Raw genomic sequence first — 54,617 nt, forward strand, 5'->3', positions numbered from 1 at the left:
TGCCCGAGGCCAGGGCCACCGACATGCTGAACGGCTTGATCACCGAGCCGGGCTCGAAGGCGTCGGTCAGGGTGCGGTTGCGCATGTTGGGGATCTGCAGGGTGGCGCGGTTGTTGGGGTTGTAGGAGGGGAAGTTGGTCATCGCCAGGATCTGGCCGGTCTTGGGATTGACCAGCACGGCCGACCCGGACTGGGCGCCGAACTTCTCCACCGCCGTCTGCAGGGCGCGATAGGCGATGAACTGCAGGCGCAGGTCGATGGACAGGGCCACGTCCTTGCTCGGTTGCGGCTGGCGCACCACGCGGATGTTCTTGACCACCGAGCCGCGCGGATTGATCAGTACCTCGCGCACCCCGCCGCGACCGGCCAGCCAGTCTTCGAAGCCCAGTTCCAGGCCCTCCTGGCCATGGCCGTCGATGTTGACCATGCCGATCACCTGGGCCACCAGGTCGGAGCTGGGGTAGTAGCGCTTGTACTCCTTGATCTGGCGCACCCCGGGCACGCCGAGGGCCATGATGTTCTCGCCGTCGATGGGCGACAGGGCCCGCGCCAGGTAGAGGAAGTGCTTTTCCGGATGGCCGAGGATCAGGTTGCGCAGTTCGGCTTCCGGTTTGTGGATGGCCTGGGCCAGGCGCCCCAGCTGGTCGGCGCTGTCCTGCATCTCGGACGGATTGCACCAGATGGTCACCACCTCGGTGGAAACCGCCAGGGGCGCGCCGTTGCGGTCGGTGATCATGCCGCGGGTCACCGGAATGGCGATGTGGCGCACCGAGCGGCGATCGCCCTGGTCACCCAGGAAGGCGGCATCGAACAGCTTGAGGTAGGTGATGCGGCCGGCGACCACGCAGGTCAGCAGGACCAGCACGACGACCACGACATAGAAGCGATAGCGGGGTGCGGCCGTCATGGCGGCTCCTGCGCGAGAAGAGGGCTTGGGCATGGTCACAACTGGTTACAACCGTCAGGGACGCGCATGGTAACTGCTCCAGCCATCGGCCGGAAACCGCTGGGCGGTCGGGGGCGGTACACTGCGCACATGAGCGACATCCCCCTGCACGATCTTTCCACCCCAACCGTGACCTGCGAGAGCTGTCAGGCCTGGTGCTGCCGCCAGGAAGTCCTGCTGTTCGACGATGCCGGCGTGCCCGCCCGCTACATCGAGGAAGACTGGACCGGTACCCGCATGAAGCGCCTCGACGACGGCTGGTGCGCCGCCCTGGATCGCGAGCAGATGAATTGCAGCATCTACGAGGTGCGGCCCTGGGTCTGCCGGATCTTCGACATGGCCGGCCCGGAATGTCTGGAGGAGCGGGAGGATATGAAAAGGGCGATGGAGAGCGGTGATTTCTGAGCGACTCGCCTGAAAGGCTCGGCCGCCGGGAAGTCTTATCGCGGCCATGGGCCGCTCCTACAGGAGATGAGGCTTCTGTAGGAGCGGCCCACGGCCGCGATAGTCCAAGCCAGAGCGGTCGCTACGGCGCACCGGCATGGCCGCGATCAGGGATTCAACGCAGCTTCTGCGGCTTGTAGGCGCAATACCCCGGGCGCGGGCCGACCCTTGGGTGGTTGCGGCAGGTTTCCGGGCGCTGGTCGTAGATGGTGCACAGCCGCGTCTTGGGATGCAGGTAGACGCAATCGTTGTTGGACAGCCGCACCAGGGTGAAGAGCCCGGTCTTGGCGTTGAGGCGCTCGACCACGCCGTCCTTCTTGAGTCGCTTGGCGATGTCCTTGAGCGGCTCGCCCTTCTCGAATTCGTCCACCACGCCCATGCGGATCAGATCGGACAGGCGGGCTTCCACCGGCAGGGTGCAGCAGCTGGACACGCAGTCCAGGCACATGGCCCTGTCGTAACGGATCCAGGTTTCGGTACGATCGAGATCGGCCCCGAGAATGCGCAGTATCTGAGCCATGGCTTACTCGGCGAAGGTGACCTGACCATCGGCCAGGGAGGCGACGCGGGCCAGGGATTCGACGCGATAGCCCTGGGCGTCGAGTTCGGCGCGACCGACCTGGAAGGACTTCTCGATGACGATGCCCAGCCCTGCGACCTGGGCCCCGGCCTGACCGATGATGGAGATCAGCGCCTTGGCCGCCTTACCGTTGGCGAGGAAGTCGTCGATGATCAGCACCCGGTCGTCGGATGACAGATGCATGGTCGAGACGGCTATGGTGCTCTCCGTCTGCTTGGTAAAGGAATAGACGCTGGCCACCAGCAGGTTGTCGGTCAGGGTCAGCGACTGGTGCTTGCGGGCGAAGATCACCGGCACGCCCAGCTCCAGTCCGGTCAGCACCGCCGGGGCGATCCCCGAGGCTTCGATGGTCACGATCTTGGTGATGCCGGCGTCGGCGAAGCGGCGGGCGAACTCCTGACCGATGTCGCGCATCAGCGCCGGATCGATCTGGTGGTTGAGGAAGGCATCGACCTTGAGCACCTGCTCGGAGAGTACTTGGCCTTCGCTGCGAATCTTGGCTTTGAGGCGTTCCACGCGGACGGTCCTTTAACGGCAACGCCCGGGCCTGAGTGCAGGACCGGGTCTGGGAATACGGGAGGGCGGCGATTGTGCCCTATCTTTCAAGAAAGTCGTTAGTTTGCCGACAAATCGTCCTATAGCTATCCGCAACGGATAGCCGACGCTTGCCGGTGGCTGGCACAGGAGTGGTCGAACATGGGTGTTTTGTTGTCACCGGGTATGCGCGTGCTGAGCCAGTTCGGCTTCGCCCGCAAGTTCGCCCTGCTGCTGGTGCTGTTCATCCTGCCGCTGGCGGTCAGTCTCTGGCTGCTGGGCGCCGATTTCCAGGCCAAGCTGGCCACTGTCAGTGGCGAGCGCAGTGGCGTGCGACTGCTGCAACGGCTGGATGCCGTGGAAGAAGAACTCACCCTCCGGCGCAACCTGACCGCGCGCTGGAAGGCGATCGACACCAGTCGCCAGGAGACGCCGGCCGTGCAGGCCGCCATAGCCGCTCTGGAAAGTCGCAACGACAGTCGGCGCGAGCGGCTCGCCCAGCTCGGACAGCAACTGGAGAGCGAAGGGGCCGGCGCCGATGTGCAGGCGCGCTTCAAGACCCTGCAGCAGGCGCTCGCCGGGCTGGAGGTCAGCGATCTGCGCAGCCTGGGCTGGTGGCCGGACGGCTACGACAGATTCACCGCCGCCCTGGGCGCCGTGCAGGCGCTGCGCGAGGAGATCGCCCTGGACAGCGGCCTCATCCTCGATCCCTGGATGGAAACCTACCTGCTGATGCAGATCGGCACCACCCAGTCGGTCGAGTTGTACGAGCGCCTCGGCCGCCTGGCCAGCGTTGGTCAGGCCAGTGTGGTCTCCGGCCAGTTCAGCCTGCAGAGCCGCCTGCAGTTGCGCGACCTGCGCGCCCGCGTCGGTGATTCCAGCGAGAGCCTGGCCAAGGTCGCGGTGCTGCTCGGCAGCAAGCTGCCCGCCGACATGGCCAGCTGGAAGGACGACTACCAGAAGCTCAGCAGCCAGCTGGACGCCAGTCTCAAGACCCTCGATCAGGGAGTGTTCGGCGGCGAGATCACGCTCAAGCCGGAGCAGTTCGAAACCACGCTGGACGGGGTTCTGCAGGGGCTGCAGACCTTCCGCCAGCAGACCCTGAAGAACCTGGACCAACGGCTGCAATACTATGGCGCCGATGCCGTGCGCAGCTTTGCCGCCATCGCCGCCGGCTTCGGCCTGCTGCTGGTGGTGACCTGCTACCTGCTGCTGTGCATGCAGGCCGCCATTCGCGGCAGCGCCCGGCGCATCACCAACTTGGCCGAAGGCCTGCGTGACGGCGACCTGACCCGTTCGGCCCAGGTGACTGGCCAGGACGAACTGGCCGAGATCGGCCGCGCACTGGACCTGGCCGTGGTGCAGCTGCGCGGCAGTCTGCAGGCGGTCGAGCAGGAGAGTCGCCAGGTGGGCACGGCGTCCGGGGAGCTGGGTCAGCAGGCCGAGGCGGCGCTGGGCGCCGTCGAAGCCCAGCGCCAGCAGATCACCCAGATCGCCACCGCCGCCACCGAACTGGCCGCCACCGCCCAGGGCGTGGCCCAGAGTTGCGAAGAGGCCGCCGGGCGCGCCGAGCAGATGCGCGGCATCGCCGAGGCCAGCCAGAGTGACAGTCGCCAGACCACCGCCAGCATCCAGCGCCTCAACCAGCGCCTGGACGAGACAGCTGCGGCCATGGCCCAGGTCAATGCCCAGGCCGGGCAGATCCAGCAGGTGGTGGACGTCATCCGCGGCATCGCCGAACAGACCAACCTGCTGGCGCTCAACGCCGCCATCGAGGCGGCCCGGGCCGGTGACCAGGGAAGGGGCTTCGCGGTGGTCGCCGACGAGGTACGTTCGCTGTCGCAGCGCACCCAGGCTTCCACGGCGCAGATCGCCGGGACCGTTGGCAGCCTGAGCGGCACCGTGGCCCAGGCCGTGTCCCTGATGCAGGAGGCCTGCGGCCAGGCCGCCAGCGATGCCCAGTCGATCATCGGGCTGGGGCGGCGGCTGGAAGAGATCGCCGAGTCGGTGCAGGGCGTCTCCGACACCCTGGTGCAGATCGCCACCGCCGCCGAACAGCAGGCGGTCACCGCCGACCAGGTCAGTGGCAATATCCAGCAGATCGATGGGGCCGCGGCCGATCTGCTCGGCAATGCGCGCACGGTGCAGAGCACGGCGGTGGGTCTGGAGGCGGGCAGCCGCACCCTGACGGCCAACACCACCCGCTTCCGCCTGGGCTAGCACGCAAAAGGGGCGCCTTTCAGGGCGCCCCTTTTGCTCAAAGCTTTATGATCAGGCCCGGGTATCGAGCAGCCGGCCCAGGGTTTCCTGCGAGGCCTGCATGACCTTGGTACCGGCCAGCGCCTGGTACTTGCCGACATCCAGATTGACCAGCTCGCTGGCCAGATCGGCCTGGCTGTTGGTGGTCGCGCCCAGGGCTTCCTGTTCGTTGCGCGCCGTCTGGGAGGCGAGGGCGGCACCGGCCTTTTCGACCGTACGGCTACCGTTCTGGTAGGCCTGCACCCCGGCATAGAGCGAATTGCTTGAAGTCACGTTCATGGACAGGGTCCTCGACGGTGATGTCAAAGGGCTATTGAAGCAGCTTTGACGCCAAAGAACCAGCAGTCCCTGTCACCGCCTGTGTCCGGCTATTGCTGGATCGTCGCCCGATTGCCCTGCCCGCTCTGGCGCAGGTCGAGGCTGTTGCCCGCACCGACCTGACTGATGGAGGCGTACTGGCTGGCGCCCTGCTGGCTGACGCTGACCTGGGCGTCGCTGGCCAGTCCCGCCTGCAGCAGATGGCCATCGCCCAGTTGCTCGACACTCAGCTCGAGGTTGTCGCCCACCCCGACCGCACTGATCTCGTTGTCGTTGCCCTGGGTAGTCAGGGTCAGGCGCGAATCCTCACCGCCGATCAGGACGCCGGCGCTGTTGCGATTGCCCTGCTGTTGCAGCTCGAGGCGGTTGCCATTGCCGGTCAGATTCACCTGGACGGCATTGTCGTCGCCGAGTTGCCGCGCGCTGACGCGCTGGGGGCTGGCGTCGAGGCCGTTCTGCTGCACCGCCGCCTGGTTGCGGTTGCCGATCTGGATCAGCTGGACGTCCTGCTGCCGCGCGCCCTGGCGAGCGCCAGCGCGGTTGTCGTCGCCGCGCTGCTCGACCACCGCCCGGTTGGCGGTGCCGCCCTGCAGCAGCTCGACCTCGTTGCGCGCGCCCAGGCTCAGCACCTCTTGGAGGTGATCCTCGCCCACCTGCCTGAGTCGCGCCGCGCTGTCGCGACCGTCCTGGAACAGATTCAGCCCGTTGCGCGCGCCCTCCTGCTCGATGCGCAGCCGCTGGTCGTCACCGCCCTGGCGCACCAGGGCTTCGTCGAGCAGGCCGCGCTGGACGATCTCCACCGTATTGCGCTGGCCATGGCCCTGGTAGACATAGGCGTGGCTCTGGCTGGCTTCGCCCTGGTCGATGCTGACCTCGCGCGCGCCACCGGCCGCCTGGGTGACATTGGTGAAGTTGCCCACGCCGCCCTGCTCGACGCGGGTACGGTCGCCCTGGGAGGCGCTCTGGGTGAGATAGGCCTGGCTGGCACGACCGCTCTGGCTGACCTCCAGGGTGCCCTGGCGGGTATCCGGCGCCTGGCTCAGGAAGGCGCCGAGGCGCTCGCCGCGCTGCTCCACGCGGGTCTGGTTGTCCAGCGCCCAGGTGGTGCTGGTCAGGCCGAGCAGGCCCAGGCAGGTCAGGAACTTGAAGGTAGGCACTCGGGCGATCCGGCAGCGGCAGACAGGGCAGTCTGCCGCCGGCCTGGCCCACCGGCCATCGCCCGAAAGACTGATATCAGCCGGGCAGGCGCAGGTGCGCGGCGACCGCCGCCGGCGTGGCCGCGGCCAGGTACGGCACCGTGCCCAGGCAGGGCGCCGGCAGGCGTTCGTGCAGGGTGGCCAGGTTGTCGTCCAGGCGCAGGGTGGCCGGTGCCACCAGGTTGGCCACCCAGCCGGCCAGGGTCAGGCCGTCGGCGAGGATGGCCTCGGCGCTGAGCAGAGCGTGGTTGATGCAACCCAGGCGCACGCCCACCACCAGAACGACCGGCAGACCCAGCTCGCGGGCCAGATCGGACAGGGACTCGCGGCCGGCCAGGGGCACGCGCCAGCCGCCGGCGCCTTCCACCAGGGTGAAGTCGGCCTCTAGCGCCAGGATCCGCCGCACCGGGGCGGCCAGGGCGGCGACGCTGAGGTCGATGCCGGCTTCGCGGGCTGCCAGATGCGGGGCGATGGCGGGTTCCAGGGCGATGGGATTGATGTCGGCGTAGTCGAGCGGCAGCGAGGTCTCGCCGAGCAGGGCCAGGGCGTCGCCGTTGCGCAGGCCCGCGGCGGTCCGTTCGCAGCCGGAGGCCACCGGCTTGACCCCGGCGGTGGCGAGACCCTGCAGCCGGGCCCGGTGCAGCAGGCCGGCGGCGATGGTGGTCTTGCCGATCTCGGTGTCGGTGCCGGTGACGAAGTAGGCGGACATGGGGGTCATTCCTTGCGCAGCAGGACGTGGATCACCTGGTAGGTGGCGGGCAGGCCGGTGGGCTCGCGCAGGCTCTCGTAGGCCTGGGTGAAGGCGGCCAGGCGCTGGCGACCGGTGAGGCCCTGGGGACGTCCCTGGTTGAGGTTGTGGGCGCCGATGGCCTTGAGGTGCTGGGTCAGGGCGCGCAGATCGGGGAAGTGCAGCCGCTCGGGCGCGACCTCCAGCGTCAGCCGCTGCAGGCCGCTGGCCTGGGCGGCGGCGACATAGGCCGTCTGGGGGCGGAAGCGATTGACGTGCACCTGGTCGTCCACCCGGGCCCAGCTCTGGCGCAGTTCGTCGAGGGTGCCGGCGACCAGGCTGCTGAAGGCCAGCACGCCACCCGGGCGCAGGATGCGCCGCGCCTCGGCGAGCACCCTGGGCAGATCCGGGCACCACTGCAGGGCCAGGCTGGAGACGATGAGATCGCAGCTCTCCGCCCGCAGCGGCAGGCGTTCGGCGTCGGCGGTGAGGTAGTGCCGGGCACCGGCGCCCTGGGCGCGGGCGTGGCGGAGCATGCCGGGCGCCAGATCCAGGGCCAGGCCTTCGGCCTGCGGATAACGGCGGGCCAGGGCGCGACTGCAATAGCCGGTGCCACTGCCCAGGTCCAGCCAGCGTTGCGGGTCAAGCCAGACTTGCTTGTCTAGAGCGTGTAGCCGGGCGAAGAGGCCGTCGGCGACCCGGCGTTGCAGCAGGGCGGCGCCGTCGTACTGCGCGGCGGCGCGGGAAAAGGACAGCGCCACCTGGCGCTTGTCGGGCAATACGTCAGCCATCGCGTCCTGCATAGATGAATTCACGGATACGGGTGGCCACCTCGTCCGGGCGTTCCAGGGGCAGGCCATGGCTGGCGTGCTCCAGGACCTCGACCTGGGCGTTGGGCAGCTCGTCGCGCAGGGCCTGGGCCGCCGCGGCCGGCACCAGGGCGTCGTGGGCGCCGAACAGGTGCAGCTGGGGACCGCTGAAGGCCTGCAGGGCGGAGCGGGTGTCCAGGCGTGCCAGCAACTCCAGGCCGGCGATGACCACCTCGGGCTCGATCTCCGGCAGGGTCACCTGCAACTGGCGGGCGAGGGTGCGGCTGTCGCGGGCGCCCTGGGCCACCAGCAGGGTGAAGCGCCTGAGGGTCTGCTCGGCATCCAGCGAGCAGGCCTCGAAGAAGTCGGTGAAGACGCTGCGCGCCATGGCGGTCTGCCAGCCGGCGCGGGCGACGAAGCAGGGATTGCTGGCCAGGGTGATGAGACCGTGCACGCCCTGGGGGCGGCGCAGGGTGAATTCGCTGGCGAGCATGCCGCCCAGCGACCAGCCGGCCAGCCAGCCGCCTTCGGCGATGCGGGCTTCCAGGTCGGTGAACCAGTCCTGGGTGTCGGCCAGGGCCGGCAGCGGCTCGATCAGCACGTCGAGAAAGGGTGCCTGCTCGACGAGTTCGTCACGCAGGGGCTCCAGCGGAGCACTGCCCAGGCCCCAGCCGGGCAGCAAGATCAGGGTATCGCGCATTGGTCGGTCACTTATCCGCGTCAGGCGGTAATTCGGCCATGGCCTGGGCCAGAGCGTCGAGCAAGAGGTCCACGTGCGCTTCGCGATGGGCCGCCGTCAGGGTCACCCGCAGGCGGGCACTGCCGGCCGGTACGGTGGGCGGTCGGATGGCGGTGACCAGGATCCCGCGTCGGCGCAGGGCGGCGGAGAGTGCGAGGGCGCGCGCGCTGTCGCCGACCAGGATCGGCTGGATCGGCGTGGCGCTGAGCATAAGGTCCAGGCCGAGGGCCGTCGCGCCCCTGCGGAATCTCTGGATCAAAGTGTGCAGAAGCTCACGGCGCCAGCCCTCCTCACGGACGAGCTGCAGGGCGGCGAGGGTGGCGCAGGCCACCGCCGGCGGCTGGCTGGTGGTGTAGATATAGGGGCGGGCGAACTGGATCAGCGTCTCGATCAGTTCCTCGCTGCCGGCGACAAAGGCCCCGGCGGTGCCGCAGGCCTTGCCCAGGGTGCCGACCAGCACCGGGACCTGGCCCTGGTCCAGGCCGAAGTGCTCGACGATGCCGCCGCCGCTGGCGCCCAGGGTGCCGATGCCGTGGGCATCGTCCACCAGGGTCCAGGCGCCGTGGCGCTGGGCGACCTCGCAGAGCTCGGGCAGGGCGGCCAGATCGCCGTCCATGCTGAAGACGCCGTCGGTGACCACCAGGGTGTCGCCCTCGGCCTTGGCCAGGCGCGTGGCCAGGCTGGCCGGGTCGTTGTGCAGATAGCGGCCGAAGCGCGCGCCGCTGAGCAGACCGGCGTCGAGCAGGGAGGCATGGTTGAGGCGGTCTTCCAGTACGGTATCGCCACGCCCGACCAGGGCGGTGACGGCTGCCAGGTTGGCCATGTAGCCGGTGGAGAACAGCAGGGCGCGTGGCCGCCCGGTGAGGTCGGCCAGGGCTTCTTCGACCTGGTGATGCGGACCGCTGTGGCCGATCACCAGGTGCGAGGCGCCGCCGCCCACGCCCCAGCGCTCGGCGCCCGCGCGCAGGGCGGCGATCACCTGGGGATGATTGGCCAGGCCCAGGTAGTCGTTGCTGCAGAAGGCCAGCAGGGACTCGCCATCCACCACCACCTCGGGGCCCTGGGGCGCTTCCAGCAAAGGGCGGCGCCGATAGAGGTGCTCGGCGTGACGCTGGGCCAGGCGGGCGGCGAGGTCGAAGGCCATGGGGAGTCTCGGTAGCGTTGGAAGGCCCCTCACCCCAGCCCTCTCGCGAGGGGAGAGGGGTTGGTCTGGAGCGCGGCTTGGGCGGTGGTTTACCCTCACCCCGGCCCTCTCCCGGGGGGAGAGGGGGACGACAGGGGTCAGGCGGTGGCGGCGTCGTAGAAGAGTTCGCTGTTGCGCTGTTCCACCAGGGCCTGCTCGATGGCGGCTTGGTGCACCTCGTCGGCGTGCTCTTCGCGGGCTTCGGGCTGGATGCCGAGACGGGCGAACAGCTGCATGTCCTTGTCGGCCTGGGGGTTGCCGGTGGTCAGCAGCTTCTCGCCGTAGAAGATGGAGTTGGCACCGGCCAGGAAGGCCAGGGACTGCATCTGCTCGTTCATCTGCTCGCGACCGGCGGACAGGCGCACATGGGACTTGGGCATGAGGATCCGTGCCACCGCCAGGGTGCGGATGAAGTCGAAGGGATCGACGTCCTTCTCTTCGGCCAGCGGGGTGCCCTGGACCTTGACCAGCATGTTGATCGGCACCGACTCGGGGTGCTCGGGCAGGTTGGCCAGCTGGATCAGCAGGCCGGCGCGGTCGTCCACCGACTCGCCCATGCCGAGGATGCCGCCGGAGCAGATCTTCATCCCGGCTTCACGGACGTAGGCCAGGGTCTGCAGGCGCTCGCCGTAGGTGCGGGTGGTGATGATGTTGCCGTAGAACTCCGGCGAGGTGTCCAGGTTGTGGTTGTAGTAGTCCAGGCCGGCGTCGGCCAGGGCGCGGGTCTGCTCCTGGTCCAGGCGGCCGAGGGTCATGCAGGTCTCCAGGCCCAGGGCCTTCACGCCCTGCACCATCTGCAGCACGTAGGGCATGTCCTTGGCGGAGGGATGCTTCCAGGCGGCGCCCATGCAGAAACGGGTGGAGCCGATGGCCTTGGCCTCGGCGGCCGCCTCCAGCACCTTCTGCACCTCCATCAGCTTTTCCTTTTCCAGACCGGTGTTGTAGTGGCCGGACTGGGGGCAGTACTTGCAGTCTTCCGGGCAGGCGCCGGTCTTGATCGACAGCAGGGTGGAGACCTGCACGCGATTGGGATCGAAGTGCTGGCGGTGCACGCCCTGGGCCTGGAACAGCAGGTCGTTGAAGGGCTGCTGGAACAGGGCGCGGACTTCGGCGAGAGTCCAGTCGTGACGCAGGGCGGTAGCGCTCATGGGAGATCCTCGATGCATAGGACGGCCGGGTGCCGGAGCGGGGCCGATGAATGCGGTCGACCTTAGCCGAAGTCCTGGTCGACTACTGCTCATAAAATGAGCAATTGCCGGATTTTTCGCAGGGAGATTGATGGGGTGTGGTTTGGGACACGGTGGCGCGTGGATCGGGTCCGTTGAGCTTCACCGGGTTCGGTACGGGGTAAGTCGTAGGACTAAGGCCAATCGCGGCCACGGGCCGCTCCTACAAAGGCATCACTCCCTGTAGGAGCGGTCGCTACGGCGCACCGGCATGGCCGCGATAAAGACGGTTGCTCCTACAGCAGCCGGATATTCCGTAGGAGCGGCCGCAGCGGCGGACCGTCATGGCCGCGATAGCCCCAACATGAGCGACCTGGTTGGCTTCGCTATGTTCAGCCCAACCTACGTCAGAGCATCCGCTCCAACCCCACCGCCTTGACCACCCAGGCGTTGAAGCGGCGCCAGGCGCTGCCGGGTTCGTGGTGCAGCACCCGCGGCTGGCCGTCGCGTTCGCTGACCCACTCCAGCCGCACCCGCCCGCGATCCTCGACGCGCTTGACCGCATAGGAGACGCTCGGGTCCATGCCCTGCCGCATCAGCTGGCGCAGGCGACCGGTGAGGACCGGGCTGTCCACCAGGATGCCGACCTCGGTATTCCACAGCACCGAGCGCGGATCGAAGTTGAAGGAGCCGATAAAGGACCAGCGTCCGTCGATGGCCATGGCCTTGCTGTGCAGGCTGGATTCGGATTCGCCAAAGCTGTAGGGCAGCGCGGATCGCTTCTGGTCCGGGCGGGCGCGCAACTCATAGAGCCTGACCCCCTGGGCCAGCAGCGCCGCGCGATAAGGCGCGTAGCCGGCGTGCACGGCGGGCACGTCGGTGGCTTCCAGGGCGTTGGTCAGCACCCGCACATCGACGCCGCGGGCGGCCAGGCCGCCCAGGTAGGCGACCCCCTGATTCATCGGCACGAAGTAGGAAGAGACCAGCAGCAGTTCGTGCTGGGCGCCGTCCAGGGTCGGTTGCAACTGATGGGTGAGCAGCAGCTGCCAGTCCGGCTCGTCCTCGGCCAACACCTTGCGCGGCGCATCCCAGAACGCCTGGGCGTGGGCCCAGGTCAGCTCCTGCAGCCAGCCGTCGAGCTGGGGCGCGGTGGCGTAGCGACGCAGGCGGTTGTACAGCGCCAGGTCGCGGGTGCGTTCGCTGTCGAGGTAGTGATGCAGCCGCGCGCGCAGCCGCACCAGGGCGGTGGGCGAGGGCGCGAACCAGCGCAGCCGCCGGGCCGGCTGGCTCAGCGGACTGTTCCAGTACTGGTCGAAGCTGGTGCCCAGCTGGCGCGCCACCGGACCGGCGGCAAGCAGGTCGAGATCGGTGAAATTCATCTCCGGGCGGGCATCGAAGTATTCGTCGCCCAGGTTGCGTCCGCCAACAATGGCCACGCTGTCGTCGGCCAGCCACAGCTTGTTGTGCATGCGGCGGTGCTGGTGGTTGAGATCCACCAGCCGGCCCAGGGCCCGGGTCGGACCGGTGCTGCGACCCAGGTGCAGCGGATTGAAGACGCGGATCTGCACATTGGGATGGGCCGCCAGCACGGCGATCTGGTAGTCGTTGCCATCGCTGCTGGTGTCGTCGATGAGGAAGCGGATGCGCACGCCGCGATCCGCCGCCTTGAGCAGTTCATTGACCAGCAGTCGGGTGGTCAGGCCGTCGTGGACGATGTAGTACTGGATGTCCAGGCTGCGCTGGGCCTTGCGGATCAGCTCGGCGCGGGCGGTGAAGGCATCGGTGCTGGTTTCCAGCAGGCGCAGCCCCGACAGCCCCGGATGGGCGGCGCCGGCGGCGCGCACCTGGCTGTCCAGGGCGGTGCCGGCGACCGGCAGCACCTGGGAGGCGTGGCGCGGAAGCGGCGTGGCGCAGCCGGCCAGCAGCGCCAGCAGCAGGGGGACGAGCAGGCGGATCACAGGCTGTCCTTGAGGCGATACCAGAGCATGCCCAGGGCCAGCAGCGGCGACCTCAGGTGGCGACCGCCGGGAAAGCGCGCATGGGGCACCCGGGCGAAGAGGTCGAAACCGGCCGACTGGGCCAGGATGGCCTCGGCCAGCAGGTGACCGGCCAGGTGGGTGGCGTTGACCCCATGACCGGCATAGGCCTGGGCATGGAAGACGTTGGGGTGCTCGCGCAGCCGACCGATCTGCGGCAGGCGATTGGCGCCGATGCCGATCATGCCGCCCCAGGCGTAGTCCACCCGCACATCCACCAGTTCGGGGAAGACCTCCAGCATCTTCGGCCTCATGTAGCCGGCGATGTCCCGGGGATCGCGCCCGGAATAGTGGCAGGCGCCGCCGAACAGCAGGCGGCGGTCGGCGGAGAGGCGGAAGTAGTCCACCGCCACGTTCTGGTCGCAGACCGCGCGATTGCCCGGCAGCAGCCGCGCGGCGCGCTCGGCGGAGAGCGGCTCGGTGGCGATGACATAGCTGCCGGCCGGCAGGACCTGGGCGGCGAGGTCGGGTTGCAGGTCGTCGATATAGGCGTTGCAGCAGAGCACCAGGGTGTCGGCGCTGACCCGGCCGCGGGCAGTGTGGACGCGCACCCGGGGGCCGTATTCCAGGCGGGTGACCTGGCTGTCTTCGTGCAGTTGCACGCCCAGCGCCCGGGCCGCGGCGGCTTCGCCGAGGGCCAGGTTGAGCGGATGCAGGTGGCCGGAGCCCTCGTCGATCAGAGCACCCTGGTAGCGCTCGGAACCCACCACCTCCGCCAGCCGGGCCTTGGGCACCAGTCGCAGCGGATGGGGGTAACCCAGCGCCTGCAGCGCGGCATGCTCTTCCTGCAGATGCTGCCAGTGGCGCGGCTTGTTGGCCAGGTCGGCGAAGCCCCAGGTGAGCGCGCAGTCGATGCCGTGGCGGGCGATGCGCTGGCGGACCCGATCCACCGCCTCGAAGCCCAGCCGCTTGAGTTCGCGTACCCCTTCGGCGCCTATGACCGACTCGAATTGCTCGACGTCATGGCCGACGCCGCGGATCAGCTGACCACCGTTGCGGCCGCTGGCGCCCCAGCCGATGCGGCGGGCTTCCAGCAGCACCACCCGGGCGCCCCGCTCGGCCAGTTCCAGGGCGGTATTGAGCCCGGAAAAGCCACCGCCGACCACGCAGACATCCGCCTGGACCTCGCCCTCCAGGGGCGGAAAGTCCAGGTCCAGATTGGCGGTGGCGGCGTAGTAGGAAGGCGCGTGGGGCTGCATAGGCGGCGTCTGATTTAGCAGGCGAAAGGGACGAGAGCCTGTTCAAAGTCTTGCGAGCTAGGGCCAGACAAGGAGAACAGACTTGAGGAAGCGGAGTTTACACAGAGTAAATGAGCATTCCGAAAGTCTGTTCGACGCGGTTTGGCCGACGCGCAGCTGACTTTGAATAGGTTCTAAGCCGTCGGGCGTTGGGCGACCAGGGTAAAGCTCATCGGCAACTGGGCGGTCTGGCCGATGTAGCCGTCATAGTCGGCCTCGCGATTGGAGTGCGGATGCTCTTCCAGCCGTTGCAAGCTCAGGCCGGCGTCCAGGCCGGCGGTGACGATGGCCCCCAGGGTATGGATATGCCAGTAGCTCGGCGCGCTCTGGCCGTGATCCAGGCCGTCGTAGGTGATGAGGTCCGCGCTGACCAGCGGCTCGCGGCGGAAGTAGCTGTAGCGCGGCACCAGCGGCTGGTCCGCATGGGGCTCGAAGACTTCCAGGAAGGGATGGGTCTCGTAGATCACCAGACGTCCGCCCGGTGCCAGCAGGCTCTGCACCGCGGCGAAGAAGGCCGGCAGGTCCGGCATCCAGTTCAGCACGCCGATGGTGATCAGCACCAAGTCGTGCTGGCCGAGCCCGGCGGGCAGGGCATAGATGTCGGCGGCCACCAGTCGCGGCGCCAGGCCCGCGGCTTTGGCCAGCTGCTCGCCCTGGGCGAGAAAGGCCGGCGACTGGTCGATGCCCAGGGCGGGCCGGGCGCCGAAGGCCGCCAGGGAAAGCAGTTCGCGGGCGTTGTTGCAGCCGACCTGGGCGCAACTCAGGCCGCGGATGTCCAGTGCGGTGAGGGTGGCGGTCAGGCAGGCATCGAGGACCGAGAAGCCGGGTTGGCGAGCCTGTTCCAAGAGGCGCTGCCAGTCCTCGCCCTGGGCATGCAGCGGCGCCGACACCTCCCAGGCCTGGCGATTGGCGGCGGTGATGAACTGACGCTGGTGGGGATCCATGGGCGGCCTCCTTGGCTGTCGATGCAAAACCCGCAGCCTAGACGGTGATCCCCGGGCTCGCCAGCCGTCAGTCCGGCACCGGCAGGCTCAGGGTCTCCTTGATCTCCTCCATCACGATGTAGCTCTTGGATTCGCGCACATGGGGCAGCTTGAGCAGGATGTCGCCCAGCAGCTTGCGGTAGGAGGCCATCTCGGAGATGCGCGCCTTGACCAGGTAGTCGAATTCGCCGGAGACCAGGTGGCATTCCAGCACCTGGGGCAGCTTGAGCACGGCGCGGCGGAATTCCTCGAAGGTGTCGCCGGACTTGTAGTCCAGGCTCAGCTCGACGAACACCAGCAGCCCGGCCTTGAGGTGCTGCGGATTGAGGCGGGCGTTGTAGCCCTGGATGATGCCTTCGCGCTCCAGCCGGCGGACGCGCTCGGTGCAGGGCGTGGTGGACAGCCCCACCCGTTCGCCCAGCTCGGTGAAGGAGATGCGGCCATCGTCCTGGAGGATGCGCAGGATGTTGCGGTCGATCTTGTCCAGCTCGCGTCTGGCCTGGTGATGGGTACGCATCGCGGGGGTCTCTGCCAAAGGGGTCTTTACCGGAAAATTACTCCGAATATAGGCAATTCTTCAGTGATTAGCACTGCGAGCGGCTTTCTATACTTGCCGTATCTGCCTTCATTCCGACGAAAGCCGGCGAAATCCTCTCACCGGCCAGGAGCTAGCGATGCGTGTACTGGTTTTGGGGAGCGGCGTCATCGGCACGACCAGCGCCTACTATCTGGCCCGTCAGGGTTTCGAGGTGGTCGTGGTCGATCGCCAGGCCGGTCCCGCCCTGGAGACCAGCCATGCCAACGCCGGTCAGGTCTCGCCTGGCTATGCCTCGCCCTGGGCCGCGCCCGGCGTGCCGCTCAAGGCGCTGAAGTGGCTGTTCCAGAAGCATGCGCCCCTGGCCATCCGCCTGACCGGCGACAGCAACCAGTACCTGTGGATGGCGCAGATGCTGCGCAACTGCACCGCGGCGCGCTATGCGGTCAACAAGGAGCGCATGGTGCGGCTGTCCGAATACAGCCGTGACTGCCTCGACGAGTTGCGCCAGGACACCGGCATCGCCTACGAAGGCCGCCAGCTGGGCACCACCCAGATCTTCCGCACTCAGCAGCAGGTGGAGGCCGCGGCCAAGGACATCGCCGTCCTGGAGCGTTCCGGCGTGCCCTTCGAATTGCTCGACCGCGACGGCGTGGCCCGGGTCGAACCGGCGCTGGCGGCGGTCAAGCACAAGCTGGCCGGCGGCCTGCGCCTGCCCAACGACCAGACCGGCGACTGCTTCCTGTTCACCAATCGCCTGGCCGAGGAAGCCCGCCGCCTGGGCGTGGAATTCCGTTTCGGCGCCGAGATCCAGCAACTCAGCGCCAATGGCGATCGCATCGACGGCGTCAGGGTCGATGGCGAACTGCTCACCGCCGATCACTACGTGCTGGCCCTGGGCAGCTATTCGCCGCAATTGCTGGCACCCTTGGGCATCCGTGCGCCGGTCTATCCGCTCAAGGGCTATTCGCTGACGGTGCCCATCGTCGATGCCGCCATGGCACCGACCTCGACCATCCTCGACGAGACCTACAAGGTCGCCATCACCCGCTTCGACGATCGCATCCGCGTCGGCGGCATGGCCGAGATCTGCGGCTTCGACCTGAGCCTGGATCCACGCCGCCGCGCGACCCTGGAAATGATCACCGGTGACCTCTATCCTCGCGGTGGCGACCTCGCCCGGGCCAGCTTCTGGACCGGTCTGCGACCCGCCACCCCGGACGGGACCCCCATCGTCGGCGCCACCCGCTATCGCAACCTGTTCCTCAATACCGGGCACGGGACGCTGGGCTGGACCATGGCCTGCGGCTCCGGTCGCCTGCTGGCCGATCTGATCGCCCGCAAGCAGCCGCAGATCAGCGCCGAGGGTCTCGACATCTCCCGTTATTCCGCCACCCAGGAGTCCCCGCGCAATGCCCGTACAGCGTCTGCACACTGATCGCCGCCTCAGCGAAATCAATATCCACAACGGCACCGTCTACCTGGCCGGCCAACTGGCCGACGACTTTTCCGGCGACATCTATCAGCAGACCCGCGAGACCCTGGCCAACGTCGACAAATTTCTTGCCGAGGCCGGCAGCGACAAGCAGCACATCCTGGTGGTGACCATCTTCCTGCGCGACATCGCCCTGCACTTCGAGGGCATGAATCGCGCCTGGGACGAATGGGCCGCCCAGGGCGCCACCCCGGGTCGCACCACCGTCGAGGCCAAGCTGGCCAAGCCGGACATCCTGGTGGAAATGAACGTCATCGCCGCCGTCAAGGCGTAAGACCGCTATTCCCCCTCTCCCCCTGGGAGAGGGCCGGGGTGAGGGCGTTGTCCAGCCCTCCTGTCCCTCACTCTTCCCCTGCCGAGACCTCCCATGCGTCCCGCCCGCGCCGTCATCGACCTCGCCGCCCTGCGCCAGAACTATCGCCTGGCACTTGAACTCTCCGACGCCCGCGCCTTGGCGGTGATCAAGGCCGATGCCTATGGCCATGGCGCCGTGGCGGTGGCCAGTGCCCTGGCGGGCGAGGCCGACGGCTTCGCCGTGGCCTGCATCGAGGAGGCCCTGGAACTGCGCGCCGCCGGGATCCGTGCGCCCATCCTCTTGCTGGAAGGCTTCTTCGGCATCGACGAGCTGCCGCTGATCGCCGAGCACGAGCTCTGGACGGTGATCCACGCCGACTGGCAACTGGAGGCCCTGGAGCGGACCGCTCTGGTGCGATCGCTGCAGGTCTGGCTGAAGCTGGATTCGGGCATGCACCGGGTCGGCTTCTTTCCCCAGGACTATGCCGCCGCCTACCGGCGACTGCTGGCCAGCGGCAAGGTCAGCGGCATCGTCAAGCTGACCCACTTCGCCCGTGCCGACGAACCGGACAGCCCGGCCACCGCGGCGCAGATCGCCACCTTCCGCGCGGCCACCGAGGGCCTGCCCGGTCCCACCAGCCTGCGCAATTCGCCGGCGACCCTGGGCTGGCCCCAGGCAGCCGGCGACTGGGTGCGCCCCGGGCTGATGCTCTATGGCGTCTCGCCCTTCGCCTCGGCCCAGGCCGTCGCCGAACGCCTGCAACCGGTGATGACCCTGACCTCGCGGGTGATCGCCGTGCGCGAACTGCCGGCCGGCGAGCCGGTGGGCTATGGCGCCCGTTACGTCACCGCCGGGCCGACCCGGGTCGGGGTGGTCGCCCTGGGCTATGCCGACGGCTATCCGCGCCATGCGCCCAACGGCACCCCGGTGGCCATCGAAGGGCGTCCCGGCCAGCTGATCGGGCGGGTATCCATGGACATGCTCACCATCGACCTCACCGATCATCCCCAGGCCGGGGTGGGCAGTGAGGTGGAATTCTGGGGCCGCCAGGTGTCGGTGGCGGACCTGGCCGAGCGCTGCGACACCATCCCCTACCAGTTGCTGTGCAACCTCAAGCGGGTGGCGCGCAGCTATCGCGACTAGGCCCTGGACGGGGCCTTTGCCCGCTGCCGCCGCCAGGCGGGCGCCGCCCGGGGGCCACACGTCCGCCGTAGTGTTGTAAATCTCGAACAGCGTTGCCATGATGCTGAACACCGTGCCACGGCACGCCCTCAGCGCGTGGCCTGGCCACGTCTCACCCGCCTGCTCGAGGAGTCTTTTCCACCTTGGACGTCGGTGCCCGCCTGCAAACCATCCGTACCCTCAAGGGCCTGTCCCAGCGCGAACTCGCCAAGCGTGCCGGGGTGACCAACAGCACCATCTCGATGATCGAGAAGAACAGCGTCAGCCCCTCCATCAGTTCGCTGAAAAAGGTGCTGGCCGGCATTCCCATGTCCCTGGTGGAATTCTTTTCCCTGGACCTGGAGCAGGACACGCCGACCCAGGTGGTCTATCGCGCCAATGAGCTCATCGACATCTCCAGCGGCGCCCACACCGTGCGCATGCGCCTGGTCGGCCGCGCCCATCCCAGTCGCGCCCTGGCCTTTCTCGACGAGACCTATCCGCCCGGCGCCGACACCGGCGAAGAGATGTACGCCCATGATGGCGAGGAGGCCGGCCTGGTGGTGGAGGGCCGCCTGGAACTGACCGTGGGCGGCGAGGTGCACATCCTCGAACCCGGCGACAGCTACTACTTCGAAAGCAGCCGCCCGCACCGCTTCCGCAATCCCTTCGAAGCCCCCGCCCGGCTGATCAGCGCGACCACTCCGGCGAATTTCTAAGCGCTTGCGCTATGGCGGTCGCAGGGTGGAAAACGGCGCTGTCTTTTCCACGTGGAAGCCGGTGCCTGGGGGCGCCCTCACCCCAACCCTCTCCCGGAGGGAGAGGGGGCTGTCCGAGTGGGCGCTCGAGTTCCTCTGTCCGCGTAGGGTGGAAAACGGCGCAGCCTTTTCCACGTTGAAGTGAGTGCCTGGGGGCGCCCTCACCCCAACCCTCTCCCGGAGGGAGAGGGGGCTGTTCGAGTGGGCGTTTGTCCCCAGCGCTCCTGGACAGATCGCGATCGGCCGCCGCGATAGGAATTTCAGCAGCGAATCGCGGCCATGGGCCGCTCCTACAGGGGGATGCTTTTGTAGGAGCGGTCGCTACGGCGCACCGGCCTGGCCGCGATAAAGACAGTTGCCACTACAAGGCAGTCCCCCACAACGCCTCCTCATCGATCCCCAGCGCCGCCAACTCCGCCCGGCGTAGCGGTTCGTCCTGGGCGAGAAAGAATTCGTCCAGTTGCGGTGGCGCCACGCCGCTGGCCAGGAGCAGGGCGTGGGCCTGGCCGCGGTGGTGCAGCTGGTGTACGAAGAGGTGCTGCAGGGTGCGCAGTCGCCCTTCCCGGACCGGGCCGCTGGCGCGGGGCAGGGTGATGAGCTGGCTCAGTTGCGGCGGAGCGAGGCCGCGGCACAGCGCGATCAGGCGCTGGTCGCTGGCGGTCTGGGCTGCATGCAGCGTCGCCAGGTCGGGCCAGTCCGTGTCCTGGTAGGGCCGGGGCTGGTCGTGCAGGGCATCGAGATAGAAGCGATCCACGTCGAGCAGATGGCCGAGCAGGGCCCAGAGCGAGCCGAAGAAGGCGGCGGATTGCGGCGCCCGCAGGGCTTCCGGTGACAAACCGGCGCAGGCCGCCAGCAGGCGGTGGTTCGACCAGCGATTGTTGCAGGCCTGGGCCAGCAGCAGGGGAGCGGTCATGGGCATGTCCTCGACAAGGCGCGCGGACACCTACTGTAACGCGCCTGGTTGTGCGGGGGATCGCAGCCTGGAGGCGTCCATGATTGAGGGGCTGTCGGCACTTTGCCATGCTCCGCCGCTCTGCTGCCCACCTGCAAGGATGCGCCTGATGCCTCGAATGTTGCCCTGGTTCGGCCTGGTCGCCGCCCTGTGCCTGGGTGGCCCGGTCCGGGCTGCCGAATCCGTTGCCCTGCCCGAGCTGCCCTACATCCCCCTGGGCGTGGTCGGTCACGACAACAACGCCGCCTATCCCGATGCGCAGATGGAAAGGCGCCTGCAACTGCTCGACCGCTACAACCTGCGCAGCTACCGCTCCGGCGAATTCCTGTTGCTGGATCAGCCGCGCATGGATCGCCTGGTGGCCCTGGCCCGCCAGTACCGCATCACCCTGAGACCGGTGATCACCCAGCAGCTGACCCAGGCCCAGGCCTATGCCCTGGCCAAGCGCTATGCCAAGGACATCAAGATCTGGGAGATCGGCAACGAGCAGGACCACTCGCGGGTCGGCGCGGGTATCCGCATCAGTCGCCTGGTGGACATCTACCGTGGCATCCGCCGCGCCTCCGACGAATTGGACGCCGGCCTCAAGACCACCATCAACGTGATGTCCTGCAATTCCTACGACACCGGGCCCAAGGCGCGTTGCCCGGGCGATCGCCTGGGCTCCATGTGGTTTCTCGATCAGGCCAAGGCGGCCGGCTTCGATTTCGACTACATCAGCTTTCACTACTACCCGCACTACCAGGATCGCGGCCACTGGATGGATCTCTACCTGGGGCAGATGCGCGCCATGGCGGAAAAGTACCGGACGCAGATCTTTTACAACGAGGTCAATTGCGCGGAGATCTACAAGGGCACCACCGACGGTGGCCGGCCGGGGGATCGCAGCTGTTATGACAGCCTCGAATACATCCTCTCCGAGCTCAATGGGCGCTATCGCGACATCGTCCGCGAGATCAACGTCTACGAGCTGCTCGACGAGCCGACCCATCCAGTTGCCCATGAGCGTCACTTCGGGCTGATGTACGACCTGGACCGGCCCAAACCGGTCATGGAACTGGTCCGTCGCTATGCCGGCACGCCCTGAGCCGCCAGAAAGCGGACAAACCTGACTTTATCGCTGGGACAGGTCTTTCGGGTGACCAGGCGGTCACCGACGAACGGTAGACAAAGTGCCATCATCGGCACCGTACATCTGGCAAAACGCTGCGTTTACCCCTGCTTCGTGATGGCACGGGTTCTTATTGGTCTAGCGCTTGCACTAGGCTTTGCAGGTGTTGGGGAAACGATCTTCCCCGGCAGTTTTCCTGCTGTACCGAGGTGGGATGCACGGATCGAATCGCGCACCTCGGCCTATCTGGTTCCTTTGCATGACAATCCTTAGCTCCATCTCCCGCCGCCTGCCGCGTCAGGCGCTGCTCTTGCCTGCCCTGTTCGCCACCGCTTCGCTTGCCACCTCCGCCCAGGCCGTTGACCTGGTCGGTCTCAACTTCTCCGGCGCCACCTTCGCCGCCCAGATCCTGCCCGGTGTCAACGACCGCAACTTCATCTTCCCGGCCGAGAGCCATTTCCAGCAGTGGAGCGCCAAGGGCGTGAAGCTGGTGCGCTTTCCCATTCTCTGGGAGCGCCTGCAACCGTCCATGGGGGTCAATCTCGATCCCACCTATGCCGGCCTGATCGATCGCACCCTGGGCTACGCTCAGAAGTATGGCGTCAAGGTCATCCTCGATCTGCACAACTACGCCCGCTACCAGGGCAAGGTCATCGGCGCGGGCGAAGTCCCCTACGAGGCCTTCCAGAATCTCATGACCCGCGTCGCCCAGCGCTGGGGCACCCATGCGGCGCTCTATGGCTACGACATCATGAACGAGCCCCACGACGCCGTGAGCAACTGGCCGACCGCTGCCCAGTACGGCATCGACGGCGTGCGCGTGGTCGATTCGACCCACCCGATCTTCATCGAAGGCAATGGCTGGGCCGACACCACCCGCTGGCCGCAGTGGAACGATGCGCTGCTCAAGCTCAAGGATCCGGCCAACAACCTGATCTTCATGGCCCAGGCCTTTTTCGACACCAGCCTGAACGTGGCGACCCTTTCGCCCACTTATGGCGTCGAGCGCCTCAAGCCCTTCGTCTCCTGGCTCAAGACCAACAACAAGCGCGGCTTCATCGGCGGCTTCGGCGTACCTGACACCGATGCGCGCTGGTTGCCCATCCTCGACGGCATGCTGGCCTATCTGAAGCAGAACTGCATTCCGGCCACCTACTGGGCCGCCGGCCCGGGCTGGGGCACCTACAACCAGGCGGTCGAGCCGATCAATGGCAAGGATCGTCCGCAATGGGCGGTGCTGGCCAAGTACCTGGACAAGGACAGCTGCGCCGGCATCGGCCCGCAGGTGACTCCGACCGCTACCACACCGCCCAAGACCGAGACCGCTACCAGCGGCGCGACCGCGGGCACCACCGGCGGGACCGGGGCCTCGGGCACTGCCGGGGCGACCACCGGCACCACCACCGGCGCCGTGCCCGCCACGGGTAGCGGCACCACCGGCACCACCACGGGCGGTGCCACGACAGGCGCTACCACCGGTACGGCCACCGGCACCACCGCCAATGCCGCGACCTCGTCCAAGCTGACCACCGTCGAGCAGCTCTACCTGGCCTACTACGGCCGGGCGGCCGATGCCGGTGGCCTCAACTACTGGGCCTCGCGTCTGGCCAGCGACATGAGCGTCGAGCAACTGGCAGCCACCTTCGCCGCCAATGGCGAGTCGACCGCCCTCTATGGCGCGCTGAGCGGCGCCGCCCTGGTCAACCAGGTCTACCAGAACCTCTATGGCCGTAGCGCCGACAGCAGCGGCAGCGCCTTCTGGACCAGCCGCCTGGCCAATGGTGTCACCTCCCGCGCCACCCTGCCGTTGGAAGTCCTGCGCGCCGCCGCTGGCGACGACAAGACCGCCTTCGACAAGAAGGTGAGCGCGGCGCTGGCCCAGGGCACTGCCACCACGACCACGCCGACTCCCGCGGCCAGCGTGCAACCGGTGCAGAACGTGGTCCAGCCGGTTACCGGTGGGGCTGTTGCCTCGGCTCCGCTGAGCGGCTACAAGAACATCCCGCTGGGGGTGGTCGGCCACGACAACAGCGCGGCCTATCCGCCGGCCGAAATGGAAGCCCGCTTGCAGGTCCTGGCTGCGCGCAACCTGCGCACCTATCGCTCCGGCGAGTACCTGGTGATGAACCTGCCCGAGCTGGACCGCCTGGTGTCCCTGGCGCGCAAGTACAACATCACCCTGCGACCGGTCATCACCCACAAGCTGACCCAGGCGCAGGCCTATGCCCTGGCCAAGCGCTACGCCAACGACATCAAGATCTGGGAAGTCGGCAACGAGCAGGACTATTCCAAGGCGGGAGCGCAGGATCGCATCAACACCCTGGTCGGCATCTATCGTGGCATCAAGCAGGCCTCGGACGAGCTGGGCGCCAACCTCAAGACCACCATCAACGTGATGGCGTGCAACTCGGATGACCGCACCGCCACCGCTCGTTGCCCGGGTGATCGCAATGGGGCCATGTGGTTCCTCGACCAGGCCAGGGCGTCGGGCTTCAACTTCGACTACATCAGCTTCCACTACTACCCGTACTTCGATGACAAGGGCTACTGGATGGACATGTACCTGGGGCAGATGCGCGCCATGGCCACCAAGTACAAGACCAAGGTGTTCTTCAACGAGATGAACTGCGGCAACGTCTACCAGGGCAACACCGACGGCGGCCGTGACGGCGATCGGGCCTGCTACGACAGCGTCAAGCAAATGCTCACGGTGCTCAACACCAGCTACAAGGACGTGGTGGCCGAGATCAACGTCTACGAACTGCTCGACGAGCCGAGCCTCTCGGTGATCCACGAGCGCCACTTCGGGATGATGTATGACCTCAAGCGTCCCAAGCCGATCTTCGACATGGTGACCAGCTTCGCCAAGTAACACCCCGGCGCGGCCAGACCACCGCCCCCGCTACCTGATCGGTAGCGGGGGCGGTGTCGTTTTGGGGGCAGGAAAGGGGGGGAGGGTGTCAGTCCGGCGTGGGGCGGGCCCTCACCCTGACCCTCTCCCAGGGGGAGAGGGGATTGCTCGGTGTGGGGCGAGTCACCGGAGTAACTTCGGACGCCCCTCTCCCTCCGGGAGAGGGCCGGGGTGAGGGTGTCAGTTCAGAGTGAAGCGGGCCCTCTCCCAAGGGGAGAGGGGATTGCTCGGTGTGGGGCGAGTCACCGGAGTAACTTCGGACGCCCCTCTCCCTCCGGGAGAGGGCTGGGGTGAGGGTGTCAGTCAGGCATGGGGCGGGNNCNCNCCCNNACCCNCNCCCNGGGGGAGNGGGGACTGANCGGCGTGGGGCGAAGCCTGGGATGACTTCGGACGCCCCCTCTCCCTTNGGGAGAGGGCTGGGGTGAGGGTGTCAGTCTGGCGTGGGGCGGACCCTCACCCTAACCCTCTCCCAGGGGGAGAGGGGACTGATGAGCATGGGGCGAAACCTGGGGTGACTTCGGATACCCCCTCTCCCTCCGGGAGAGGGCTGGGGTGAGGGAGCCACCCACTGAAGACCTTCCCCCTCAACCCCGCTTGAGCATCGCCCGCATCGCCGCCAGGGCATCGTTGCCGCGGGCGGCCTTCTGTTCCTGGGGCGCTTCTTCCAGACCTTCCCACTGCAGGTCCTCGGGCGGCAACTCATCCAGGAAGCGACTGGGGGTGCAGTCGATCAGCTCGCCGTACTGCTTGCGCCGGGTGGCATAGGTGAAGGCCAGGGTCTGGCGCGCGCGGGTGATGCCCACGTAGGCCAGGCGGCGCTCCTCCTCGATGGTGTCGGCCTCGATGCTGGAGCGGTGCGGCAGGATTTCCTCCTCCATGCCCATGATGAACACATAGGGGAATTCCAGGCCCTTGGAGGCGTGCAGGGTCATCATCTGCACCCCGTCGGCGCCTTCCTCTTCCTCTTGCTGGCGTTCGAGCATGTCGCGCAGGACCAGCTTGGCGATGGCGTCCTCGATGGTCATCTGGCCGTCTTCATCCTTTTCCAGGATGTTCTTCAAGGCATCCAGGAGGAACCAGACGTTGCCCATACGGAAGTCAGCGACCTTGTCGGAGCTGGCGTTCTGGCGGATCCAGTTCTCGTAGTCGATGTCCATCACCATGCTGCGCAGGGCGCCGATCGGGTCCTCGCCCGCGCAATTCTTGCGTACCCCGTCCATCCAGCGCTTGAAGCGCCCCAGGCGTTCGGTGAAGCGGGCGTCCAGGTGCTCACCCAGGCCGATCTCGTCGGCGGCGGCGTACATCGAGCGATCCCGGCTGCCGGCATAGTTGCCGAGCTTTTCCAGGGTGGTGGAGCCGATCTCCCGGCGCGGCACGTTGATGACCCTGAGGAAGGCGTTGTCGTCGTCCGGATTCACCAGCAGGCGCAGGTAGGACATCACGTCCTTGACCTCCTGGCGGGCAAAGAAGCTGGTGCCGCCGGAGAGTCGATAGGGGATCTGGTGGTGCTGGAGCTTGAGCTCCATCAGCTTGGCCTGGTGGTTGCCGCGATAGAGGATGGCGAAGTCCGCGTAGGGCCGCTGGGTCTTGAGGTGCAGGGTGAGGATCTCCAGCGCGATGCGCTCGGCCTCGCCGTCCTCGTTCTTGCAGCGCAGCACGCGGATCGGATCGCCGTGGCCCATCTCGCTCCACAGCTGCTTCTCGAACACGTGGGGGTTGTTGGCGATGAGCACGTTGGCGCACTTGAGGATGCGGCTGGTGGAGCGGTAGTTCTGCTCCAGCATCACCACCTTGAGCGAGGGGAAGTCATCCTTGAGCTGCATCAGGTTTTCCGGTCGCGCGCCGCGCCAGGCGTAGATCGACTGGTCGTCATCGCCCACCACGGTGAACTGGGCGCGCTCCTGCACCAGCATCTTCACCAGCAGGTACTGGCTGGTGTTGGTGTCCTGGTATTCGTCCACCAGCATGTAGCGGATGCGGTTGCGCCAGCGTTCCAGCACCTCGGGGTGTTCCTGGAACAGCTTGACCGGCATCAGGATGAGGTCGTCGAAATCCACCGCGTTGTAGGCCTTGAGGGTGCGCTGGTAGTGCAGATAGACCACCGCGGCGGTCTGCTCCTTGGGGGTGCGCGCCTTTTCCAGGGCCTCGTCCGGCAGGATGAGGTCGTTCTTCCAGTTGCCGATGTAGTTCTTGATCTCGTCCAGGCCGTCGTCGCCCTGGTATTCCTTCTGCATGATGTCGGTGAGCAGCGCCTTGATGTCGCCCTCGTCGAAGATCGAGAAGCCGGGCTTGTAGCCCAGGTGCGCGTACTCGCGGCGGATGATGTTCAGGCCGAGGTTGTGGAAGGTCGAGACGGTCAGGCCGCGGCCTTCGCCGGCCTTGAGCAGGCTGGCCACCCGCGCCTTCATCTCGCGCGCCGCCTTGTTGGTAAAGGTCACGGCGCAGATGTACTGGGCGCGGATGCCGCACTGCTGCACCAGGTAGGCGATCTTGCGGGTGATGACGCTGGTCTTGCCGGAGCCGGCACCGGCCAGCACCAGCAGGGGACCGCTGATGTAGGCCACGGCTTCGGCCTGGCGGGGATTGAGCTTGGACATGGCGGACCGGGGTGACGACGCTGGGCGGGGGATTTTACCAGCGCCGGTCCTTGCGGTCTCAGGGCTTGGGCGGTGGCGCGACGAAGGTCAGCTGGCGCGGATAGCCGTACTTCTCGCCGGGCAGCACCGGGCTGTCGAGAAACACGCCCATGCTGCGACCGAATTCGCTGACATGGGTTACGGCATAGTCCTGGCCATCGGCCAGGCGGACGATGGCGCCCGGCTTGAATTCCTCGCGATTGCGCTCGGTGACCGGGATGGAGATGCCGGCGGCCTTGCGGTAGATGCCCTTGAGCCAGTCCTGGTTGGTGAAATCGTTGATCGGGGTGTTGAAGCGACCCGGCAGGCGCTGCAGATGGCGTCCGGTGCCGGGGGCGTCGTCCACCGCCAGGCGTCTGGGATAGCCCACGGTCTCGGCGTCCAGCGGCTTGCCCTCGACGAACACCGCCAGGTTGTCGCCGACCCGCTGGACTTCGGTGATGGCGCGCCATTCGCCATCGCCCAGCTGGACCTGGCGGCCGCTGATGAAGCCTTCGACGTTCGCCGGGGTAGCCGGAATGGTCAGACCGGCCACCCGGCGCAGGACGCCGCGATCCCAGTCTTCGTTGCTGAAATCGTTGATGGAGCTGGACAGCAGCGGCTGGGTGAGCGGAGCGCTGTGCGTCGCCTTGGCGACCTGGGCATGGGCCAGCGGCAGACCCAGGCAGCAGGCGCAGAGCAGCAGGAGGGAGCGGGCCAGGCAGGTGGGCATAGGGGTCATCCTTAACGCAGGTTTCTTGTTGGTCCCGGGCCGGGAGTGGGCGATAGACCCCTGATGTCTCCCGGCGTTTGGCGAGCGCGTCGCCAAGCGGCAATTTTTTACCCGCGCGGCGCCGAACGGCAAGGGCTGCGTTACCCTGGGGCTTTTCCCGCCGGAGTCCCTCCATGAATTCGACCCTTGCCGCCGTCCCCCTGGCCAAGGCCTATCGGCTGCTTAACCACGGTCCCACGGTGCTGGTCAGCGCCGCCCATGCCGGTCGGCGCAACGTCATGGCCGCGGCCTGGGCGATGGCGGTGGATTTCGAACCGGGCAAGGTGGCGGTGGTGCTGGACAAGCAGACCTGGACCCGCGAACTGCTGGAGGCCGAGGGCAGCTTCGTGCTCAGCGTGCCCTGCGCCGCCCAGGTGGATCTGGTACAGACGGTGGGCAACACCAGCGGCCGCGAGCTCGACAAGTTCGCCGCCTACGGCATCGAGACGCTGGCGGGCGAACAGGTCAGCGCGCCGCTGATCGCCGGCTGCGTGGCCTGGCTGGAATGCCGGCTGCTGCCCGAGGCGCACAATCAGCAGGACTACGACCTGTTTCTCGGCGAGGTGGTCGCCGCCCGGGCCGATACCCGGGTGTTTCGCGAGGGGCGCTGGGATTTTCGCGGCCAGGACGGCCTGCGCACCCTGCACCACGTCGCCGGCGGCCATTTCCTGGTGATCGGCGACGGCATCCAGGGGCAGCGGTTGACGCCCAAGGTCTGAACCCGACGACGCCAGCGCCTGGCGTCGTCGCGAGCGGGGTCAGACGCGGAAGCGCGCGACCATCTGCTGCAGATCGCCGCCCAGGCGGGCCAGCTCGTTGACCGAGGCGGCGGCATGGGCGTTGGCAGTGGCCGATTCCTCGGCCAGGCCGCTGACCTTGACCACGTTGCCGTTGATCTCCTCGGCCACCAGGCTCTGCTCTTCCACCGCGGTGGCGATCTGCTGATTGAGACTCTGGATCTCCGCCACCGCCTGGTAGATGACCTCCAGGGCGCGCTCGGCGTCCTGGGCCAGGGTCACGGTGCCCAGGGTGCGGTCGCGACTGGCCTGCATCCGCGCACTGGCTTCGGTGGTGCCCTGCTGCAGGGTGGCGATGAGTTCGCCGATTTCCTGGGTGGACTCCTGGGTCCGTTGCGCCAGGGAGCGGACCTCGTCGGCCACCACGGCGAAGCCGCGGCCCTGTTCACCGGCGCGGGCGGCTTCGATGGCGGCGTTGAGCGCCAGCAGGTTGGTCTGCTCGGCGATCGCCTTGATCACGTCGATGACGCTGCCGATGCGACCGCTGGCACTGTCCAGGCGCTCCATGGCATCGCCCAGGCCCTGCACCTCTTCGGCGGCCAGGGTGATTTCCTCGGCCGCGCGCTTGACCGTGCGGCTGCCTTCGCGGGCCATGCTGTCGGCGTTCTGCGCGGCGCTGGAGGCGTTGGCGGTGTTTTGCGCCACGTTGTGCACCGTGGCCGCCATCTCGTTCATGGCGGTGGCCACCTGCTGCATCTCGTCGCGCTGCTGGGTGACGCCACGGCTGGTCTGGACGCCAAAGGCCGAGAGTTCGTCGGCCGCGCTGCTGAGTTGCCCCACGCCATTGGCGATGCCCCCGACCAGCTGACGCAGGTCATCGGCCATGGCCTGGGTGGTGCGTTGCAGTTCGCCCAGTTCGTCGCGGCGGCTCACCTCGTTGCGCTGGGTGAGGTCGCCGGCGGCGACGCGCTTGAGCATGGCCATGGCGGTTGCCAGCGGCTGGGTGATCTGGCGGGTGATCAGCCAGGCGGCGGCGATGCCGATCAGCAGGGCGATCAGGCTGCTCAGCAGCAGCTTGAGCAGGGCGGCTTCACGCTCGGCGGCGGCGGACTTGAGCTGGCCGGCGGTCAGGTCGTCCAGCAGCTTCACCAGTTTGTTGCCCTGCTCCTGCAGGCTGGTGACGGCGGCTTGCGCCTGGCGATCCTGGGCGACGATGGATTCGAAGAAGGCCCGGTAGCGTGTCACTTCCTGGATGGCGCCGTAGAGTCGCGCGGCGGTGTCGCCATCGATCTGCGCTTGCGTAGTGTTCAACAGCTTGAGCAGGTCATCCATGGACGCGAGGGTTGCCTGCGCCTTGCCTTCATCGGGCGTGCCGAGGAAGCGACGGATGTTCAGCCGGACGCCGACCATCTGCGCCTTGATCAGCGCCACGGCTTTCAGGTCGGCCGTGCTGTGGCTGCTACCTGGGGTAAAGACCTGCTCGAACAACAGATCCAGGGTCTGGGTGACGCTTTCGGAGACCTGGGTCAGTTCCTTCTGAACGCCGGCACTGGTCTGCTTGGCCTGTTGCAGCGCGGCGAAGCGCTCCTGATAGGTCTTCATCTCCTGCTGGATGTTGCTCAGGATGGCGACGTTGGCCGGGTTGGTCAGCAGGCTGAGGCCCTTGCCGATGTCTTCCGTCACGCCAGCCAGGGTGGCCTGTTGCCGGGTGGCATTGGCGGCGCTGGGATCGAGCAGATAGGCCTTTTCGTCGATCCTGACGCTGAGGACATCCGCCTTGAGCTGACCGCTGTAGCGCGTCTTGTTGATGCGCTCGAGCAGGGTATTGGCGGTGAAATAGCCGAACAGGGCCACCACCGTCACCATGACCAGCAGGGCGCCGAAGCCCAGGGCCAGCTTCTTGGAAATGCCGAGATTGCTCAGCCAGGAGGCTTTGGATACAGACATGGGGATTCCGGAAGAGAGTGCGAAGACCCCCTTCATCGGCTGTCCCGATCGATACTTGAAAGCCGCACGTCAGAGCCGCCTGGTTGGCGGCTCCGGAACCGACGGCCGGTTCGCTACGGGGCCCGAACCGGCCGGATTCAGGCGGTTTCGCGCGTGTTCACCGGCACGGGCAACTCCAGCTCCAGGACCGAGATCAGCGCATTCTGCTGACGCTCGTTGAGCTGGCGAAAGCGCTGCAGCAGCAGTTGCTCGCTGGCATTGAGCAACTCATCGTCCGCATCGACCTGCTGCTGCTCCAGCACCCCGTCCTGCACCAGGCTGCGTTCCAGCCAGGCGACGATCTCGGTGTTCATGCTGTGGCGATGGGAGCGGGCCACGGCGGCGATGCGTTCACGCATTCCATCGGGCAGGCGGACGACGAACTTTTCCGTGGGAATACCAGCGGGAGCGCGGTGGACGTAGGGCATGGAGGACCTCCAAGACGAATGGACTGACGTCAAAGCGCCGACAACAGCAGTCGACCGGCGAAGAAAACCAGCACCAGGCCCATGGTTCGTTCGAACCAGTGGCCCAGGCGCAGGAAGGTCTGGCGAACGCGCGGACTGGAAAACAGCAGGCTGACCAGGGCGAACCAGCCGGCGTTGACCGCGCACATCCACAGGCCATAGAGGCCCTGGACGGTCAGCGGCGTACTGCCGCTGACCACGGTGGTGAAGATGGCCAGGAAGAACAGGGTGGCCTTGGGATTGGTGGCGTTGGTCAGGAAGCCGGTGAGGAAGGCCTTGCCGGGCGACTGCCGCTGCAGATCCGCCTGCTGCCACTGGCTGTCGTCCAGCGGCGCGGCGGTGGGCTTGCTGCGGATCAGGTTGAAGCCCAGCCAGAGGATGTAGGCGCCGCCGACCACCTTGGCGACACCCAGCAGCCAGGGCGTGGCGTGCATCAGGGCGCCGATGCCGAGCAGGGTGTAGAGCACGTGCACCGAGATGCCGGCGCCGATGCCCAGGGCGGTGCAGAGGCCGATCAGGCGGCCGAATCTCACGCTCTGGCGCACGGTCACGGCGAAGTCCGGGCCGGGGGCCAGCACGGCGAGGAAGTGGATGGTCGCCAGGGCGAGGAATTCGCTCAGGTAGGGGGACATGTCAGCTCCAGTACGTGAGGGGTTCGGCCGCCCCGCGATAGCCGACGAAGCACGACAGCGACAGGCGCGGCTGGTCGTTGCCGGGGGTCACGGCGTGCATGCGGCGGGAATTGAAGAGGATCAGATCGCCCGGTTCGGGGCGGATGGTCAGGCAGGGCGGGCCGAGGCGGTCGGGTTCGATGCCGTAGCTGTCGCCGCGCATGGCGTCGAAGGCCTCCGGCGACAGCTCGCGCGACCAGAGCTGCAGTTCGCCGCCGACACTGGGCATGGTCAGGTAGACGTTGCAGGCCAGCTGGGCGACCAGACTTTCGGCTTCCTCGCTGCCCGGCGCGTCCTTGGCGAAGATGTCGTGGTGGGCGAGAAAGCGCACCCCCGGCTTCACCACCCGCGACAGGCCGACGTACATCTTGCGGCCCCAGAGGGTCTGCAGGCGGGCCCCGGCCGGCCAGACCTCGTCGAGGGTGCAGCGCACCAGGTCGATGGGATTGAGGTAGGGGCGGCAGCGGCGGCGCAATTCTTCCAGGTTGCTGGTGACGCTGGCGAAGTAGTCGTCCATCTGCGCGCGCTGGTGCTCCGCCTCGTAGAAGGCCATGCCGATGCGGCCGATGCTGGGGGCGTTGGTGTAGGTGGCGAAGCCGTTGCCGAGGATCTGCTGGCCGAGGTCGTCGGCCAGCGGACGCGGCACGAAGTGGCGCACCCGCACGGCCAGCAGGCGTTCATCGGTGAGACGGAGCAAACTCTCGGTGTCGAGAGCGTCGAGTTCGAGCAGCATGGCGCTTCCTTTCTGCGGGTGAGGTGAGCGGTTGATCAGGCGCCAGCCATGTCGTAGCTCACCAGCAGGCGTCCCTTCTTTTCCTTGACGCCCAGGGCGCTCAGGGCGCCGACCGCGCGCAGGGAGCGCACGTGGGTTCCGCCGCAGGCATAGCGCGCCACGTCCTCGCCAAAGCGCACCTGGCGCTGGCCATCGGCCTGCACCTCGATCTGCAGCGGCAGGTCTTCTTCCACCAGGGCGTCGAAGTGCGCCTGCAAGGATTCGACGTCCAGGGCGCAGGTATCCTCGCCCGGAATGAATTCGATGCGGCCTTCGCCCGGCCAGTGATGGGCCTTGACCGGCTTCCAGCCATGGGTCTCGCCGATGTGACCGAGCAGGTGCCCGGCCGAATGCAGCCGCGAATGCAGCTGGCGCCGGCCTTCGTCGACCCGGGCCAGCACACGGCCGGGCGGCAGGGGGCGGGTGGTGTGGTGCAGGATACGGTCGCCGTCCTGGACCACCCGGGTCACCTCGGCGGTGCCGATCCAGCCGGTGTCGCTGGGCTGGCCGCCGCCCTGGGGATGGAAGGGCGTGGCCAGCAATTCGACGACATAACCGTCCTCGGCGGCGCTACAGGCGTGGACCTCGACCTCGGCGATCAGGCTGTCGCTCAGGAAATACAGGCGCTCGGTCATACGTCTACTACCTAGAAAACGAGAAACATCCTCATTCTAAAGAGCGCACGCAAGGGTGATAATCCACCCTCCCTCCAAAGGAATTTTGCGCTGTGAGCATAAATCTTCCCCTGCCGCTGCTCAGCGAGATGGCCATCTTCGTGCGGGTGGTGGAGAGCGGCAGCTTCTCTGCGGCGGCCCGTCAGCTGGGTCTGACCCCATCCTCCACCAGTCGCAGCGTGGCGCGCCTGGAGAAGGCTTTGGGCACCCGGCTGCTCAATCGCAGCACGCGCAAGCTGCGCCTGTCGGAGGCGGGGGAGGAGGTCTATCGGCGCTGCAGCGACATGGTCGGCGCCGCGCGGGCGGTGCTGGAGGTCAGTGGCCAGTTCAACCAGGCGCCGGCTGGCATCGTCCGGCTGTCGGTGCCCAAGGCGGTGGGGAGCACGGTGATCCATCCGCACATGGCCGACTTCCTGCGTCGCTATCCGGCGGTGGACGTGCAGTTGCTGCTGGAAGACCGCTATGTCGATCTGATCGACGAGAACGTCGACCTGGCCATCCGCATCACCGACCGGCCGCCGCCCGGGCTGGTGGGTCGTCAGCTGCTGACCATCGAGCACCTGCTCTGCGCCACGCCGCAGTACCTGGCCGAGCACGGGCAGCCCGCCCATCCCCGCGATCTGGCCGGGCACAGCTGCATCTATCTGGCGGAGGAGCCGGCCGATTCACGCTGGAAGTTTCGCCAGGGCGCCAAGGTGGTCCACGTCAATGTGCGCGGTCGCTATGCCGCCAACCATACCGGGGTACGCCTGGACGCGGTGCTCAATCACATCGGCATTGGCAGCCTGCCGCTATTTACTGCCCAGGCGGCCCTGGCCCGTGGCGAGATCATCCAGGTGCTGCCGGAGTGGTCCTTTCTGCCGCACTACCACGGCGGCGCCTGGCTGCTCTATCCGGCGACGCGCCACCTGCCGCCCAAGCTCAAGGTGTTCATCGACTTCCTGGTCGAGCGCCTGGGCGATCAGGCCCTGCGCCCGGGGCAGGGCGCAGCGGCGCTGCCCGAGCAGCGCTTCCAGGAACTGACCATCGGCAGCTAGCCGCTGCCGGTCGCCAAGCGTGATGCTTTTCACAAGTCCTGTTACAACTGGCATCATTAGGTGAAACGATTCACCTAACGTTTCTCTGCCTGCCGCATCGCGCTTTTCCCTGGGCCATGCTCCCCCACGGCCCGCCCGCGCGGGTGGATCAGGTCGCCGCCGCGATCCTTGCCCTGGCAAAACAAGAAAGGATTTCCCCATGCTCGCTTCATCACCCTCGCTCGCCGCACCCGTGGCGGCCACCCCGCGCAAGGGGCTGGTCGTGCTCATCGCCGTGATCGCCGCCCTCGGTGGCCTGCTGTTCGGCTACGACACCGGCATCATCGGCGTCGCCCTGCTCGGCCTCGGCCGCGAATTCGCCATGGACGACACCGTCAAGCAACTGGTGACCGGCGCCATCATCTTTGGCGCCCTGTTCGGTTGCCTCGGCACCGGCCCGATCTCCGACCGCCTCGGCCGCCGCAAGACCATCATCGGCGTGGCCCTGGTGTTCGCCCTGGGCTCGGTGCTCTCGGCGCTGTCGCCCAACGTCACCTTGCTGATCCTATCGCGCTTCCTGCTCGGCCTGTCGGCCGGCAGCTCCACCCAGATCATCCCGGTGTACATCGCCGAGGTGGCGCCGCCGGAGCATCGCGGCAAGCTGGTGGTGCTGTTCCAGTTCATGGTGGTGTTCGGCATCACCGTGGCCTACTTCACCGGCTTCGCCCTGGACGAACACTGGCGCTGGATGTTCGGCCTCGGCCTGGTGCCGGCGCTGATCCTGCTGGCGGGCATGGCGGTACTGCCGGAGAGTCCGCGCTGGCTGCTGGTCAAGGGTCGCGAGGGCGACGCCCTGGCGGTGCTGGAACGGGTCCGTGGCGGCAAGGCCGCGGCCCAGGCCGAACTGGCCGAGATCAAGACCGTGAGCAACGCGCCGGAAGGCAACTGGAGTGACCTCTTCTCGCCCTGGGTCCGTCCGGCCCTGCTGGTGGGCGCCGGCATCGCCATGTTCTCGCAGATCACCGGCAACAATGCCCTGATTTACTACGCACCCACCATCCTTACCCAGGCCGGCTTCTCCGACCAGACCGCGGTGCTGGCCACCGGCTGCAGCACCATCCTGGTGGTGATCATGACCGTAGTCGGCAGCTTCCTGGTGGATCGCATCGGTCGTCGCCGCTACCTGCTGACGCTGATTCCCGGCTCCATCATCGCCCTGGCGATCATGGGCTACCTGTTCCAGGGCGCCGGTCCCCAGACCGATGTCGAACGCTGGACGGTGGTGGCCTGCCTGGCCGCCTACCTGATGCTCAACTGCGGCGGTTTCGGCGTCTGCATCTGGCTGATCAACGCCGAGGTCTATCCGCTGTTCGTGCGCGGCAAGGGCGCCAGCGTCGGCGCCTTCAGCCACTGGGGCTTCGACCTGCTGGTGACCCTCACCACCCTGAGCCTGGTGACCAAGCTGGGCGCCGCCCATACCTTCTGGCTGTATGCCGGGATTTCCCTGGTAGCGCTGTTGTTCATCTGGCGCCTGGTGCCGGAGACCAAGGGCAAGAGCCTGGAGCAGATCGAGCACGACCTGCGCGAGCGGCGCTTCTTCCCCTATCAGCGGAAAGGCTGAACGCAGCTTCCGGTGCCAGGTCGCAACAGGAGCGGAGATAGAACTCCGCTCCTGTTCGCCTGTGCCGGAGTCCTGCCATGCGCCCCCTCACCCTCGACCTCGATCTGCTGGCTGCCGCTCTGGACAGCCGGGAGCGAGGCACCCACTTCCTCGACCTTGCCAGCGGCGCCTTGCGCCTGCTCGATCCGGACGATCTCAGTCTGGAAGAACGCGAGGAACTGGAAGATCCCGAACGCTACCTGCCGTTGCCACGCCTGACCCAGGACGATCGCCTGGAGCTGCGCGAAGCCTTTCTGCACCAGTTGCGCCATCCCCACGCCCAGCCCTTGCTGCGCGCGGCCCTGGAGAGTCGGCGACCGATCCGCACCTTCGACTACGAACTGGAGCTCTTCCCCTCGGTGCGCGAGGCCTGGCAGGCCTTCGCCCTGAGTCGCCTCAAGGAGGAGGTGCTGGTGCTGCTGGACGAAGCCGGCCTGGAAGCCCTGCCGGCGGACGGGCGGATGCCGCTGCCGGACGATGTCCCCGAGGGCATCCGGCGACGGCTGGAGAAGGGGCGGAGCTAGGGCCTAGTCGTGCCCGTGCCGGTAGAGCTTGAGCTCCACCATCAGGTCGTCGGTGAGGGTTTCCAGGTGGGCCTGCAGCGCCTCGAGTTCGAGGTCCGCTGGGAGCGCCAGCAGGGCGGTGGCGTGGAACAGCACCTCGCTGCTCATGGGCGCCGGGCGGGTCTCGGTGGACAGGCGTTCGACGTTGACCCCGACCTGGTGCAGCGCCCGGGTGATGTCGCGGACGATGCCGACCCGGTCGTTGCCTAGGAGGTCCAGCTGCACCAGAGGCGCACCCACCGGCGCCGGCTGGCCAGGTTCGCCGACCAGGATGCGCAGGCCGGGAATGGCCAGCTGCTGCAGCGTCTCCACCAGGCCGTTGCGCAATTCCGGTTCCACTTCCACCGAAAGGATGCCGGCGAACTGGCCGGCCAGGTGGGCCATGCGGCTTTCCAGCCAGTTGCCGCCCTGGGCGGCCACGCAGTCGGCCAGGGCTTCCACCAGACCGGGGCGATCGGGGGCGATGACGGTCAGGACCAGGTGTTCCATGGCGGGCTCCAGGGCGGGCTGAGGGAGTCCCCAGTCTAGCCCGCCCGATCGCCGGCGGCCTACTGGATGTCTTCGGGTTTGACGATCACCCAGTGCTTGTCCGCGTTCACCGCCACCCCGGCCTTGGCCTGACCCTCGGCGTTGCTCTTCATCATCGCCTCGATCTGGGTGCGGTACTTGGACTTGCGGTCGATCCACAGGTGGATGCCGTTCTTGGCGGCGTCCACGCCCTGGAACAGCATGGGGCCGTCGCTGACCGGGGTGTCGCCGCCGACCAGGATGGGTTTCTTCCAGGGATCTATGTAGGTGAGGATGGCCGCGTACTTGCCGGCGAACCAGGTGGCCGGGGTCCAGAGGTAGGGCGTGACCTGCAGCTTGAGGTTGGCCTGGGGATCGTACTTGCCTTCGGCGATCTGCTTGCGGGCGGTGGTCAGGGCGCCGGTGGCCGGGTCCTTGAGCAGGGTGGTGACGCCAATGACGTTTTCCGGTTTCACGCCGTAGCCGTAGCGCGGATCGGACGCCACCATGCGCACCAGCTCCTCATGGGCGGCACTGATCACATAGACCTCGATGCCGTTCTCCATCAGCTTGTGATAGAGCTCCTGCTGGCCGGTGAAGGGCTTGGGCGGATTGATCTCGACCGTCTCCACCTTGTCGTCCTTGCCGTAGTAGGTGGCGGGGATCGGCTTGCCGTAGGCCATCAGCTCGTCGACGTAGCCCTTGAGCTGCTTGAGGGTGAAGCCGGAAAAAACCTGGGCGACCCAGGGGTAGCAGACCAGGTCGTCGACCTCGCACAGCCGGTAGTAGTAGCTGTTGAGACTTTCCTTGTGGCCACCGACATCCTTGAAGGGAATCAGCTTGAGCGAAGGATCCAGAGTGTCGCGGGTCAGCACGCCCTTCATCTCCAGGAAGGGCAGCAGGGCCTCTTCGAGGTCGTAGCGATAGCTGGTGTTGTCCATGTCGAACACCGCGTAGTTGCCCTGGTTGGCATTGGCGGCGATCAGGGCGTCGAGCTGGCGGGCGGCATCGGCCGGCCAGTGGGTCAGCTCGGTGGCGGCAGCGGTGAGGCTGAGCAGACCGCCGGCCAGGCCGGCGAGAAGGCGGGGAAGGGTGGACATCGGCGGACTCCGGCACGGCGACCGCGGTATGCGGTCATCTGGTCTAGACCATAACAAAAGGTCATGACAGTTCGATGCGCGGAGCGACCTGGGTGGACGCGAGAGCGGCAGGACCTGCCGCTCTGCGACAGGGCTGTTAGGCCGTGACGGTCTTGAAGCGCGGCTCGGTGTTGCCCTTGAACAGGGTCAGGGTCGCGACCAGGCCGAGGACGGCCGCTACGGTCAGCCACATGCCCGGGGCGGCCTTGTTGCCGGTCTCCTGGATCAGCCAGGTGCAGACCATCGGGGTGAAGCCGCCAAAGGTCGCGGTGGCCAGGCTGTAGGCCAGGGAGAAGCCGGTGGTGCGCACATGGGCCGGCATCACCTCGGTCAGGGCTACCACCATGCCACCGTTATAGGTGCCATAGAGGAAGGACAGCCACAGCTCGACCATCAGCAGGCGCGAGAAGCCCGGGGCGTGGGTCAGCCAGATCATCGCCGGGTAGGCGGTGAGGATGGCCAGTACGGTGGCGAAGATCAGCAACGGACGGCGGCCGATGCGATCGCTCAGGGCGCCCATTACCGGCAGCCAGATGAAGTTGGAAACACCCACGCAGGCGGTGACGATCAGGCTGTCCAGCGCGGTCAGGTTCAGCTCGTGCTTGCCGAAGGTCGGGGTGTAGGCGGTGATCAGGTAGAAGGAGGCGGTGGTCATGGAGACCATGGCTACGCCCGCCAGCACCACGCCGAAGTTCTGGCGGATGGAGGTCATGGTTTCGCCGAAGGTCGGGCGATGCTTGCGCGCCTCGAATTCCGGGCTCTCTTCCAGGGAACGACGGATGATGAACAGGAAGGGCACGATCAGGCAGCCGATCAGGAAGGGGATGCGCCAGCCCCATTCACCCATTTCGGCGGGCGACAGCCAGTGGTTGAGCAGCGCGCCCAGCACGCCGGCGAAGACCACCGCGACCTGCTGGCTGGCGGACTGCCAGGAAACGAAGAAGCCCTTGCGGCCGGGGGTGGCGATCTCCGACAGGTAGACGGACACGCCGCCCAGTTCGACACCGGCGGAGAAGCCCTGCAGCAGGCGGCCGAGCAGCACCAGCAGCGGTGCGGCGACACCCAGGGTGGCATAGCCCGGCACCACGGCGATCAGCAGGGTACCCAGGGCCATCAGCGCCAGGGTGACGATCAGGCCGTGGCGACGGCCGTGCTTGTCGATGTAGGCGCCGAGGAAGATCGCCCCCAGGGGGCGCATCAGGAAGCCGGCGCCGAAGGTGGCCAGCGACAGCATCAGGGAGGCAAGTTCGTTATCGCCGGGAAAGAACGTCTTGGCGATGGCCGTGGCATAGAAGCCATAGACCATGAAGTCGTACATTTCGAGGAAGTTTCCGCTGACGACGCGGAAGATGGATTTGGCTTTCGAGGTGGTGGCCATGACTGCTAGCTCGGATTGGGTTTGTTATGGAGACAGCTCGCGCAGGGCGCCCAGACCTCTCGCGGGTGGGTCGCGCTATTTGTAACCTTATGTGTTGCAAAAGCGCGCTGGCAAGCTGAATCGGACCAGAACCCCCGAATTTCATGGGTTTGAAAGGTTATTGAAAGCTTCGCGACATTACGTCTGGAAATTATTGTCCAGTTGACAAGATGTCGCAGCTCACGTCGAGAGCATTTGCCAGAAAGCCGCCCCCACCCCGGCCAGACTTTCCCCGGCGATGAGGCCGGCCGCGGCGGCCAGGGCGAAACGCTCGGCCAGCCCCGGCGCTCGCCAGCGCACCAGGGCGGTGAGCAGGGCGCCCAGGGTCATCATCAGCGACACCGAGGCCGGCAGGATGAAGGCCAGGCCCAGGGCCGCCGAGCTGGGCAGCCAGTGCGCGCGGCGGGTCGGCAGCAAGGCTTCGGCCAGGCCCAGCAGCAAGCCGGCCAGGGCGCCCAGGACGATGCCCAGGCGCATGGCGCCATCGAGGGCGCCCAGGCCCTGGGTCAGGGTTTCCGCCACCGCCTTCCACTGGGCCACCGCCGGCGCCGGCCAGGCGGCGCTGAGCAGCAGTGCCTGGGGATCGGGAATCAGCAGCCGATAGGTGAGCACCCCGGTCACCGCACCGAGGGCGATGCCCAGGCACTGGGCGACTACCTGCTTGGCCGGGGTGGCGCCGATGGCCTGGCCGACCTTGAAGTCGTTCATCAGGTCGGTGCTCTGTCCCGCCGCGCCACCGGCGGTGTTGGCGCCCATGAGGTTGATGTTGACCTGCCCGGGGGCGGCCAGGCCAAAGGTCAGCTGCGACAGCTGGCCGATGGCGCCGATGGGGGGAATGCCGGTGGCGCCGACCACCCGCGCGGCCATGGCGGCGAGAAACAGCGCCAGGGGCAGGGCCAGCAGGGCCAGCCAGGGATCTATGCCGAACAGCCGCACCTGCAGCACCACCACCAGCAGAGCCGCCGCCAGCAGCAGCGCCAGCGGCCAGGCGCGCGGCCGCTGCCAGCCCTGGCGACGGCGTTCGGCGCGGGGCAGGGTGATCAGCCGTACGGCCAGCGCAGCCAGGGTGGCGCTGACCATCAGACTCACCCCGGGCCAGAGCAGCCATTGCACCAGGAAGGCGTATTGCGGACCGCTGGCCTCCGCCGGCAGTGCGGCGACACCACTGGCTAGCAGCCAGGGCGCGACACCGCCCCAGGCCAGCAGGGTGCCGAGCAGCAGTGACAACCCGACCCTCAGGCCGATGATGCCGCCAAAGCCGAGCAGCAGCAGCGAGGGATCGAAGCTGAAGGTCAGGCGTTCCAGGGCTGGCGAGGGCGCGACTCGCGGCAGCGTCCAGGCGAAGGTGTCCACCAGCTTGACCGCCGCCGACAGCGCCAGGGCGCCCAGCAGCACCCGCAGGCGGGCCAGGGCTTCGGCGCCACTGGCATAGACCTGGCGCAGGGCTTCCAGGGTGGCCAGGCCCTCGGGGAATTTCAGGCTGGCATCGGCCAGCAGCAGGGGCCGGAGGTACCAGGCCACCCAGATGCCGAGAAAGCTCACCGCGAACACCCAGCCCATCAGCGGCAGAGTCGGCAATTCCTGGCCGGTCAGCAGGGTGTAGGCCGGGATGGGCGCGACCAGGCCGCCGGAGACGATGCTGGCCGCCGCCGAGGCCACGGTCTGGTTGATGTTGCTCTCGTGCAGCGTCCAACCCGGTTGCTGCAGGCGGCGCCCCAGGCGGTGCCAGAGGCCGTAGCTCACCAGCAGGGCGATGATCGACATGTTGAACGACCAGCCGATCTTGAGGCCGGCATAGACATTGGCCGGGGTCAGCAGGATGCCCAGCAGCGCCCCGGTGAGCAGCGCCCGGGGGCTGAGTTCGCGCTCCACGGGCAGCGGCAGGTCGGATGCGGCGGCGTTGGCTGCGGGCAAGAGGGCCTCCTCGGTCAGGCGATCATGGCGTGGTCAGGGGACCCCCGGGCGCGGCGGTTGGTTCGCGCCCTCAGGGGTGGCGTCCGGTCCAGGTCTGGCGCAGGGCCTCGATCAACTGGCGCAGGCCGGGTGGTGGCTGGCGCCGACTCGGGTAGTAGATGCACAGCGGCGCGCCGGGCGAGGCCCAGTCCGGCAGCACCTGCTCCAGGCGACCGTCGCGCAATTCGTCGGCCACCCGCCATTCCAGGCAATAGGCCAGGGCCAGGCCGTCGAGGGCGGCCTGGATCGAGGTCTCGGTCTCGTTGACCGTGAGCGGACCCGGCACGTCGATTGTCCGGGTGCTGGCGCCACTGCCCAGCTCCCAGCGATAGAGGGCGCCGCTGCCCAGCCGCAGGCGTACGCACTGGTGGTCGGCAAGCTCCTCCGGCTGCTGCGGCCGGCCGTGGCGCGCCAGATAGGCGGGGGCGCCCACCACGATCCAGCGCAATTCGTCGGTGAGCGGCAGGGCGACCATGTCCTGGGGCACGGTATCGCCATAGCGGATGCCGGCATCGAGGCCGTCGGCGACGATGTCCACCGGGCGATCCTCGACGCTGATGTCCAGTTGCAACTGCGGATAGGCCGCCAGCAGCCGGGGCAGGGTCGGGGTCACCAGCAGCCGCGCCGCATCCCGCGGCACGCTCAGGCGCAGTCGGCCGACCGGGGCGTCGCGGTGCTGGTCCAGTTCGCCCAGCGCTTCGCCAATCAAGGCAAAGCCCTGTTCGAGTTTTTCCGCCAGCGCCGCGCCGGCCAGGGTCGGTACCACCGAGCGGCTGGTGCGATTGAGCAGCTTGACCCCCAGGCGCGTCTCCAGCTGGCGCAGGGCGTGGCTCAGTGCCGAGGTGGTGACGCCCAGCTCGATCGCGGCCTGGCGAAAGCTGCGCCGCCGGACCAGGGCGACGAAGACGTTGAGATCGGCCAGTTCGCCGCGGTTGAGGGTCGGCATGTACAGTCCTCGCGCGATAAGAGCCTGTCCAAAGTCTGCTGCGCGTCGGCCAAACGGCGTTGAAAATGCCCTGGAAGGCCAGCCCCGTCGGAATGCTCATTTACCATTCGTAAACTCCGCTTCCTCAGGCATTTTCGCCTTGTTTGTCTCTAGCTCGCGAGCCTTTGAACAGGCTCTAAAGGTCAAGCGTTCGTTGAGCCCTATTCAACGCCTTTTGAATTAGCCTCACAAGGCTAACCCTTCCGACTGGCGTCTTCGCCTGGAGATCCTATGAGTGAAACCCTGCGTATCCCGGGTATCGATACCCCCGTTTCCCGCATCGGCCTCGGTACCTGGGCCATCGGTGGCTGGATGTGGGGCGGTACCGACGAAGCCCGTTCAATCGAGACTATCCGCGGCGCCGTGCATGGCGGCATCAATCTGATCGATACCGCGCCGGTGTACGGCTTCGGTCGGTCCGAGGAGATCGTCGGCAAGGCCCTGGTAGGCATCCGCGACCAGGCGGTGATCGCCACCAAGGTAGCCCTGGAGTGGCCCAACGAAGAGGTGCGCCGCAACGCCAGCGCGGCCCGCATTCGCCAGGAGGTGGAGGATTCCCTGCGGCGCCTGCGCACCGATCGCATCGATCTCTATCAGGTGCACTGGCCCGATCCCCAGGTGGCCCACGAAGAAACCGCGGGTGAGTTGGAGCGCCTGCGGCAGGAGGGCAAGATCCTCGCCATCGGCGTGAGCAACTATTCGCCCGAGCAACTGGAGGCCTTCCGCCAGTTCGCCAATCTGTCCACCGTGCAGCCGCCCTACAACCTCTTCGAGCGCGCCATCGAGGCCGATGTGCTGCCCTATGCCCAGCGTCACGGTCTGGTGGTGCTGGCCTATGGCGCGCTCTGCCGCGGCCTGCTGTCCGGGCGTATGAATGCGGAGACGAAATTCGACGGCGATGACCTGCGCCAGGGCGATCCCAAGTTCCAGGCGCCGCGCTTCGCCCAGTACCTGGCCGCGGTGGAGGCCCTGACCGCCTTTGCCCGCGAGCGCCATGGCAAGTCGGTGCTGGCCCTGGCGGTGCGCTGGATCCTCGACCAGGGGCCGACCATCGCCCTCTGGGGCGCGCGCAAGCCCGAGCAGTTGCAGGGCCTGGACGAGGCCTTCGGCTGGCGACTGTCCGCCGAGGACCTGGCGGCTATCGACGCCATCCTCGACGAACACGTCAAGGATCCGGTGGGGCCGGAGTTCATGGCGCCGCCCCTGCGTTGATCGGTGCGGCCGGGGCACCCTGGCCCCGCCGCGTTGCCTAAGCTACTCAGCCACAAGAGGTGAGGATCATGGCCAAGCGCGACGATCTCGATCACAAGCCGGAAAACGCCGGCAAGGTCGGCGAGACCCACAAGGAACTCAACCAGGGCGGTGAAGAACAGCGCCCGCAGGACAGCAAGCGACCCGAGCAGCCCAAGGAGAATCCGGATCCGGGTTACTGATAGGGGCACGGAAAACGAAGGCGCCCGGGTGCAGACCCGGGCGCCTTCGTTTTTCAGGCCGAGGTCAGCGGCTGACCCCGGCCATCCTGCCGGTCAGAAGCTGCGTGGCGGGGTGGCCATGCCGCTCTCGTCGCCGACCGCGCCCGGGGTATTGCCGTTGGCCGCGGTACGGCCGACATTCATGCCCGCGGTCGCCTGGGTGGCGCCGAGGGTGCTGCCGGTACCTGCCCTCGGCGAGCCCGCCATGGACTCGACTCCGGCGTCGGGATCGTTGCCCAGATTTTTCGGCGCAGGAGTGCCCGCGTCCGCCGGCTGGCTGCGGTGGTCCTGGCTGGCCTGGCGCGCCTCTTTCGCCATGTCCTGGCCTGCCGCCTTGACCTGCTCGTAGCCACTGCTGGCGGCTTGCTTGGCCTTGGCAGTCAGCTTGTCACTGTGCCTGCCCAGGGCGCGGTCCTCGGTCTCGGTGCGTGGCAGGGCAGCGCCCAGCAGGGCGCCGAGGGCGATGCCCAGCGCACCCACCACCAGCGGCTGTTCACGCAGCAGGGTCTCGAAGGTGCCCTTGAGCTGTTGCGCCTGGTCAGCCAGGGTGTCCTTGGCCTGCGCCGCGGTATCGCTTAGCCGCTCCCCAGTCTGGGAGGCCTTGGCCGATACGCTCTCGCCCAGGCCGGTCACCTTGTCGCGCACATCGTGACTGCCACGGTTCAGGGAATCGCGGGTATGGCCGGCGCTGTTGGCGACCGAGTCCAGCGCACCGGACAGCTTGTCCTTGAGCGGAGTGCCCGTGGTGGCCGGAGCCGGCGTGCGATTCTGTCCCAGCGCCAGCCATAGCAGGCCCACCGAGGTCAGCACCGCCGGCACCGGATTGGCCTTGAGGGTATTGCCCAGGTTGTGGGCGAATTCGCCGCTGTGGCCCTTGGTGTAGGACAGCGCCTGATCGAACAGCTGGCCGGGCGACAGGCGGCTTTCCAGGGCGCCCACCAGGTCTTCGATACGCTCGCGCTTCTGGTCGATCTCGCGCTCGAGCTCGTCGGGATTCTTGCGGGATTCCTGATCGATCTGATCGGTGATGCTCATTGTGCGGCCCTCCGTACGGCGTCCTTGTCCTTCTGCAGGCTGTTGACGGTGCGATCAGGGGTGAAGTGGGACGGCTCGAACTGCTTCTTGCCCGACTGCACCATGATGAAACCGATCACCATGACCACGGCACCTACCAGCAGGGCGGCGGCCCAGGGCGTGAGGTACTGGGAGAGGAAATAGACGACGCCCATCAGCAGCACGATGAAGCCTGCCAGCAGTACGATGGCGCCTGCGGCGACGCCGGCTACGCCGGCCTTGGTGGTGCGCAGGGATTCGCCCAGTTCGGCCTTGGCCAGGGCCAGTTCCTTGGTGAACAGCGCCGGCACTTCCTGGACCAGCTGCTTGACCAGGCCAACGACCGAGGTGTCGCCCTCGGTGGGGCGCGGAGTGGGGTTGTCGTTGATCATGGCTGCTTGCCTCCGCTCAGGGTGGGTCGATCCAGCTGGCTGGATGAGGTGCCGGTGTTCAGGTTGCTGTCGCTGCGGGCCGGGTTGATCGCCGCGCCACCGATGGGATCGCCACCACGGGTGGTGGTCGGGGTATGGAGGTCGGGACCCTTGGGAATGTTGTTGGTGTGGATGACGTCGGCACCCGCCGCCGGCTCCACCAGTTCGTTTTCCGCCGCGACCGAGGGGGTGGTCAGTGAGGGCACCGCGTCCGCGCCGCCGACGCGCGAGCTGCTGCCGGTATCCGGCTGGCTGGAGGCCTTGAGAAAGCGCGACAGGCCGAAGCCGATGGCGATGCTGCCGGTCAGGAACAGCGCCGGGTTGTCGCGGGCCAGGGTGCCGGCCTGCTGCAGCAGCTGCTCGGCGTTCTTGCCGCGCAGATCCTCGGCCAGACCGGTCAGGCTCCGGGCCATGTCGCTGACATAGTGCGCCAGGCCCAGGGTGTCCTTGTCTTCCAGTTCGTCGGCCGCCGCCTGGGCGCTCTGGGCAATGGCACCCAGCTGGTCGGCCGCGGTGTCGCGGTAGTGCTCGAAGTGGGCGGCACCTTCCTGCTTGGCGTCTTGCACCGTGTCCTTGGCGACCTCTTTCAGGTCATGCAGATGGGCCTCTGCCGTAGAACCGTCCTTGGTCTGCGAGGGTTGTCCCTGGGCGGGATTGAGGGGCGTCGTCATACGCTGTTACCTGTGTGCAGAACCTTGTCGTGGCCGGCAGAGAGCTCTCGGCGACCGTTCGTGTGCCTTGCCTTTTAGGTGACCGGGCGGAACGAGCAGGGGTTCTTACGCGGCGTCGGTTTGCTGGCAAAGCTGACAAACGGTTTTACCTACACATCTAGCTACAAGCGCAGCGGCCGTGGCGAAAGAGGGCCTCTGGGACGGGCAATGAAACGCAGTCGCAACATAGGCAACCATTCGTCATGCCCATGGTGGCGATATGCAAATTCGATGAACGATTTTTCGTCCGGTGCGGTCGATTTCTGCAGACGTTGATGTTCGCGCCAATGCAAGCGAACCCCTTTTCCTCTTCACGTCCTGACAGGAGATCTCTCATGGCCGTTGCCAATGCCAAGCAAGAACTCAAGACCGTTTCCAGCGTCAAGCAGAAGGCCCATCAGGGCGAAGACGCCACCCTGCAGAACCAGCAGGCCGTCGGCGAAGCCCTGGCCGTGCTGCTCTCCGACGTCTTCGCGCTGTACATCAAGACCAAGAACTACCACTGGCACATGAAGGGCTCGCACTTCCGCGACTACCACCTGCTGCTGGAAGAGCAGGCTACCCAGCTGTACGGCATCACCGACCTGATCGCCGAGCGGGCGCGCAAGATCGGCCAGCCGACCGTGCGCTCCCTGGAGCAGATGGTGCAACTCAAGCGCCTGGCCAGCAGCGATGCCACCGATCTGTCGGCGGATCAGATGCTGACCGAGCTGCATGACGACAACCAGTCGCTGGCGGCCTACATGCGCACCACCCACACCCTGACCGACGACGCCAACGACGTCTCCACCACCAGCCTGCTGGAAGAGTGGATCGACCAGGCCGAAGAGCGTGCCTGGTTCCTGGGTCAGACCGTCGGCAAATAAGCCGCGGTAGCGACCTGAAAGCCCGTCTCCGGACGGGCTTTTTCATGGGCGCTCGCCAGGGGTCTGGGATTCGACTGGTACTGCCGCGGGGTGCAGCCGAATTCCCGGCGAAACACCGCGTGCAGGTACTGCGCCGAGGTGAAGCCGCAGCGCCGGGCGACCTCGGCCAGGCTCGGCGCCTCTTCCTGCAGCGCCACGGCCGCGGCGGCCAGCTTGAAGCCGAGGATCTCGTCGTGGACGCTGCGCCCCAGCTCGCGGCGAAAGGACGTCTCCAGCGCCGAACGGGAGATGCCGACATAGCTGGCCACCTGCTCGGTCTTGATGCCCTGGCAGGCGTACTGGCGGATGAAGTGCAGGGCGCGCATCACCTGGGGATGGCGCACCGGCTGGTGACGACTGGAAGCCTGGACGTTGATCCCCTCCGGCGGAATCAGCACTCGTGGCGCCCCCAGTTCGACGCCGTGCAGCCGCTGGTGCAGCAGGCGCGCCGCCTCGCGGCCGATGGCCTCGGTACCCTGGATCACCGAGGTCAGGGGCACTCGGGTCAGGGTGCGCGCCAGGGGATCGTTGTCGATGCCCACCAGCGCCACCTGTTCCGGCACCGGGATGCCGGCGGTGAGGCAGGCCTGCAGGAGTTGCCGCGCCCGGGCGTCGGTCACGGCGAGGATGCCCACCGGCTTGGGCAGGGCCTCCAGCCAGGCGATCAGCTGTTCCACCGCCGTGTCCCACAGCGGTGCGCTGGTCTCCAGGCCGCGATAGATCTCCACCGGCAGGCCGTCGCGGCGGAGCAGGGCGGCAAAGGCCGTCTCGCGCTCGCCGGCCCAGCGATTGGTGTCGGCGGCGGGCAGGCTGAAGCAGGCGAAGCGGGTCAGCCCGGATTCGATCAGGTGGTCGTAGGCCAGGCGCACCAGGGCGGCGTTGTCGGTGGCCACGTAGGGGATGCCGGGCGGGTAGTCGCCAGGGGCCGCGTAGGAGCCGCCGACGGCCACCATCGGCAAGGCGCTGTGGGCCAGGGCGGCGCTCACCGCCGGGTCGTCGAAGTCGGCGATGATGCCGTCGCCCTGCCAGCGCTCGATGCCCTTGAGCCGGCAGAGGAAGTCTTCTTCGAGGAACAGATCCCAGCGCGCCCGGGTACCGCTCAGATAGTTGCCGATGCCGGCGAGGATGCCTCTGTCGTAGATCTTGCTGCCGTTGAACAGCAGGGCGACGCGGTGGACGGGCGGCTGGCTGGGCATGGCGGCGTTTCCGGCAGGAGGCGCGGGCGGGGCTCCAGACTACGACCGGCGCGTGCGCGCCTCAAGCGGCAAAATCGCACCTGGCTCTGGTGATTTTCACAATAGGCAGCCCGGGCAGCGGCGCTACCATCGACGCAAACCGGTACGCCGTATCGGGTGCGACAGATAAGAACAAGGACAACGCCATGGCTTATTTCCCCAATGTCGAAAAGGTCCGCTACGCCGGCCCCGACAGCGATTCCCCGCTTGCCTTCCGCCACTACGAAGCCGACCGCCTGGTCATGGGCAAGCCCATGCGCGAGCACCTGCGCATGGCCGTCTGCTACTGGCATACCTTCGTCTGGCCGGGTAGCGATGTCTTTGGTCAGGGCACCTTCCAGCGGCCCTGGCAGGCAGCCGGTTCGCCCCTGGAGCAGGCCCGCGCCAAGGCCGCCGCCGCCTTCGAATTCTTCAGCAAGCTGGGCGTGGACTACTACTGCTTCCACGACACCGACGTCGCCCCGGAAGGCGCCAGCTTCGCCGAGTACCGCGAGAACTTCGCCCGTCTGGTGGACGAGCTGGAACGCCACCAGAGCGACACCGGCCTCAAGCTGCTGTGGGGCACCGCCAACTGCTTCAGCCACCCGCGCTATGCCGCCGGCGCCGCCAGCAATCCCGATCCGGAAGTCTTCGCCTGCGCCGCCACCCAGGTCTGCACGGCGATGAACGCCACTCACCGCCTGGGCGGCGAGAACTATGTGCTCTGGGGCGGCCGCGAAGGCTACGAGACCCTGCTCAACACCGACCTTGCGCGCGAGCGCGAGCAACTCGGCCGCTTCATGCAGATGGTGGTGGAGCACAAGCACCGCATCGGCTTCCAGGGCGATCTGCTGATCGAGCCCAAGCCCCAGGAGCCGACCAAGCACCAGTACGACTATGACGTGGCCACCGTCTTCGGCTTCCTGCAGCAATTCGGGCTGGAGAAGGAGATCAAGGTCAACATCGAGGCCAACCACGCGACCCTGGCCGGGCACAGCTTCCAGCACGAGATCGCCAGCGCCGTGGCCCTCGGCGTATTCGGCAGCATCGACGCCAACCGCGGCGATCCGCAAAACGGCTGGGACACCGACCAGTTCCCCAACAGCGTCGAGGAAATGACCCTGGCGATCTACGAGATCCTCAAGGGCGGCGGCTTCACCCGCGGCGGCTTCAACTTCGACGCCAAGGTGCGCCGCCAGAGCCTGGACGACGTCGACCTGTTCCACGGCCACGTGGCGGCCATGGACACCCTGGCGCTGTCGCTGGAACGCGCCGCGGCGCTGTTGCAGGACGACCCCCTGGGCAAGTTCAAGGCCGAGCGCTATGCCGGCTGGGACCAGTCCCTCGGTCAGCGCATCCTCGGGGGCCAGCTGAGTCTGGAGCAACTGGCCGAGCACACCTTCAGCCAGGGCCTGGCGCCCCAGCCGGTGAGCGGCCGCCAGGAGCTGCTCGAAGGCGTGGTCAACCGTTACCTGTATCGCTAGCGACCGCGAGCGGGTCGGCAGAAAAGCCTGGCTGACCCGCTTGTGCAAGCGCGCTGAATCGTTACACTCAAATCCGTTCTCTCGCTCCACAACAACAATAACCAAGGACGCCACCATGACTTTCAAGACGACCCTGCTCGCCGGTCTGCTCGCCCTGTGCACCACCGGTTTCGCCCAGGCCGACGCCCAGCATCCCAAGATCGGTTTCTCCATCGACGACCTGCGCCTGGAGCGCTGGGCCCGTGACCGCGACTACTTCGTCGCCGCCGCCGAGCAACTCGGCGCCAAGGTCTATGTGCAATCCGCCGACGCCAACGAGCAGCGCCAGCTGTCGCAGATCGAGAACCTGATCTCCCGCGGCGTGGACGCCATCGTCATCGTGCCCTTCAACGCCACGGTGCTGAACAACGTGGTGGCCGAGGCCAAGAAGGCCGGGGTCAAGGTGATCTCCTATGACCGCCTGATCCTCAACGCCGACATCGACGCCTACATCTCCTTCGATAACGAGAAGGTCGGCGAGATGCAGGCCGGTGGCGTGCTCAAGGCCCAGCCCAAGGGCAACTTCTTCCTGCTCGGCGGCGCACCCACCGACAACAACGCCCAGATCCTCCGTCAGGGCCAGATGAAGGTCCTGCAGCCGGCCATCGACAAGGGCGACGTCAAGATCGTCGGCCAGCAGTGGGTCAAGGAGTGGAACCCGACCGAGGCCCTGGCCATCGTCGAGAACGCCCTGACCGCCAACGACAACAAGATCGACGGCATCGTCGCCTCCAACGACGCCACCGCCGGCGGCGCCATCCAGGCCCTGGCCGCGCAGAAGCTGGCCGGCAAGGTCGCCGTGTCCGGTCAGGACGCCGACCTGGCCGCCATCAAGCGGGTGATCGCCGGGACCCAGACCATGACCGTCTACAAGCCGCTCAAGCTGATCGCCTCCGAGGCGGCCAAGCTGTCGGTGCAACTGGTGCGCAACGAGAAGCCGGGCTTCAACTCCAGCTACGACAACGGCACCAAGAAGGTCGACACCCTGCTGCTCACCCCCACCGAGCTGACCAAGGCCAACGTCGACCTGCTGGTCAAGGACGGCTTCTACACCCAGGCCCAGATCGACGGCAAATAACCACTGGCCACCGGCTGGCCGTCTGACGCCTGGCGTCGGGCGGCCCCTGGGCAAGGAGCGGCCATGGCCGACTATCTGCTGGAAATGCACGGCATCGCCAAGAGCTTTGGCGGGGTGCGGGCGCTGGATGGCATCGATCTCAAGGTGCGTCCGGGCGAATGCGTAGGGCTGTGCGGCGAGAACGGCGCCGGCAAGTCCACCCTGATGAAGGTCCTCTCGGCGGTCTATCCCCACGGCACCTGGGAAGGCGAGATCCGCTGGGACGGGCGACCCCTGGAAGCCCAGTCCATCGCCGAATCCGAGGCGGCCGGCATCGTCATCATCCACCAGGAACTGACCCTGGTGCCCGATCTTTCCGTGGCCGAGAACATCTTCATGGGCCACGAACCGCGCCGCTTCGGCGGGCGGCTGGACTATCCGACCATGCTGCAGCGCTCGGCCGAGCTGATGCGCCGGCTCAAGGTGCCGGACATGAACGTGGCCCTGCCGGTGTCCCAGTACGGCGGCGGCCTGCAGCAACTGGTGGAAATCGCCAAGGCGCTGAACAAGAACGCCCGGCTCTTGATCCTCGACGAACCGACCTCGGCGCTCACCACCTCCGAGATCGCCGTGCTGCTGGACATCATCCGCGACCTCAAGGCGCAGGGCGTCGCCTGCGTCTACATCTCGCACAAGCTCGACGAGGTGGCGGCCATCTGCGACACCATCACGGTGATCCGCGACGGCAAGCACATCGCCACCACGCCCATGGCCGAGATGGACATCGACCGCATCATCACCCAGATGGTCGGCCGCGCCATGACCAACCTCTATCCGCAGATCCCCCATGAGATCGGCGAGGTGATCTTCGAGGCGCGTCACTTCACCTGTCTGGACGTCGACAATCCCCAGCGCAAGCGCGTCGACGACGTCTCCTTCGCCGTGCGCGCCGGCGAGATCCTCGGCATCGCCGGGCTGGTGGGCGCCGGACGCACCGAGCTGGTCTCGGCCATCTTCGGCGCCTACGACGGCCGCTACGAAGGCGAGGTCTGGCTCAATGGCCAGCGCATCGACACCCGCACCCCGCTGAAATCCATTCGCGCCGGCCTCTGCCTGGTACCGGAGGATCGCAAGCGCCAGGGCATCATTCCCGACCTGGGCGTGGGCTCGAACATCACCCTCACGGTGCTGGACCGATTCGCCCACCTGAGTCGCATCGACAGCGAAGCGGAACTGTCCTGCATCGACACCGAGATCGCCCGGCTGCAACTCAAGACCAGCAGCCCCTTCCTGCCCATCACCGGCCTCTCCGGCGGCAACCAGCAGAAGGCGGTGCTCTCCAAGATGCTGCTGGCGCGGCCCAAGGTGCTGATCCTCGACGAGCCCACCCGCGGCGTCGACGTCGGCGCCAAGTTCGAGATCTACCGGCTGATCGGCCTGCTCGCGGCGGAGGGCGTGGCCATCGTCATGGTCTCCTCGGAGCTGGCCGAGGTCCTCGGCGTCTCCGACCGGGTGCTGGTGCTCGGCGAAGGCCGGCTGCGCGGCGATTTCCCCAATGAGAATCTGACCCAGGAGCGGGTACTGGCCGCGGCCCTGGGCACCACCGAACGGGCGGTCGCCCAAGCCCGGGAGCACTTCTGATGCACGCCGTGAAACAGCTGTTCACCCGTTACAAGATGCTCGCCCTGCTGATCGCCGTGGCCCTGATCTGGCTGTTCTTCAGCTGGCAGACCGAAGGCGGCTTCGTCACCCCGCGCAACCTCTCCAACCTGCTGCGGCAGATGTCCATCACCGGCATCCTCGCCTGCGGCATGGTGCTGGTGATCATCGCCGGCGAGATCGACCTCTCGGTGGGCTCGCAACTCGGCCTGCTCGGCGGGGTGGCGGCGATACTCGACGTCACCTACCACGTGCCCCTGCCGATCACCCTGCTGGCGGTGGCCGCCGGTGGCCTGCTGATCGGCCTGATCAACGGCTATCTGAGTGCCTATCGGGGAATACCGTCCTTCATCGTCGGCCTCGGCGGCATGCTGGCCTTTCGCGGCGTGCTGCTCGGTCTCACCGGTGGCGTCACCGTCGCCCCGGTGTCGCCGGAACTGGTCTACCTCGGCCAGGGCTATCTGCCGCCGGACGTGGGCAGCGCCCTGGGCGTGCTGCTGTTCGCCGTGGCCGTGGTGCTCACCTGGCGCCAGCGCAGCAAGCGCAAGACCCTCGGCCTGACCCTCGCGCCGCTGTGGCGCGACGTGCTGCGGGTGGTGGTGATCGGCGTGGTGCTGGCGGCCTTCATCCAGACCCTCAACCGCTATGACGGCATCCCGGTGCCGGTGCTGATCCTGCTGGTGCTGCTCGGGGTGTTCAGCTACATCACCAGCCAGACGGTATTCGGCCGGCGCATCTATGCGGTGGGCAGCAACCTGGAAGCCACGCGGCTGTCGGGCATCAACGTCCAGGCGATCAAGCTCGGCATCTTCGGCCTCATGGGCGTGATGTGCGCCCTGGCCGGTCTGGTCAACACCGCCCGCCTGGCCGCCGGCTCGCCGTCGGCCGGCACCATGGGCGAACTGGACGCCATCGCCGCCTGCTTCATCGGCGGCACCTCCATGCGCGGCGGCTCGGGCACCGTCTACGGCGCCCTGCTCGGCGCCCTAGTGATCGCCAGCCTGGACAACGGCATGTCCATGCTCGACGTGGACAGCTATTGGCAGATGATCGTCAAGGGCGGCATCCTGGTCCTGGCCGTCTGGGTCGACGTCAGCACCCGCACCAGCCGGCGCTGAGCGGGATGGCCAAGGGTGGATGAGGCGGCGCCGTCATCCACCCTACGGCAGTGCCGCCACTTCACTCCGTATCGCCCCCTCTCCCCCTGGGAGAGGGCCGGGGTGAGGGCACAGCCAACGCCCACCCTTGCCGGCGAGCGCCGTCCGTAGCGTGGAAAACCGCAAAGCGTTTTCCACTGGCTGAACTCGGGATCCGAGGTGGATGAGGCCGCGCCGTCATCCACCCTACGGCAAAGCTCCCTCTCACTCCGTATCGCCCCCTCTCCCCCTGGGAGAGGGCTGGGGTGAGGGCNCAGCCAACGCCCACTCTTTCTGGCAAGCTCCCCAGGTAGCGTGGAAAACCGCAAAGCGTTTTCCACTGGCTGACTCGGGATCCGAGGTGGATGAGGCCGCGCCGTCATCCACCCTACGGCAAAGCTCCCTCTCACTCCGTATCGCCCCCTCTCCCCCTGGGAGAGGGCTGGGGTGAGGGAGACTCAGCCTCCGCTCAACCCCCCGACCCCGCTCAACTCTCGAACCGCTGCACCCGCGGGCCGCGCTGGCGCAGGTCGGCGAGGCTTTCCGGGCTCAGGGTGCCGATCGCCCGATCGAGGTCGCGCTGCAGGTCCTTGATCACGGTGGCCAGGGTGGCGGTGCATTCCAGGCTGCACAGGGGAATGGCCTTGGTGACCGTGACCGCGCGGGCGGTGTCGGTGACGGTGAACAGCAGGGTGCGATCGGCGCGACGGGGGACCGCCAGGCAGGAGTGCGGACTGAAGGCGGTGATCAGCATGTCGATGGCGTCTTGCATGGGCAGTTCGTCCTTGGCGTGACCGTGAAAGCGTCCGCGTCAGACGCCTTCCGTCCATGAAAGGTTCATTCCAGAGCGCCTGCATCAAGGTGGGGTCATGCCAAGGCGTACGGCACGTCGGCTCGCCCGGCTGCAAGCGACTCGCGCCAGGCGCCGCCAGGGCTTTTCCACCCGCCCGCGGCAGCGGCCATGGTGGATAAGCCGTACGCCCCGCCATCCATCCCCGGCCTTTGACGCCCGCGCCGGGCTGCGGCAGAGTGCGCGCCCCTTTGGTGGTGCGGAGTCGGCGATGAATGCGGTGGTGGTGGCGGTAGGACTGATGCTGGTCCTGAGTCTGGCGCGGGTGCACGTGGTGGTGGCGATGATCGCCGGCGC

The 54,617-nt window shown here is 67.3% G+C and carries 52 protein-coding genes and 1 pseudogene (2 of these 53 running past the window's edge); 20 read left to right on the forward strand and 33 right to left on the reverse strand.

Features of this window, described 5'->3' with window-relative positions; genetic code table 11:
• Positions 1-907 carry the 5' portion of a penicillin-binding protein 2 gene (locus tag PSK12I2_RS0104125; RefSeq protein ID WP_027597412.1) on the reverse strand. The gene continues 797 nt to the left of window position 1, outside the view, so only the first 907 of its 1,704 coding nucleotides appear in the window; it begins with the start codon at positions 905-907; the stop codon falls past the left edge of the window.
• Positions 908-1,036: 129 nt separating this feature from the next.
• Between PSK12I2_RS0104125 and PSK12I2_RS0104130 the strand changes: the two genes are divergently transcribed.
• Positions 1,037-1,351 (forward strand): YkgJ family cysteine cluster protein, encoded by a 315-nt coding sequence (locus tag PSK12I2_RS0104130; protein ID WP_027597413.1) that lies wholly within the window; start codon positions 1,037-1,039, stop codon positions 1,349-1,351.
• A gap of 154 nt (positions 1,352-1,505) precedes the next feature.
• Here PSK12I2_RS0104130 and PSK12I2_RS0104135 read toward each other — a convergent pair whose 3' ends face one another.
• Both PSK12I2_RS0104135 and PSK12I2_RS0104140 read right to left on the reverse strand, forming a co-directional pair.
• Positions 1,506-1,910, reverse strand: coding sequence for a YkgJ family cysteine cluster protein (locus tag PSK12I2_RS0104135; RefSeq protein ID WP_027597414.1), 405 nt, complete (start codon positions 1,908-1,910; stop codon positions 1,506-1,508).
• A 3-nt stretch (positions 1,911-1,913) separates the two neighbouring features.
• Positions 1,914-2,486, reverse strand: coding sequence for a xanthine phosphoribosyltransferase (locus PSK12I2_RS0104140; protein WP_027597415.1), 573 nt, complete (start codon positions 2,484-2,486; stop codon positions 1,914-1,916).
• 180 nt (positions 2,487-2,666) lie between these two features.
• On the opposite strand from PSK12I2_RS0104140, the gene PSK12I2_RS0104145 reads away from it, so the two are divergent.
• Complete coding sequence (locus PSK12I2_RS0104145) at positions 2,667-4,724, forward strand: methyl-accepting chemotaxis protein (protein ID WP_027597416.1); 2,058 nt, start codon at positions 2,667-2,669, stop codon at positions 4,722-4,724.
• Between the two features lie 51 nt (positions 4,725-4,775).
• Here the strand turns inward: PSK12I2_RS0104145 and PSK12I2_RS0104150 are convergent, their stop codons facing one another.
• The 11 genes from PSK12I2_RS0104150 to PSK12I2_RS0104200 all read right to left on the reverse strand — a co-directional run bounded on the left by PSK12I2_RS0104150 (position 4,776) and on the right by PSK12I2_RS0104200 (position 15,675).
• Entirely contained in the window at positions 4,776-5,042 is a 267-nt protein-coding gene (locus tag PSK12I2_RS0104150; RefSeq protein ID WP_027597417.1) for a hypothetical protein, read from the reverse strand.
• 89 nt (positions 5,043-5,131) lie between these two features.
• The gene (locus tag PSK12I2_RS0104155) at positions 5,132-6,238 is read right to left on the reverse strand and encodes a curlin (protein ID WP_027597418.1); all 1,107 of its coding nucleotides are present in this window, start codon (positions 6,236-6,238) and stop codon (positions 5,132-5,134) included.
• A gap of 76 nt (positions 6,239-6,314) precedes the next feature.
• The gene (gene bioD / locus PSK12I2_RS0104160) at positions 6,315-6,986 is read right to left on the reverse strand and encodes a dethiobiotin synthase (protein ID WP_027597419.1); all 672 of its coding nucleotides are present in this window, start codon (positions 6,984-6,986) and stop codon (positions 6,315-6,317) included.
• 5 nt (positions 6,987-6,991) lie between these two features.
• Positions 6,992-7,807: a malonyl-ACP O-methyltransferase BioC gene (gene bioC, locus PSK12I2_RS0104165; protein WP_027597420.1), complete on the reverse strand. Its 816-nt coding sequence runs from the start codon at positions 7,805-7,807 to the stop codon at positions 6,992-6,994.
• Positions 7,788-8,513 (reverse strand): alpha/beta fold hydrolase, encoded by a 726-nt coding sequence (locus PSK12I2_RS0104170; protein ID WP_027597421.1) that lies wholly within the window; start codon positions 8,511-8,513, stop codon positions 7,788-7,790. The genes bioC and PSK12I2_RS0104170 overlap by 20 nt, the downstream gene beginning before the upstream one ends.
• A gap of 7 nt (positions 8,514-8,520) precedes the next feature.
• Positions 8,521-9,696 carry an 8-amino-7-oxononanoate synthase gene (gene bioF, locus PSK12I2_RS0104175; protein WP_027597422.1) on the reverse strand — a complete coding sequence of 392 codons (1,176 nt, stop codon included), beginning with the start codon at positions 9,694-9,696 and terminating at the stop codon, positions 8,521-8,523.
• 137 nt (positions 9,697-9,833) lie between these two features.
• Complete coding sequence (bioB, locus tag PSK12I2_RS0104180) at positions 9,834-10,883, reverse strand: biotin synthase BioB (protein ID WP_007159868.1); 1,050 nt, start codon at positions 10,881-10,883, stop codon at positions 9,834-9,836.
• A gap of 425 nt (positions 10,884-11,308) precedes the next feature.
• On the reverse strand, positions 11,309-12,859 hold the full coding sequence (locus PSK12I2_RS0104185; protein WP_027597423.1) for a phospholipase D family protein: 1,551 nt from the start codon (positions 12,857-12,859) through the stop codon (positions 11,309-11,311).
• The gene (locus PSK12I2_RS0104190; RefSeq protein ID WP_027597424.1) at positions 12,856-14,136 is read right to left on the reverse strand and encodes an FAD-binding oxidoreductase; all 1,281 of its coding nucleotides are present in this window, start codon (positions 14,134-14,136) and stop codon (positions 12,856-12,858) included. The genes PSK12I2_RS0104185 and PSK12I2_RS0104190 overlap by 4 nt, the downstream gene beginning before the upstream one ends.
• A 173-nt stretch (positions 14,137-14,309) precedes the next feature.
• Complete coding sequence (locus tag PSK12I2_RS0104195; RefSeq protein WP_027597425.1) at positions 14,310-15,119, reverse strand: bifunctional 2-polyprenyl-6-hydroxyphenol methylase/3-demethylubiquinol 3-O-methyltransferase UbiG; 810 nt, start codon at positions 15,117-15,119, stop codon at positions 14,310-14,312.
• 67 nt (positions 15,120-15,186) lie between these two features.
• Positions 15,187-15,675, reverse strand: coding sequence for an Lrp/AsnC ligand binding domain-containing protein (locus PSK12I2_RS0104200; RefSeq protein ID WP_007159864.1), 489 nt, complete (start codon positions 15,673-15,675; stop codon positions 15,187-15,189).
• A 157-nt stretch (positions 15,676-15,832) separates the two neighbouring features.
• On the opposite strand from PSK12I2_RS0104200, the gene dadA reads away from it, so the two are divergent.
• The 4 genes from dadA (at position 15,833) to PSK12I2_RS0104220 (ending at position 19,363) form a co-directional block, all read left to right on the forward strand.
• The gene (dadA, locus tag PSK12I2_RS0104205) at positions 15,833-17,131 is read left to right on the forward strand and encodes a D-amino acid dehydrogenase (protein ID WP_027597426.1); all 1,299 of its coding nucleotides are present in this window, start codon (positions 15,833-15,835) and stop codon (positions 17,129-17,131) included.
• Positions 17,106-17,462, forward strand: a complete 357-nt coding sequence (locus PSK12I2_RS0104210) for a RidA family protein (RefSeq protein ID WP_027597427.1) — start codon at positions 17,106-17,108, stop codon at positions 17,460-17,462. The genes dadA and PSK12I2_RS0104210 overlap by 26 nt, the downstream gene beginning before the upstream one ends.
• 93 nt (positions 17,463-17,555) lie before the next feature.
• Positions 17,556-18,626, forward strand: a complete 1,071-nt coding sequence (alr, locus tag PSK12I2_RS0104215) for an alanine racemase (RefSeq protein ID WP_027597428.1) — start codon at positions 17,556-17,558, stop codon at positions 18,624-18,626.
• Between the two features lie 182 nt (positions 18,627-18,808).
• On the forward strand, positions 18,809-19,363 hold the full coding sequence (locus PSK12I2_RS0104220) for a cupin domain-containing protein (RefSeq protein WP_027597429.1): 555 nt from the start codon (positions 18,809-18,811) through the stop codon (positions 19,361-19,363).
• A 400-nt stretch (positions 19,364-19,763) separates the two neighbouring features.
• Here PSK12I2_RS0104220 and PSK12I2_RS0104225 read toward each other — a convergent pair whose 3' ends face one another.
• Entirely contained in the window at positions 19,764-20,315 is a 552-nt protein-coding gene (locus PSK12I2_RS0104225) for a DinB family protein (RefSeq protein WP_027597430.1), read from the reverse strand.
• 148 nt (positions 20,316-20,463) lie between these two features.
• On the opposite strand from PSK12I2_RS0104225, the gene PSK12I2_RS0104230 reads away from it, so the two are divergent.
• Together PSK12I2_RS0104230 and PSK12I2_RS0104235 are read left to right on the forward strand one after the other, a co-directional pair.
• Complete coding sequence (locus tag PSK12I2_RS0104230) at positions 20,464-21,441, forward strand: glycosyl hydrolase 53 family protein (protein ID WP_235389961.1); 978 nt, start codon at positions 20,464-20,466, stop codon at positions 21,439-21,441.
• Between the two features lie 283 nt (positions 21,442-21,724).
• Positions 21,725-24,337, forward strand: coding sequence for a cellulase family glycosylhydrolase (locus PSK12I2_RS0104235; RefSeq protein WP_027597432.1), 2,613 nt, complete (start codon positions 21,725-21,727; stop codon positions 24,335-24,337).
• A 623-nt stretch (positions 24,338-24,960) separates the two neighbouring features.
• Here PSK12I2_RS0104235 and rep read toward each other — a convergent pair.
• Both rep and PSK12I2_RS0104245 read right to left on the reverse strand, forming a co-directional pair.
• Positions 24,961-26,973 carry a DNA helicase Rep gene (gene rep / locus PSK12I2_RS0104240; RefSeq protein WP_027597433.1) on the reverse strand — a complete coding sequence of 671 codons (2,013 nt, stop codon included), beginning with the start codon at positions 26,971-26,973 and terminating at the stop codon, positions 24,961-24,963.
• Between the two features lie 58 nt (positions 26,974-27,031).
• Positions 27,032-27,724, reverse strand: coding sequence for a hypothetical protein (locus PSK12I2_RS0104245; protein ID WP_027597434.1), 693 nt, complete (start codon positions 27,722-27,724; stop codon positions 27,032-27,034).
• A 173-nt stretch (positions 27,725-27,897) separates the two neighbouring features.
• On the opposite strand from PSK12I2_RS0104245, the gene PSK12I2_RS0104250 reads away from it, so the two are divergent.
• Complete coding sequence (locus PSK12I2_RS0104250) at positions 27,898-28,482, forward strand: flavin reductase family protein (protein ID WP_027597435.1); 585 nt, start codon at positions 27,898-27,900, stop codon at positions 28,480-28,482.
• Positions 28,483-28,521: 39 nt separating this feature from the next.
• Here the strand turns inward: PSK12I2_RS0104250 and PSK12I2_RS25395 are convergent, their stop codons facing one another.
• The 6 genes and pseudogenes from PSK12I2_RS25395 to PSK12I2_RS0104275 all read right to left on the reverse strand — a co-directional run bounded on the left by PSK12I2_RS25395 (position 28,522) and on the right by PSK12I2_RS0104275 (position 33,031).
• Complete coding sequence (locus PSK12I2_RS25395) at positions 28,522-29,067, reverse strand: methyl-accepting chemotaxis protein (protein WP_288406705.1); 546 nt, start codon at positions 29,065-29,067, stop codon at positions 28,522-28,524.
• A 153-nt stretch (positions 29,068-29,220) separates the two neighbouring features.
• Positions 29,221-30,483, reverse strand: a pseudogene (locus PSK12I2_RS25400) (methyl-accepting chemotaxis protein); the annotation flags it as partial.
• A gap of 101 nt (positions 30,484-30,584) precedes the next feature.
• The gene (locus tag PSK12I2_RS0104260) at positions 30,585-30,914 is read right to left on the reverse strand and encodes an Arc family DNA-binding protein (protein WP_042134592.1); all 330 of its coding nucleotides are present in this window, start codon (positions 30,912-30,914) and stop codon (positions 30,585-30,587) included.
• Positions 30,915-30,943: 29 nt separating this feature from the next.
• On the reverse strand, positions 30,944-31,585 hold the full coding sequence (locus tag PSK12I2_RS0104265; RefSeq protein WP_027597438.1) for a LysE family translocator: 642 nt from the start codon (positions 31,583-31,585) through the stop codon (positions 30,944-30,946).
• A gap of 1 nt (position 31,586) precedes the next feature.
• Complete coding sequence (locus PSK12I2_RS0104270; protein ID WP_007159850.1) at positions 31,587-32,357, reverse strand: 2OG-Fe(II) oxygenase; 771 nt, start codon at positions 32,355-32,357, stop codon at positions 31,587-31,589.
• 35 nt (positions 32,358-32,392) lie between these two features.
• On the reverse strand, positions 32,393-33,031 hold the full coding sequence (locus PSK12I2_RS0104275; protein WP_027597439.1) for an alanyl-tRNA editing protein: 639 nt from the start codon (positions 33,029-33,031) through the stop codon (positions 32,393-32,395).
• A 92-nt stretch (positions 33,032-33,123) separates the two neighbouring features.
• On the opposite strand from PSK12I2_RS0104275, the gene PSK12I2_RS0104280 reads away from it, so the two are divergent.
• The 3 genes from PSK12I2_RS0104280 to PSK12I2_RS0104290 all read left to right on the forward strand — a co-directional run bounded on the left by PSK12I2_RS0104280 (position 33,124) and on the right by PSK12I2_RS0104290 (position 36,270).
• A complete protein-coding gene (locus PSK12I2_RS0104280; protein WP_007159848.1) occupies positions 33,124-34,107 on the forward strand; it encodes a LysR family transcriptional regulator in 984 nt (327 codons plus the stop codon).
• A gap of 199 nt (positions 34,108-34,306) precedes the next feature.
• Positions 34,307-35,707 (forward strand): sugar porter family MFS transporter, encoded by a 1,401-nt coding sequence (locus PSK12I2_RS0104285; protein WP_037007504.1) that lies wholly within the window; start codon positions 34,307-34,309, stop codon positions 35,705-35,707.
• A 77-nt stretch (positions 35,708-35,784) separates the two neighbouring features.
• Entirely contained in the window at positions 35,785-36,270 is a 486-nt protein-coding gene (locus tag PSK12I2_RS0104290; protein ID WP_027597441.1) for a UPF0158 family protein, read from the forward strand.
• A 3-nt stretch (positions 36,271-36,273) separates the two neighbouring features.
• On the opposite strand, the gene PSK12I2_RS0104295 is transcribed toward PSK12I2_RS0104290, so the two are convergent.
• From PSK12I2_RS0104295 to PSK12I2_RS0104315, 5 genes are all read right to left on the reverse strand, one after another.
• Entirely contained in the window at positions 36,274-36,798 is a 525-nt protein-coding gene (locus tag PSK12I2_RS0104295; protein WP_027597442.1) for a glycine cleavage system protein R, read from the reverse strand.
• A gap of 59 nt (positions 36,799-36,857) precedes the next feature.
• On the reverse strand, positions 36,858-37,916 hold the full coding sequence (locus PSK12I2_RS0104300) for a phosphorylcholine phosphatase (RefSeq protein ID WP_027597443.1): 1,059 nt from the start codon (positions 37,914-37,916) through the stop codon (positions 36,858-36,860).
• 136 nt (positions 37,917-38,052) lie between these two features.
• On the reverse strand, positions 38,053-39,333 hold the full coding sequence (locus PSK12I2_RS0104305; RefSeq protein WP_027597444.1) for an MFS transporter: 1,281 nt from the start codon (positions 39,331-39,333) through the stop codon (positions 38,053-38,055).
• A 219-nt stretch (positions 39,334-39,552) separates the two neighbouring features.
• Positions 39,553-41,286: an OPT family oligopeptide transporter gene (locus PSK12I2_RS0104310; RefSeq protein WP_027597445.1), complete on the reverse strand. Its 1,734-nt coding sequence runs from the start codon at positions 41,284-41,286 to the stop codon at positions 39,553-39,555.
• A 70-nt stretch (positions 41,287-41,356) separates the two neighbouring features.
• Positions 41,357-42,271, reverse strand: coding sequence for a LysR family transcriptional regulator (locus tag PSK12I2_RS0104315; RefSeq protein ID WP_027597446.1), 915 nt, complete (start codon positions 42,269-42,271; stop codon positions 41,357-41,359).
• A 270-nt stretch (positions 42,272-42,541) separates the two neighbouring features.
• Between PSK12I2_RS0104315 and PSK12I2_RS0104320 the strand changes: the two genes are divergently transcribed.
• Positions 42,542-43,522 (forward strand): aldo/keto reductase, encoded by a 981-nt coding sequence (locus PSK12I2_RS0104320; protein ID WP_027597447.1) that lies wholly within the window; start codon positions 42,542-42,544, stop codon positions 43,520-43,522.
• Between the two features lie 68 nt (positions 43,523-43,590).
• Positions 43,591-43,743: a hypothetical protein gene (locus PSK12I2_RS25025; RefSeq protein ID WP_169742412.1), complete on the forward strand. Its 153-nt coding sequence runs from the start codon at positions 43,591-43,593 to the stop codon at positions 43,741-43,743.
• A gap of 93 nt (positions 43,744-43,836) precedes the next feature.
• On the opposite strand, the gene PSK12I2_RS0104330 is transcribed toward PSK12I2_RS25025, so the two are convergent.
• From PSK12I2_RS0104330 to PSK12I2_RS0104340, 3 genes are read right to left on the reverse strand one after another with little or no spacing between them, the layout of a single operon-like run.
• A complete protein-coding gene (locus PSK12I2_RS0104330) occupies positions 43,837-44,817 on the reverse strand; it encodes a DUF3618 domain-containing protein (RefSeq protein ID WP_027597448.1) in 981 nt (326 codons plus the stop codon).
• On the reverse strand, positions 44,814-45,227 hold the full coding sequence (locus PSK12I2_RS0104335) for a phage holin family protein (protein WP_027597449.1): 414 nt from the start codon (positions 45,225-45,227) through the stop codon (positions 44,814-44,816). Before PSK12I2_RS0104335 ends, PSK12I2_RS0104330 begins: the two co-directional genes overlap by 4 nt.
• The gene (locus PSK12I2_RS0104340) at positions 45,224-45,937 is read right to left on the reverse strand and encodes a hypothetical protein (protein WP_027597450.1); all 714 of its coding nucleotides are present in this window, start codon (positions 45,935-45,937) and stop codon (positions 45,224-45,226) included. Before PSK12I2_RS0104340 ends, PSK12I2_RS0104335 begins: the two co-directional genes overlap by 4 nt.
• A gap of 374 nt (positions 45,938-46,311) precedes the next feature.
• On the opposite strand from PSK12I2_RS0104340, the gene PSK12I2_RS0104345 reads away from it, so the two are divergent.
• Complete coding sequence (locus PSK12I2_RS0104345; RefSeq protein ID WP_017639603.1) at positions 46,312-46,842, forward strand: Dps family protein; 531 nt, start codon at positions 46,312-46,314, stop codon at positions 46,840-46,842.
• On the opposite strand, the gene PSK12I2_RS0104350 is transcribed toward PSK12I2_RS0104345, so the two are convergent.
• Positions 46,824-48,077: a DNA-binding transcriptional regulator gene (locus PSK12I2_RS0104350; RefSeq protein ID WP_027597451.1), complete on the reverse strand. Its 1,254-nt coding sequence runs from the start codon at positions 48,075-48,077 to the stop codon at positions 46,824-46,826. The genes PSK12I2_RS0104345 and PSK12I2_RS0104350 overlap by 19 nt on opposite strands.
• Positions 48,078-48,262: 185 nt before the next feature.
• On the opposite strand from PSK12I2_RS0104350, the gene xylA reads away from it, so the two are divergent.
• The 4 genes from xylA to PSK12I2_RS0104370 all read left to right on the forward strand — a co-directional run bounded on the left by xylA (position 48,263) and on the right by PSK12I2_RS0104370 (position 53,452).
• A complete protein-coding gene (gene xylA / locus PSK12I2_RS0104355; protein WP_027597452.1) occupies positions 48,263-49,579 on the forward strand; it encodes a xylose isomerase in 1,317 nt (438 codons plus the stop codon).
• Positions 49,580-49,694: 115 nt separating this feature from the next.
• A complete protein-coding gene (gene xylF, locus PSK12I2_RS0104360; protein ID WP_027597453.1) occupies positions 49,695-50,696 on the forward strand; it encodes a D-xylose ABC transporter substrate-binding protein in 1,002 nt (333 codons plus the stop codon).
• Between the two features lie 63 nt (positions 50,697-50,759).
• Entirely contained in the window at positions 50,760-52,316 is a 1,557-nt protein-coding gene (gene xylG / locus PSK12I2_RS0104365) for a D-xylose ABC transporter ATP-binding protein (protein ID WP_027597454.1), read from the forward strand.
• Positions 52,316-53,452 carry a sugar ABC transporter permease gene (locus PSK12I2_RS0104370; protein ID WP_027597455.1) on the forward strand — a complete coding sequence of 379 codons (1,137 nt, stop codon included), beginning with the start codon at positions 52,316-52,318 and terminating at the stop codon, positions 53,450-53,452. The genes xylG and PSK12I2_RS0104370 overlap by 1 nt, the downstream gene beginning before the upstream one ends.
• A gap of 505 nt (positions 53,453-53,957) precedes the next feature.
• Here PSK12I2_RS0104370 and PSK12I2_RS0104375 read toward each other — a convergent pair.
• Positions 53,958-54,242: a hypothetical protein gene (locus PSK12I2_RS0104375; RefSeq protein WP_017639596.1), complete on the reverse strand. Its 285-nt coding sequence runs from the start codon at positions 54,240-54,242 to the stop codon at positions 53,958-53,960.
• Positions 54,243-54,531: 289 nt separating this feature from the next.
• Between PSK12I2_RS0104375 and PSK12I2_RS0104380 the strand changes: the two genes are divergently transcribed.
• Positions 54,532-54,617, forward strand: partial view of a Na+/H+ antiporter family protein gene (locus PSK12I2_RS0104380; RefSeq protein ID WP_027597456.1) — the beginning only. 1,234 nt of this gene lie beyond the right edge of the window; 86 of the gene's 1,320 nt are visible here — the first part of the coding sequence; it begins with the start codon at positions 54,532-54,534; its stop codon lies off the right edge, out of view.

Source organism: Pseudomonas sp. MOIL14HWK12:I2, from assembly GCF_000510745.1.
Taxonomy (GTDB): domain Bacteria; phylum Pseudomonadota; class Gammaproteobacteria; order Pseudomonadales; family Pseudomonadaceae; genus Chryseomonas; species Chryseomonas oryzihabitans.

What these genes read in the sequence shown, in the direction of transcription:
- PSK12I2_RS0104130 (WP_027597413.1), top strand. Translation starts at nt 1,037, where the DNA reads ATGAGCGACATCCCCCTGCACGATCTTTCCACCCCAACCGTGACCTGC.
- PSK12I2_RS0104135 (WP_027597414.1), bottom strand. Translation starts at nt 1,910, where the DNA reads ATGGCTCAGATACTGCGCATTCTCGGGGCCGATCTCGATCGTACCGAA.
- PSK12I2_RS0104145 (WP_027597416.1), top strand. Translation starts at nt 2,667, where the DNA reads ATGGGTGTTTTGTTGTCACCGGGTATGCGCGTGCTGAGCCAGTTCGGC.
- PSK12I2_RS0104150 (WP_027597417.1), bottom strand. Translation starts at nt 5,042, where the DNA reads ATGAACGTGACTTCAAGCAATTCGCTCTATGCCGGGGTGCAGGCCTAC.
- bioD (WP_027597419.1), bottom strand. Translation starts at nt 6,986, where the DNA reads ATGTCCGCCTACTTCGTCACCGGCACCGACACCGAGATCGGCAAGACC.
- bioC (WP_027597420.1), bottom strand. Translation starts at nt 7,807, where the DNA reads ATGCAGGACGCGATGGCTGACGTATTGCCCGACAAGCGCCAGGTGGCG.
- PSK12I2_RS0104170 (WP_027597421.1), bottom strand. Translation starts at nt 8,513, where the DNA reads ATGCGCGATACCCTGATCTTGCTGCCCGGCTGGGGCCTGGGCAGTGCT.
- bioF (WP_027597422.1), bottom strand. Translation starts at nt 9,696, where the DNA reads ATGGCCTTCGACCTCGCCGCCCGCCTGGCCCAGCGTCACGCCGAGCAC.
- bioB (WP_007159868.1), bottom strand. Translation starts at nt 10,883, where the DNA reads ATGAGCGCTACCGCCCTGCGTCACGACTGGACTCTCGCCGAAGTCCGC.
- PSK12I2_RS0104190 (WP_027597424.1), bottom strand. Translation starts at nt 14,136, where the DNA reads ATGCAGCCCCACGCGCCTTCCTACTACGCCGCCACCGCCAATCTGGAC.
- PSK12I2_RS0104195 (WP_027597425.1), bottom strand. Translation starts at nt 15,119, where the DNA reads ATGGATCCCCACCAGCGTCAGTTCATCACCGCCGCCAATCGCCAGGCC.
- PSK12I2_RS0104200 (WP_007159864.1), bottom strand. Translation starts at nt 15,675, where the DNA reads ATGCGTACCCATCACCAGGCCAGACGCGAGCTGGACAAGATCGACCGC.
- dadA (WP_027597426.1), top strand. Translation starts at nt 15,833, where the DNA reads ATGCGTGTACTGGTTTTGGGGAGCGGCGTCATCGGCACGACCAGCGCC.
- PSK12I2_RS0104210 (WP_027597427.1), top strand. Translation starts at nt 17,106, where the DNA reads ATGCCCGTACAGCGTCTGCACACTGATCGCCGCCTCAGCGAAATCAAT.
- alr (WP_027597428.1), top strand. Translation starts at nt 17,556, where the DNA reads ATGCGTCCCGCCCGCGCCGTCATCGACCTCGCCGCCCTGCGCCAGAAC.
- PSK12I2_RS0104225 (WP_027597430.1), bottom strand. Translation starts at nt 20,315, where the DNA reads ATGACCGCTCCCCTGCTGCTGGCCCAGGCCTGCAACAATCGCTGGTCG.
- PSK12I2_RS0104230 (WP_235389961.1), top strand. Translation starts at nt 20,464, where the DNA reads ATGCCTCGAATGTTGCCCTGGTTCGGCCTGGTCGCCGCCCTGTGCCTG.
- PSK12I2_RS0104235 (WP_027597432.1), top strand. Translation starts at nt 21,725, where the DNA reads ATGACAATCCTTAGCTCCATCTCCCGCCGCCTGCCGCGTCAGGCGCTG.
- rep (WP_027597433.1), bottom strand. Translation starts at nt 26,973, where the DNA reads ATGTCCAAGCTCAATCCCCGCCAGGCCGAAGCCGTGGCCTACATCAGC.
- PSK12I2_RS0104245 (WP_027597434.1), bottom strand. Translation starts at nt 27,724, where the DNA reads ATGCCCACCTGCCTGGCCCGCTCCCTCCTGCTGCTCTGCGCCTGCTGC.
- PSK12I2_RS0104250 (WP_027597435.1), top strand. Translation starts at nt 27,898, where the DNA reads ATGAATTCGACCCTTGCCGCCGTCCCCCTGGCCAAGGCCTATCGGCTG.
- PSK12I2_RS25395 (WP_288406705.1), bottom strand. Translation starts at nt 29,067, where the DNA reads ATGGAGCGCCTGGACAGTGCCAGCGGTCGCATCGGCAGCGTCATCGAC.
- PSK12I2_RS0104260 (WP_042134592.1), bottom strand. Translation starts at nt 30,914, where the DNA reads ATGCCCTACGTCCACCGCGCTCCCGCTGGTATTCCCACGGAAAAGTTC.
- PSK12I2_RS0104265 (WP_027597438.1), bottom strand. Translation starts at nt 31,585, where the DNA reads ATGTCCCCCTACCTGAGCGAATTCCTCGCCCTGGCGACCATCCACTTC.
- PSK12I2_RS0104270 (WP_007159850.1), bottom strand. Translation starts at nt 32,357, where the DNA reads ATGCTGCTCGAACTCGACGCTCTCGACACCGAGAGTTTGCTCCGTCTC.
- PSK12I2_RS0104275 (WP_027597439.1), bottom strand. Translation starts at nt 33,031, where the DNA reads ATGACCGAGCGCCTGTATTTCCTGAGCGACAGCCTGATCGCCGAGGTC.
- PSK12I2_RS0104285 (WP_037007504.1), top strand. Translation starts at nt 34,307, where the DNA reads ATGCTCGCTTCATCACCCTCGCTCGCCGCACCCGTGGCGGCCACCCCG.
- PSK12I2_RS0104290 (WP_027597441.1), top strand. Translation starts at nt 35,785, where the DNA reads ATGCGCCCCCTCACCCTCGACCTCGATCTGCTGGCTGCCGCTCTGGAC.
- PSK12I2_RS0104295 (WP_027597442.1), bottom strand. Translation starts at nt 36,798, where the DNA reads ATGGAACACCTGGTCCTGACCGTCATCGCCCCCGATCGCCCCGGTCTG.
- PSK12I2_RS0104300 (WP_027597443.1), bottom strand. Translation starts at nt 37,916, where the DNA reads ATGTCCACCCTTCCCCGCCTTCTCGCCGGCCTGGCCGGCGGTCTGCTC.
- PSK12I2_RS0104305 (WP_027597444.1), bottom strand. Translation starts at nt 39,333, where the DNA reads ATGGCCACCACCTCGAAAGCCAAATCCATCTTCCGCGTCGTCAGCGGA.
- PSK12I2_RS0104315 (WP_027597446.1), bottom strand. Translation starts at nt 42,271, where the DNA reads ATGCCGACCCTCAACCGCGGCGAACTGGCCGATCTCAACGTCTTCGTC.
- PSK12I2_RS0104320 (WP_027597447.1), top strand. Translation starts at nt 42,542, where the DNA reads ATGAGTGAAACCCTGCGTATCCCGGGTATCGATACCCCCGTTTCCCGC.
- PSK12I2_RS25025 (WP_169742412.1), top strand. Translation starts at nt 43,591, where the DNA reads ATGGCCAAGCGCGACGATCTCGATCACAAGCCGGAAAACGCCGGCAAG.
- PSK12I2_RS0104330 (WP_027597448.1), bottom strand. Translation starts at nt 44,817, where the DNA reads ATGAGCATCACCGATCAGATCGATCAGGAATCCCGCAAGAATCCCGAC.
- PSK12I2_RS0104335 (WP_027597449.1), bottom strand. Translation starts at nt 45,227, where the DNA reads ATGATCAACGACAACCCCACTCCGCGCCCCACCGAGGGCGACACCTCG.
- PSK12I2_RS0104340 (WP_027597450.1), bottom strand. Translation starts at nt 45,937, where the DNA reads ATGACGACGCCCCTCAATCCCGCCCAGGGACAACCCTCGCAGACCAAG.
- PSK12I2_RS0104345 (WP_017639603.1), top strand. Translation starts at nt 46,312, where the DNA reads ATGGCCGTTGCCAATGCCAAGCAAGAACTCAAGACCGTTTCCAGCGTC.
- PSK12I2_RS0104350 (WP_027597451.1), bottom strand. Translation starts at nt 48,077, where the DNA reads ATGCCCAGCCAGCCGCCCGTCCACCGCGTCGCCCTGCTGTTCAACGGC.
- xylA (WP_027597452.1), top strand. Translation starts at nt 48,263, where the DNA reads ATGGCTTATTTCCCCAATGTCGAAAAGGTCCGCTACGCCGGCCCCGAC.
- xylF (WP_027597453.1), top strand. Translation starts at nt 49,695, where the DNA reads ATGACTTTCAAGACGACCCTGCTCGCCGGTCTGCTCGCCCTGTGCACC.
- xylG (WP_027597454.1), top strand. Translation starts at nt 50,760, where the DNA reads ATGGCCGACTATCTGCTGGAAATGCACGGCATCGCCAAGAGCTTTGGC.
- PSK12I2_RS0104370 (WP_027597455.1), top strand. Translation starts at nt 52,316, where the DNA reads ATGCACGCCGTGAAACAGCTGTTCACCCGTTACAAGATGCTCGCCCTG.
- PSK12I2_RS0104375 (WP_017639596.1), bottom strand. Translation starts at nt 54,242, where the DNA reads ATGCAAGACGCCATCGACATGCTGATCACCGCCTTCAGTCCGCACTCC.